Source organism: Metabacillus malikii (genome assembly GCF_030813355.1).
GTDB lineage: Bacteria > Bacillota > Bacilli > Bacillales > Bacillaceae > Metabacillus > Metabacillus malikii.
Map to the genome: position 1 here is coordinate 1 of NZ_JAUSUD010000004.1, position 57,671 is coordinate 57,671.

The following is a 57,671-nucleotide window of genomic DNA, read 5'->3' on the forward strand; positions in this document are numbered from 1 at the left end:
TGTTCTGGCATATGAAAAGCACCTCCTTAAATTGATACATTCATCGTACCAGGAGGCGCTGTGTGTTTATATGCGTTGTTTGATTGGGGGCTTACAGTTATATAGATTCTCCTCTAAATATTTCAACATTAACTAGCTAAGATGTAATAAAGTAACTGGATTGACAAGTGATTGAAGAGGTAAAATATAATTGTATTGTGGTCAATAGTGATATTGTCTATAATCATGTAACGTACTAGGTTATATGTCATAAGAACAAGAATTTCTTGGTAATTCATGGTCCCAGTACAAATTACATTACAAGCAGTCACTTTCATTAATAGAATCATAAAAAAGATTGGAATGAACCGTATGTATTTTGTTGTATTAGATTTAGGGTGTTCTGAATGTGGAGAAAGTTCAAATGTTCTTGGAATCTATACTTCACAATTGAAGGCAAAAGATGCGTTGACTAAATATAAAAAAGTGCATCATTTAGAAAATGACCTTGACCATGAATTTTTTATCTATAAAATAGATGAGTTGAATAAAATTTATCACAATAGTTACGAGCATATTGTGGAATAAAGCAACATTTCATCCATATGAGCATATAGTAGACGAAAAGGGGTAGTTCATATGGAAAAAATTTATTGTTCACGATGTATGCTATTTATTGAAAACTGTTATAAATGTAAACAATGTGGTAGTACAGAATTAATAAAGATTAAAATAAGTATTCAAAATCAACATACTGAATATATTGTTGAAGAATAAAACATGGCAGATTGATGTCTGTCATGTTTTGTTAAATTTCAAGATTAAGGTGAAGATGGGACACTAACTGATTATTATTTTTCAATTTCTATCCATATAGATTTAGTCTGATTTGTTACATAATGATGTTTACTGATTCTCACTTCTAATAGGCCGTTACTTAAAGTTGCATTGATCTTATTGTTATCAATTTGGTAAGGCAGGATTATCGTTCGTTTGCAATTGCCAGTCTCTAACTGTTTGTCATTGTCGGTGCTATTCTGCTCAATATAAATTGTTACTTTTTCTGCTTTCGTTTCAATTTGGATATCTTCTTTAGGTATGTCTCCTACTTCTGCCTCAATAATATATTCATCATTTGTTTCAAATAGGTCGATTCTAAATGTTTGCTCATCTAATAATGTTGTAAACGGATCTATAAAGAATTGCTCCATCCATTCTTCAATTCCATTTATGCTCAAGGGATTTTTCTTTTTATTCATAATAATTGACCTCCATTTATTTCTATTCCCTCTTTAACTAATATGATATTCATAAATGGAGGATTGGTGAATAATTAGAGTCGATAGAATAAAGTGTCGTTGATTCACCAGTGGGATAGGTAGGAGAGTGGGAGATATAAAACACATGCAGTACGCAAAACAGCTGAAAAATAGAAGAGGAATGGAGTAATCTCCATTCCTTACATGTCGTGACCTGGATTGTGTTTTTGTCCAGTATGATTACGATTTTTCACCTTTTTTGAGCCGCTTAATGGTTCAGGTTGCCCACTATTATTTCCTTTTGGAGCATTTTTTCGCATATCTTTTCCATCATTTTTATTAGTCAACTTTATCCCTCCTGTCTAATATAGAATGAGTTTATTTTAATAAAAACATTCGAAAAATAAATGAATATTTTACTCATTAATTGAGATACTAAGGATGGTTTTTAAAGAGATGAAAGGAAAGTGAGTAAAAATATGCCATACAATAAAAACAAGCAACAATCATTTCAAGCTGCACAGCAAGGGACAAATGAAGCGATGGATATTTATGAGAATATAGTGAAGGAAGATGCTGACTATGGCTCACAATTAAAGCATTTATCTGAAGAAGTTAATGAAGCTTATCAACAAATTAATAATGCGCTAGAAAATGCATCTGACACGCAAAGACAAAGACTTGAGCAATACCAACAAGATTTACAAAGAATTGTAAATGAAGTTAATCAATCAGAAAAACAATAAAGATGAATGCATGAGGATAATTTAAATGGTCTGACTCTTCCGATTAATACATTATTGAATGAAATTATTTCTTCTTTTAATGTACATTAGAGAGTCAGACCATTTTTATTGAGTTACCGTATTTATGATAGTCTTATTGATTTTTCTTTCTTTTTTTATTATTTTGCCTTTGCTTCGCTGTAAGAGGCTCATTTTGCATTTCCTCATTATATCCAGCACCAATTCCTTGTGCACTTGCATCATTCATACCAGGAATAACATGATTTGCTTTACGCTTTGCCATAATATGAAGCTCACCTCCCTATAATTAGAATGTCTAAAAATTCTGTTTTACATTCGACATTAAAAATATTCATGATTATATATTGTAAATTCTCATCTATAGTGACCATACTGACATATTAAGTTAAGTGATATAGGAAAATGAAATAATATCTAAGTGTGATTTGACACTGAGCCCAATATGTTAGATTTTGGCTTTTTTCAAAAGATTGTTGCTTTTATGACAAACTTAATTAAGTGTTGGTAGGAGCTTAAAGTGCGAGACACCTGCGGGATACGTGGGAAAGGTGAGACGTGAGCAGGCGTTTACGCTGAGGAGTACGAAAAGCGTAGGCGGCTAGCCCATCGACGTACAAACTGGAGGGGCATCGATGATGACTTATCGTAGCGAGATGACCTGAAGTTTGCTTGCTCGTGCCGCAAGGAGCTATGAGGCTCACTACCCACCCCGCTACCCGTGAGTACTGCAAGAGGAGACCAACCCAAAACGCCAACTTTGTATATAGCAACAATGTCTACAAAAACAGCCTAGTTTTTAGTAAGCTTAACCACAATAATATTTGAAATAACCGCATAAAAACATATATATTTATCTAAAAATTTGATATAGTAATAAAGTAAAACTAGGTACGCTTACATAAGTAAAACTTATACATATCAATAACATCATTGTTATTTACTTATAGTACTAGTTGTATTAAGATTGAATTGTGTGAAATTTTAAAAATGGGGAACCATCCTTCGACAAGTGTCGACCTTGACTTTAATAAGGGGGAGAAAGTTTATATGACTAATCAAGTAAAAACAAGCAATGATGCTTTCCAAGCACGTAAAAGCTTTACTGTGAATGGAAAAACGTACAATTATTATTCATTACAAGCCTTAGAAGACGCAGGAATTGGCAATGTTTCACGCCTTCCTTATTCAGTTAAAGTTCTTTTAGAATCTGTTCTTCGTCAAGTAGATGGAAGAGTGATAACAAAAGAACATGTCGAAAATTTAGCAAAATGGGGTACAGACGAGCAAAGAGATATTGATGTACCATTTAAACCATCTCGTGTTATTTTACAAGACTTCACAGGTGTGCCTGCAGTAGTAGACTTAGCATCACTACGTAAAGCGATGGCAGACCTTGGCGGAGATCCTGATAAAATTAATCCTGAAATTCCAGTAGACCTCGTTATTGACCACTCCGTTCAAGTTGACAGAGCTGGAACTCCTGACGCATTAAAATTTAATATGGACCTTGAATTTGAACGTAATGCAGAGCGTTATAAATTTTTAAGCTGGGCTAAAAAATCTTTTGATAACTATCGTGCCGTACCACCTGCAACAGGTATTGTTCACCAAGTTAACTTAGAGTATTTAGCTAGTGTTGTTCATGCTGTAGAAAATGAAGATGGTGGATTTGAAGCATTCCCAGATTCATTAGTTGGTACTGACTCACATACAACAATGATAAATGGTATCGGTGTTTTAGGATGGGGTGTTGGTGGAATTGAAGCTGAAGCAGGAATGCTTGGACAACCATCATATTTCCCAGTTCCAGAGGTTATCGGTGTTAAATTAGTTGGTGAACTTCCAAATGGAACAACAGCGACAGACTTGGCACTTAAAGTAACACAAGTTTTACGTCAACAAGGTGTAGTTGGTAAATTTGTAGAATTCTTTGGTCCTGGTGTTGCGCAATTACCACTTGCAGACCGTGCAACAATTGCTAACATGGCACCAGAATACGGTGCAACTTGTGGATTCTTCCCAGTTGATGAAGAAGCATTAAATTATATGCGTTTAACTGGTAGAGATGAAGAACAAATCGAAGTGGTTGGCGAATATTGTAAAGCTAATGGCCTATTTTTCACTCCAGATAATGAAGAGCCTATCTTTACAAAAGTAGTTGAAATTGACCTTTCTAATATAGAGGCGAACCTTTCTGGTCCTAAACGTCCACAGGATTTGATTCCACTTTCTGCAATGAAAGAGACATTCCATGAACATTTAGTAGCTCCAGCAGGTAACCAAGGCTTTGGTTTAGAAGCGGATGAGATAAATAAAGAAATCACTGTTAAATTTAATAACGGTGAAGAAGCGAAAATGAAAACAGGTGCAATCGCAATCGCAGCAATTACGAGCTGTACAAATACATCAAATCCATATGTATTAGTTGCTGCTGGTCTAGTTGCCAAAAAAGCTGTTGAATTAGGTCTAGAAGTACCAACATATGTGAAAACTTCATTGGCACCGGGTTCTAAAGTTGTTACTGGATACTTAGAGAATTCAGGACTTTTACCGCATCTAGAGCAGCTTGGCTTTAACCTAGTAGGTTATGGATGTACAACTTGTATTGGTAACTCAGGGCCTTTAGCTGATGAAATTGAGGAAGCTGTTGCTGCTAATGATTTATTAGTTACTTCAGTACTTTCAGGGAACCGTAACTTTGAAGGACGTATCCACCCACTAGTTAAAGGAAACTATCTTGCATCACCACCACTTGTTGTCGCATATGCACTTGCTGGTACTGTTGACATTGACCTTCAAAAGGATTCATTAGGTAAAGACAAGAATGGTAACGATGTATTCTTTAACGATATTTGGCCAACAACGAATGAAATTAACGAAGTTGTTAATAAAACAGTAACACCTGAGCTATTTAGAAAAGAATACGAACAAGTTTTTGATGATAATGAACGTTGGAATGAGATTGAAACGACTGATGAAGCTCTATATGTTTGGGATGATTCATCAACATACATTCAAAATCCTCCATTCTTTGAAGGGTTAGAAGCAGAACCTGGTAAGGTAGAAGCATTGAAAGAGTTACGTGTTGTCGCTAAATTTGGTGACTCAGTAACAACTGACCATATTTCACCTGCTGGTTCAATTGGTAAAGATACTCCTGCTGGACGTTATTTACAAGAAAATGGTGTATCTCCTAGAGAATTCAACTCATATGGTTCACGTCGTGGTAACCATGAGGTAATGATGAGAGGAACGTTCGCAAACATCCGTATCAAAAACCAAATTGCTCCGGGAACAGAAGGTGGTTATACTACTTACTGGCCAACAGGTGAAGTGAAATCTATCTATGATGCTTGTATGGATTATAAACAAGATGGAACTGGTTTAGTTGTATTTGCAGGAAAAGATTACGGAATGGGAAGCTCACGTGACTGGGCTGCAAAAGGAACTAATTTACTTGGTATTAAAACAGTCATAGCAGAAAGCTTTGAAAGAATCCACCGTAGTAATTTAGTATTGATGGGTGTTCTTCCTCTTCAATTTAAAGAAGGAGAAAATTCAGACACACTTGGATTAACTGGTAAAGAAACAATCGAAGTAGCTATTGATGAATCTGTTAAACCACGTGATTATGTAAAGGTTACAGCTACAGACGAAGCAGGCAATAAAAAGGAATTTGAGGTACTAGTTCGCTTCGATAGTGAAGTTGAAATAGATTACTACCGACATGGCGGTATCCTTCAAATGGTATTACGTGATAAATTAAAAGGGTAAATCAAAATAAAAAAGGAGCGGAATTCCGTTCCTTTTTTATTTGCTATGTAAATCAGTGAGTTTTTATTTATTAGGCAAATGTTTTTGATTAGCACTTTTTTGTTATGGGAATAGAGCATACTTATAAAACAACTACGTTCAAAAGGATAGAAGATAAATTCATTGTTCTATAACGTTTTCCGTGGTTAAATATAGGTGAGAAAGTTTTTTTAAGGAGACATCACAATTGATATATGATGCAGTCCAAATTGGGCCTTTTATCATTCAGTACTTTCTAATTATCGTCTTATTAACCTTTTTCATAAACTACGTTTTAATACAGTTATTAATAAATAATATAGAAATTAAACAGTTTATTAAGCAATATTACATAACAATGGTACTGATGACATTATTTACATATAAATTTGGTATAATTTTATTTCAACCTGATATTTTGTTCACTAAATACTGGTTTTATTTTACTGGTGGAACGAAAGCAATGTATTTAGGGTTTATCTTAAGCATACTATTCCTTATTTGGCAGATGTTTTCGAAAAAACTTTCGACTAAAGTAGTAGTTACAGGAATACTTATCATGTTCATATGTTTTCATATACTTTACCCTATTATAAAAATCATTGTATTGTCCTTAACATAGGAGGTTTTTATATAAAATGAAGAAAATCCTAGCGATTTCGATATTAGTGTTTTTAGTTGGATATGCAATTTACACTTCCTTCACACCAAATACAAAGGAAGGAATAACAAAAGGTAACGCTGCACCTAATATTGAGTTAAAAACATTAGATGGAAAAGAAATGAGTTTAGAAACTCTGAAAGGAAAAAAGGTCCTCCTTAATTTTTGGGCAACTTGGTGTCCACCATGTCGCGCCGAGATGCCGGATATGCAGAAATTACAGGATAATTTTGGAGAAGAAGTTGTTGTAGCAGCAGTGAATTTTACTAGCAGTGAACCAAATAAAGATTCAGTTAAGAAATTTGTGGATGAATTAGCGTTAACGATTCCTATTCTTATGGATGAAAAGGGAAAAGTTAATAGTCAATATGAAGTGCTGCAATATCCTACTTCTTATATTCTTGATGAGAATGGAATCATTACTGAAAAATATGTTGGTGCGTTATCTTATGAACAAATGGTAAAAATGCTTGAAATTAAGAAATAACAAATTGCTTTGCTTGAACAGATACCCTTTAAGAGAGTATCTGTTCTTTTTTAGTCATTACTAGGTGTTCCTACATATTATCTCTGTATTACTTATGCTAGGCCTGTTTTCATCAATCATCGAATATTTAATTCACATAAATTTTCAGTATTTTGTACTAAATTGAAGGAAAAGTGGAAATCCTTTAATTCATATATATGGAGGTGATAAGTTGTGAGGAAACAAAAGAAAAAGTCATTGGAAGAACTTGTGAATGAAAATAAACAGCAATTACTAAAGGACCAGGAGGCGCTTAACCGCATTGAAGAGCGTTGGGAACATAGAATTTTAAACCGCTTAGATTAACAAGCTTTACTAGTTATGGACGCATTCTTAAAAGGGTACTCTATTCACTGAGGAGGGGATAACTTTGACGAACTCTAAAATGAAGCAACAACACTTTACACCGGATCATATAGGAACAAAGTCGAGAGCATTTGGAAATAATAAAGGAAAAAAAATGCAAGATACATCTGGTAAGCATGCACAAGTAATTCAGACAAAAGGTGAATAGATGTGTGAGAGCTTTATAAACTTTGAATAGAAAGGATGTTTTTCCATGACTAAACAAAATAGACCAAATCCTGATGATCGTACAGATAATGTAGAAAAGCTTCAAACAATGGTTCAAAACACAATTGAAAACATTGAAGAATCTCAAGAAACAATGCAGTTTGCTTCTGAAAAAGATCGTAACTTAATTCAAGCAAAAAATGAACGTCGTGAAGAAGCAATTCATGCGATGAGAGATGAAATTAAAGATGAAGCCCAAGCACGTGAAAATGGGTACCGATAAGAAGAAGTATTGAATGAAACCAGGCTATATATGCCTGGTTTTTCCTTGCTTTTTAAAATCGATATGTTTATAAACCTTATAGAACTATTCCATATAATTGAGTAGTTTACATCTTTTATCTATTACAGCGGTTATGATATGATTTGGTAGAAGAGTTATTATTGGTAACAGCAAGGAGCGAAAACGATGTTAGTATCAAAAAAAGATATAGAAGTAAGGTATGCGGAAACAGACCAAATGGGTGTTGTTTACCATGCAAATTACTTAGTCTGGATGGAAGTCGGAAGGACAAAGCTAATTCAGGATTTAGGGTTTTCATATGCCGATATGGAGAAAGAGGGAATTATATCACCAGTTCTTGATATCAAGATAACATATAAAAAACCAGTTCGTTACGGAGAAACGGTCACAATTCATACTTGGATTGAAGAATACAATGGAATAAAAAGTATATATGGTTATGAGATTTTTACAGAGAAAGGCGAGCTGTCAGTGCAAGCTACCTCAACACATGTATGTGTAAAGAGAGACACATTTAGACCAGTTAAAGTGAAAAACCTTTTTCCAGACTGGCATGAAGCTTACGAAAAGGCAAAAAAGTAAATGGCTTTCGGCGTTACAAGAGACGAACTTAACAACTGGAAAAGTGATGTTATAAAAGGTGAAATTGCTTTTTTAACACATTTTTGGTATGATGAACGATTTCCTAACTCAAACAGTGTTACAAAAGTAGGATGCTCAGATATTAATAAGCTTATTGAGTGGGGAAGGCAGTATGGATTAAAGCCTGAATGGATTCATAAATATGGCCAATTTCCGCATTTTGATTTATTAGGTTCAGTACAACTTGATATTCTAAAAAAATGTGGACGCTATGACCATATCGTGCGCTTTCGGTTACTAGAGCAATCATAAAATTAACTTCATCCTTCCATATATATAAGAAGAGGGTAACTCTCGTGTTTACATCTTCCAATAAACACTGAAAAATAGAAATAAACATTTATCAGTGCATTAGCGGTTTGAATGACACTTGAGTTACCCTCTTATTTTCTAATCTACATAGGTAAATATAGGTTCATTTAGTTTATTATCTAGTACAACATGTAAATTATGGTTATCAAAGTACCATAAATCACGATTTTCAATAAAAAAGGTAATTCCATTCTTTTCGACTTTCGATCCTATTTCATCGGGCGTTTGTTTCGTTACACCGAGAGAGAATCCTTTTTGAACATTACTACAGCCACCATATCTAACAAAAAATTGTACGGAATCACCATTATTTAAATTTAATTCATCCTTGTACCAATTTAGTGCGTTGTCATCAATTGTAATTTCCATTATAAAAACTCCTTCAGGTAAATGATGGATATTATTTAAAGATTGTTTTTTATTATGTTAAGTTGATTAAAGCGAATTGATCACCACCAGCCTGCTCTTACCTAGTATAGTATAGCAATGAAGACCAAACTTAAAATGAAAACGAATTCAAATAGAAACTATATTTTCTAAAACTACGTAAATTTAAAATAAAATAAGGTTACTTAACTGTTTTCATCTAGTCTAGTTAAATGTCATAACCATTTCACTTTAGGTTCAGTTTTATCTACAATACGTTTAATATTTGAACGGTGTCTATAGATGACAAAAATAGTAAGTAATGATACGACTATTATTAAAGGGATGTCTTTTGTAACTATACTGTATATAACAGCATATATACCAGCTAACATTGAAGAAAGCGATACATATTTTGAGATATAGAGTGCGATAAAAAAGAAGGCTACCATTGTTAAAAATAGCATTGGCTCGTAGCATAGCAGCACACCTGCTGAAGTAGCAACAGCTTTACCACCTTTGAATTTTGCAAAGATAGGATATGTATGTCCAAGCACTGCAAATATTCCAACAATTAGAATAAAGATTGGTGGCAAATCAATAAATCTTGGTATCGCAGCAGCGAGTGTTCCTTTTAAAATATCAGCACTAGTAACGATAAGACCTGCTTTTACTCCTAGAGTACGGAATGTATTTGTTCCACCCAAGTTTCCACTACCATGCTCTCGAATGTCAATCCCATATCCTAGCTTTCCAACAATAAGTCCAGACGGTATTGAACCGATTAAATAAGCTAAAACAAATATAAATGCTTCAATCATATTAGATACTCCTTTATATAATCTTTCTCTATTTTATCATGACCATATATAAAAACACTATGAGAGAATAAAAAAACAAAAAATATCGCATTGTAAGTGGAACGAACAAAAGTTTAACATAAAGGTAATAGTCATTTATTTGCATCCACCCCGTGGAGAGCGAGTACTGCAAGAGGAGACAAACCCTAAACGACCACTCAGTTAAAAGCAACACTGTTTACGAAAACTGCCTATATTAATTTTTTCCTCTCATCAACACATTTTGAAGAGAGTGAAAAATACAACCTATGCAAAAAGAGCTATTATAATAAACATCATTCTTTGTTATGATAAATTTAAAGGAGTTGAAAATCGATGAATTACCCGAATAGGCAAGAAATTAAAGATATTTTAAATAGAAGTAAAACAATTGCTGTAGTCGGTTTATCAGATAAGCCTGATCGAACTTCTTATATGGTTAGTAAAGTTATGCAAGATGCTGGGTATAAGATAATTCCTGTAAATCCCACTGTGCAAACAGTTTTAGGCGAGAAGGCATATTCTTCGCTAAAGGAAATAAAAGAACATGTTGATATAGTAAACGTATTTCGCCGTTCAGAACAGCTTTTCGATGTTGCAGAAGAATTTTTGCAAATTGATGCAGATGTATTTTGGGCACAATTAGGATTAGAGAATGAAGCTGCATATAACCTTTTAAAAGAGAATAATAAAATTGTTATTATGAATCGTTGTATAAAAGTGGAGTATGCAATGACAAGATAGTTCATTCAATATACGAAAATCCTTGTAAAACAAGGATTTTTTATTTTATTAGCCGAATCACCTTTGCTAATTGTAAAATACGTTATACAATTAAACAGATGAATTAGCTATATACTACGTAGATGATTGTAAAAAATCGTAAAGCTTTTTAAAAATAATCAGCGTAATCACAACTTATCGTTTTAACGAGGCAGTAATTAAATATTTAATTTAGCTTAGGTACTCCTTGAAGGTATCTATTTTAGAAAAGTGGGTTGTCGACCTACAAATTATTGTATAAAATACTTAAACATGCTTCTTAACAAGAGATAATGTACTTGTGAGTGAATTGAAAGGGGTTTAGTCGTTTGGGAAAGCAACAACAGTTTGACTATAATGATGATGCGATACAAGTCCTAGAAGGATTGGAAGCTGTAAGAAAGCGCCCAGGGATGTATATAGGCAGTACGGATAGTCGTGGACTGCATCATCTTGTATATGAAATTGTCGATAACTCTGTGGACGAGGCTCTAGCTGGTCATGGTGACCATATTATTGTCAAAATTCATAGAGATAATAGTATATCAGTTCAAGATAAAGGTCGGGGAATGCCAACAGGAATGCATAAACTTGGCAAACCGACACCAGAGGTTATATTAACAGTTCTCCATGCAGGAGGGAAATTTGGACAGGGTGGCTATAAGACAAGTGGCGGACTACATGGAGTAGGAGCTTCAGTTGTTAATGCGCTGTCTGAATGGTTAGTCGTAACGATTCACCGTGAAGGATTCATCTACGAGCAACGCTTTGAAAATGGCGGTATTCCTGCTACAACACTTACAAAAAAAGGGAAAACGAATAAAACAGGTACAACCATTCATTTTAAGCCAGACCCAATCATATTTAGTACAACAACATATAACTTTGAAACATTGAGTGAACGTTTACGTGAATCAGCATTTTTATTAAAAGGGTTTAAAATTGAATTAATAGATGAACGAAATGACCTTAATGAGATATATCATTATGAAACTGGTATTGAAGCGTTTGTCACATACTTAAACGAAGAAAAAGATGTACTACATCCAGTCGTTTCATTTGAGGGAGAACAAAATGGAATCGAAGTCGATTTTGCATTTCAATTTAATGATGGGTACTCTGAGAATATTTTATCCTTTGTAAATAATGTTCGTACAAAGGATGGCGGTACACATGAAGCTGGCTCAAAAACAGCTATGACAAGAGCATTTAATGAATATGCGAGAAAAACAGGTATGCTGAAGGAAAAGGACAAAAATTTAGAAGGGTCAGATATCCGAGAAGGTTTAGCGGCTATCATCTCTGTTAGAATACCTGAGGAGTTATTGCAATTTGAAGGTCAAACAAAAGGAAAATTAGGGACTAGTGAAGCAAGAGCTGCCGTGGATGCGATTGTATCAGAGAACCTAGCTTACTTCTTAGAAGAGAACCCTGATTCAGCAACATTACTTGTGAAAAAGTCAATTAAAGCATATCAAGCTAGAGAAGCTGCGCGTAAAGCACGTGAGGAAGCAAGAAGCGGAAAAAAACGTAAACGCTCAGAGACGACATTAAGTGGTAAATTAACACCAGCGCAGTCACGTAATCCTAATAAAAATGAGCTGTATTTAGTCGAGGGTGATTCAGCCGGTGGTTCTGCAAAGCAAGGTCGGGACAGAAGATTCCAAGCTGTGTTACCTTTACGTGGTAAAGTTATAAATACTGAAAAGGCTAAACTCGCTGATATCTTTAAAAATGAAGAAATCAATACGATTATCCATGCGATTGGCGGTGGTGTTGGGGCTGATTTCGAAGTTGAAGATATTAACTATGATAAAGTAATTATTATGACTGATGCCGATACTGATGGTGCTCACATTCAAGTATTGTTACTAACTTTCTTCTATCGTTATATGAAACCATTAATTGAGCATGGTAAGGTATTTATCGCACTGCCGCCTTTATATAAAGTGAGTAAAGGTACAGGTAAGAAGGAAGTTATTGAATATGCTTGGTCTGATGAAGAACTAGATGGAGCTATATCAAAAATTGGAAAAGGCTACATGATTCAAAGATATAAAGGTCTAGGAGAAATGAATGCTGACCAATTATGGGAAACGACCATGAATCCTGGCACTAGAACGCTTATTCGTGTCAAAATTGATGATGCTGCACGTGCTGAAAGACGAATTACAACACTTATGGGCGATAAAGTTGAACCTCGTCGTAAATGGATTGAAAGTAATGTAGCGTTCGGTCTCGATGAGGATACGAATATATTAGAAAATGAACATTTATCGGTCGCAGAGGAGGTATAGGTTTTGGCAGATTCAATTGAAGTTTATCGTGATTTACCACTCGAAGATGTATTAGGTGACCGTTTTGGACGTTATAGTAAATATATTATCCAAGATCGTGCATTACCTGACGCACGTGATGGCTTAAAACCGGTACAACGACGTATATTATATGCAATGTACGTCGAAGGTAATACATTTGAGAAGAACTTTCGTAAGTCAGCAAAAACAGTCGGGAATGTAATCGGTAATTATCACCCTCATGGTGATTCTTCGGTATACGAAGCAATGGTCCGTATGAGTCAAGATTGGAAAGTAAGAAATGTGCTGATTCAAATGCATGGCAATAATGGTAGTATTGACGGGGATCCGCCTGCTGCCATGCGTTATACCGAGGCAAGACTTTCTGCAATTGCTTCTGAACTACTCCGTGATATCGAAAAAGATACTGTAGAATTTGTTCCAAACTTTGACGATACAAGTAAAGAACCACTCGTTTTACCAGCAATGTTTCCAAATTTACTTGTGAACGGATCAACAGGAATATCTGCTGGTTATGCAACTGATATCCCTCCACATAACCTTGGTGAAGTGATAGATGCAGTTATTAAACGAATGGAAAGACCGGATTGTTCTGTCGAGGATTTAATGAAGCTAATAAAAGGACCTGACTTTCCTACAGGAGGTATCATCCAAGGAATCGATGGTATTAAAAAAGCGTATGAAACAGGTAAGGGAAAAATAATTATCCGAGGTAAAACATCCATTGAAGAACTGCGCGGTGGAAAACAACAGATTGTTATTACAGAGATTCCTTTTGAAGTAAATAAAGCGAATCTTGTAAAAAGAATTGATGAATTCCGTATTGAACGTAAAGTTGAGGGTATCGCTGAGGTTCGTGATGATACGGATCGCACTGGTTTAAGAATAGTTATTGAATTAAAAAAAGATGCTAATGCACAGGGTGTTTTAAATTATCTTTACAAGAACAGCGATCTGCAAGTTCCATATCATTTTAATATGGTTGCAATTCATAACCGCAGACCAATGTTGATGAGCCTTCCATCAATATTAGATGCATATATTGGGCATCAAAAAGAAGTTGTTACTAATCGTTCAAAGCATGAATTGCAAAAGGCACAGGAGCGTCAACATATTGTTGAAGGGTTAATGAAGGCATTATCGATATTGGATGAAGTAATTTCGACAATTCGTGCTTCTAAAGATAAACGGGATGCAAAAAACAACTTAATTGCCAAGTACCAATTTACTGAACCGCAAGCGGAAGCAATTGTATCATTACAACTTTATCGTTTAACGAATACAGATATTACTGCACTTCAAAAAGAAGCTGAAGATTTAGATAAAAAAGTTCGTGATTTAACAAGTATTTTAAATGATGAAAATGTTTTAATAAAGGTTATTAAAGATGATTTAAGAAGAGTAAAGAAAACTTACGTTGATAGCCGCCGTTCAGTCATAGAAGAAAAAATTGAAGAAATAAAAATAAACTTAGAAGTGATGGTCGCTTCTGAGGATGTTATTGTAACAATTACAAAAGACGGATATATAAAACGGACAAGTATTCGCTCTTATACTGCTTCAAATGGTCAGGATTTCGGCATGAAAGATACAGACCGGTTGCTCTCCAAGGTTGAAATAAATACAACCGATGTGATTCTACTGTTTACGAATAAAGGAAACTATTTATATTGTCCAGTTCATGAGCTTCCTGACATTCGTTGGAAAGACCTAGGACAGCACATTGCAAACATCATTCCGATTGACCGTGATGAAGAAATTATTACTGTCATACCAGTAACTAATTTTGAAGAAAAGTCATATCTCACATTTGTTACAAAGTCCGGAATGGTGAAAAAGACTGAGTTGAGCCAATATAAAGCTCAAAGATATTCTAAGCCGTTAGTTGCTATTAATTTAAAGGGTGATGACCAAGTTGTCGATGTTCACCATACTAAAGGTGATGAAGATATTTTCTTAGTTACACATTTAGGATATGGATTATGGTTTGAAGAGGAAGAGATTAGTGTTGTCGGTCCTCGTGCAGCAGGTGTTAAAGGGGTAAACTTAAAAGATAGTGATTATGTTGTAAGTGGAAAAGTAATTGACAGGACGAAAAAGACGTTTATTGTAATTGTTACTCAAAGAGGTGCAGTGAAGAAAATGTCTTTAAATGATTTTGAAAAAACTACTCGTGCGAAACGAGGTCTCGTCATGCTGCGAGAATTAAAGAATCAACCACATCGTATTATCGGTGCAGTAGTTACACATTCAAAGGGTGATGTCTACCTTGAAACTGAAAGAGGTACGATCGAAGCAATCGATATTTCTTCGTTAAGACCGAATGACCGATATAGTAATGGGTCATTTGTAATTGATGAACAAGAATCAGGTACTGTAAAAACGGTTTGGTTTACTCCTGCTGAAGATAAAGATTGATGATATAAGAAAACAATTAGAAAGAGGATGACTCTCAAGTATTCGCCCTTCCTCCTAACACCGTTATATAGAATGATTGATTCTTTATTGTGTTTTCGAGGGGCCGATCGTTGAGTCATCCTCTTTTTTTAGCTTCGTTTATTTACTTTTAAAGTAATCTGAAAATGAATGAACAAATTCAATTCCATGATAAGTTAATAAACTAACAGCAGTAAGTGAAAAAACAATTACTGGAATAAATCTCATGATAGTCATCATCCATACCTCCTAATTTTTTCTTTACGTTGCTGAAGGTAGATGACGATAAGAAAAGTAGGAAGATTGATAATAGACTGCATGGAGGAAATTCTTTAGAGTAAGAGTAAACAAGAATAATGAAAAGGATGCATAAGCAATAACTGGTAATATCAATTGCTCTACTTTAATATTCAATAACTTTTCCAAATTAGTGAATGGATTCTTTCCTTCTTGTTCGGAGTCGATTCCTTGTAAAACGGTGGATTCATTTTCAACACCGACTAATTCACCGTGAATAGAAGTCTGATGCGTGTTTGATATTAATACAAACTGGAACCCAATAAAGGCAATCAAGAACACTATACAAAGCTTCATAAACCGTTCGGTACTAATTAAAATCACCTCCCTCATTGCACAATATGACAATTTTAATCCTTTTATCATTACTTGAAAAGTATTTTGACTCTTATTTTTTTATATAATAGGATATGAGGTTTTTATGATAATAAGTTTATTGTATTTTACAAGGCTTTTCGTTGGCCTTGACTATAAATAGAGAATTTTCATCGAGGTAAAGAAATCCATAGATGGAAAGTAAAAAGTAGAAATTGTATGTAACAAATTCACAAATATTAATTCAGCATTATATACCTAAGAAAAAAGACTACCTTATTCAGAGTAGTCTTTTTTCTTAGGTATATATTTAAATATATCATTTGATTCAAAACTATCTACTAATCGATTTAGCCAATCGTAATATTCAAGGGCACGATGAAGTTTAGCGATGTCTTGTTGTATTTCCTGATTAATATCCTCTGAAATGTCATTATTATTTAGAAGTTGATTAAGTTCTTTTAAAGATTTTTCAATAGCGGAAACATTAATATTTACACCGTTTCGCCATTTAATTGTAAAGAAATCGATAAATGTTTGATACCAGTCTTCCTCAGCTACATATAAATCCTTTCGACTACCCTTTTTCCAAACCTTGTCAACCATCTGCAAGTCCATCAAGTGTCTAACGGACGTGCTCATACTTGTTTTACTCATTCCAAGTTCATGTTTCATTTCATCAAGTGTCATTGGTTCGTTTTGAAAATAGAGCAGTCCCCAAAGCCTCCCCACAGATGGAGTAACACCGTATAAGTTCATATTTTGAGATATTGCATCTATCACTCGTTCTCGAGCCTTTTCAATTTCCTCTTTACCTTGCAAACCATTTTCACATCCTATTTGTGAGTATATATACAGACTACATTTAACTCATTTGAAAGTAAAGATTATGATATGAAAGGATTATGGAGGAATTCTAAGGATATAGTGTGTATAGTACGTACAGTATTTTCTGTACAAAGTTTACGGATGTATATGCCCTTATTTGCGCTTTGTAATAATTTTGTCATATTTCTATACTTAATAGGTAAAGTGTTCGTGACAAATCATTATAGAAGGGAAGGATTAATTTTACATATATAGTGTCGCGTTTTTAAAAGTATTAGAGGTGAAAATAGTGGATACAAAAGAAAGTTCGGTAAAAATATCAGTTCGAAAAGTGTCGAAAATATTTGGTAAAAATACGAAGAAAGCTGTTCAACTTCTCAACGAAGGTAAATCCAAACAAGAAATATTGAAAAAAGCTGGTGCTACTGTTGGTGTTAATCAGGCCAGTTTTGATATCTATCAAGGTGAAATTTTTGTGATTATGGGTTTATCAGGTAGTGGGAAGTCTACCTTAGTTCGTATGTTTAATCGGTTAATTGAACCTACAAGTGGACAAGTCCTAATAGATGGACAAAACATAGTTGAAATGAAAAAAGATGCGCTTAGAAATGTTCGGCGGAAAAAAATGAGCATGGTATTTCAACGTTTTGCATTGTTTCCACATCGTACGGTCCTTGCCAATACTGAGTACGGTTTAGAAATTCAAGGCATCGAAAAGGATAAACGAAAAGAACTTGCACTTGAAGCGTTGAATTTAGTAGGACTAGCGGGTTATGAACATCAATATCCAAGCCAACTTAGTGGTGGTATGCAACAGAGGGTTGGGTTAGCGAGAGCCTTAGCAAATGACCCTGACATATTATTGATGGACGAAGCATTTAGTGCTCTAGATCCACTAATCAGAAAAGATATGCAGGATGAATTGCTGGATTTGCAATCAAGTATGGAAAAAACAATCATTTTTATTACCCATGATCTTGATGAGGCATTAAGAATAGGAGACCGGATCGCGTTAATGAAGGATGGTAATATTGTTCAAATTGGAACACCTGAGGAAATATTAATGAATCCTTCTAATGATTATGTTGAACGATTTGTGGAAGATGTCGATTTATCTAAAGTTTTAACTGCAGGACATGTAATGAAACGAGCAGAAATAATTTATCTCGATAAAGGGGCAAGATTGGCTCTTAAAACGATGAAAGATAATCAAATCTCAACTGTATATATTGTCGACAAACAAAAGAGATTAATCGGTGCAGTTACTGCAGATAACGCTAAAAAGGCAATTGAAGAAAATCTTTCATTGGACAAAGTAATGTCTCAACAATTGGTCACAGTAAAACAAGAGACATTATTAGTCGATTTATTTGAAGATGTTTCAGGTGCGGCAATACCTGTAGCTGTGGTAGACGATGAAAATAAATTAAAGGGAATTGTCATAAAGGGTGCTGTAATAGGCGCACTTGCTGGAAATGAAACATATATTAATAGTTTCCAAACATCTGAGAAACCTTTAGAAGTAAAAAAGGAGGTTCTCTAAATGGGAGATTTATTACCAAAACTACAAATTGCAAAATGGATTGATTTATTAGTTGAATGGCTCGTTGATCATTTCGAACCCTTATTCGAAGGAATTGCTGGGGGATTAGAACTAATTGTTGATGGGATTGTTAACGGATTAGGCATCATTCCAGTGCTACTCCTAACGATTATCGTAAGTTTATTAGCTTGGAAAGTTAGTAATTGGAAAATGGCACTCTTTACTTTAATCGGATTGCTATTAATTGATAATCTTGGCTACTGGGACAATATGCTTGATACGATAGCTTTAGTTCTCACTTCTGTTGCGATTTCAATTATTCTTGGTATTCCAATCGGAATATGGGCTTCTCAAAGTGATAAGGTAGGAAAAGTTGTTACACCTTTGCTAGATTTCATGCAAACAATGCCTGCATTTGTCTATCTTTTACCTGCAATCTTTTTCTTTAATATTGGTGTAGTCCCTGGCGTTGTCGCTTCTGTAATATTTGCAATGCCTCCAACTATTCGTTTAACCATTCTAGGTATTAAGCAAGTGCCTGAAGACTTAATTGAAGCTACACAAGCATTTGGTTCGACAACTTCACAAAAGTTAATAAAAGTCCAATTGCCTTTAGCTTTGCCAACTATAATGGCAGGGGTTAATCAAAGTATCATGCTCGCATTATCAATGGTTGTTATCGCATCAATGGTAGGTGCTCCTGGTTTAGGTGCAGACGTTTATCGTGCTGTTACTCAGCTCCAAACAGGTACAGGATTTGAAGCTGGCTTAGCAATCGTAATCATTGCGATTATTCTTGATAGAATTACTCAAAATATTGGTAAATCAAAAAGAGGAGGAACTTTATAATGTTTACTAAAATGACTAAGGTATCAATAGCATTAGGATTATCACTTACTTTAGCTGCATGTAATAGTGCTGAGGAGAGTAGTAGCTCAAAAGATACGAAAACGATAGGTGAAGCTGTAAATTATGAGGTTATTGGAATAGATCCAGGTGCAGGAATAATGAAAGCAACGTCTAGTGCACTTGAGGAATATGAACTTTCTGATTGGGAGCTCGTTGAAGGTTCCGGTGCTGCTATGACTGCGTCCTTAAAAAAGGCATATGATAAGGAAGAGCCAATTATTATTACAGGGTGGACACCACATTGGAAGTTTTCAAAGTTTGACTTAAAATATCTAGAGGATCCGAAAGGTGTCTACGGAGAGGCCGAAAATATCCACTCTATTGCACGTAAAGGGTTGGCAGAAGATTTACCTGGTGTACATAAAGTAATCGACCAATTTGCATGGACACCAGATGAAATGGGAGAGGTAATGAGTAATATTCAAGATGGAGTATCACCTGAGGAAGCTTCTGCTACATGGGTTGAAGAAAACTCTGATAAGGTAGCTGAGTGGACAAAGGATGCTAAAGAAGGTAATGGTGAAGAAGTAAAACTTGCTTATGTTGCTTGGGATAGTGAAATAGCAAGTACAAATGTATTAGCTAAAGTATTATTAGATTTAGGCTATGATGTTAAATTAAGCCAGGTAGAAGCAGGGCCTATGTGGGCCGGTGTTGCAAATGGAAGTATTGATGCACATGTTGCCGGATGGTTACCATTAACGCATGCTGACCCATATGAAAAGTTTGAGGGTCAATTTGATGACCTTGGTGCAAATCTTGAAGGTGCTAAAACAGGATTAGTTGTACCTTCATATATGGATATTGACTCAATCGAGGACTTAAAATAAATTCATAATGAAATTTTGTTGAATGATTTCATTAGAAATGCACTAAGAGGTAAGAATCGATGGTGAGAAACACCACAAGATAATAGATTTCTAGTAAACCCATGTACCTATGTATGTGGGTTTTTTAATCTTTGCAAAATCCACAGTTTCGTTTAAGATAGTCATAGAAATTTAACAGGAGTGGGAGAGTGTAGCATTAACGATCATTATCTTTACACATTTAGGATACCGTACCTTTTTTAATGAAACGCAGTCAATTTATTGGACAAATTGATTAGTAGATTTATAAATCAGTAAAAGGGAAAGAATATAATTAGTATGTATACTCATTGCTTGACCATTGTTTTTATAAAGACAGTATTTCCGAGACTTAGGAAATACTGTCTTTATGTTGTTTATATTCCTCTAATTTAGTAATCATTATATCTATTTCTGTTTCAGTAAGGGAAGAGCTGTTATCAATTCGGTCTTTTACATATTTTAATTGCTCCGGAAGTACTCTACCTCTTGAGAAGTAGGATGCAACGGTTCCTGTCACGACCCCAATTAATCCGATCCCGACGAACATTAAGAAGGATGCTATTAAGCGTCCAACAGTTGTCTCGGGATACAAGTCACCATAACCAACAGTAGTCGTTGTAACAACGGACCACCAGAGGGCATCTTCAAATGTTTCAAAGTTAGGCTCAAGCCAAAACATTAGTGTTGCACTAAAAAATAGTAATATAACAATAACAATAAAAATCCGATCGACTTTATATTTTTTGGTTAAGACTTCAAGAAAAGAGTCTTTTCGATAAATAAGAGCAATGAGACGAACAATTCTAAATAATCGTACTAACCGTAACGTCCTAAATAATTGGTCAAGCGGTATTAGAGCAATAAGTTCCAGTGGATGATTCTTTATAAATGACTTTTTATCATCACTAACAATGAAACGAATTACATAATCAATAAGAAATAAACCCCAAACAAACCAAGATAAAATGTAATCCTGATCGTTAGGTAGCTTTACAACGACGGAAAAAATGATTAAACAAGCCAATAAGATTTCATAGGTGAATGACACGATCGTCTTGTTCATGTAAAGCACCTCCTAAGCTGAAATATACTTTTACAATTTCTTATAATATATTAACATAATAGGGAGTTAACTCGTATCACGATATGTACTTATATAAAATGCACTTGGATATATTATCCATAATAATGGATAGGAGTGGGGGAGTGCGTACGAAGTAGATGGTTCTGTATTTTAACATCTTATTGTATATTATAAAGGGTTAATGGACACTTATTACTATTGTTTACATACAAAATAACACATGTAATTAATTGCTTTGCTAGATGAATTCATGTATAGGACAGGCTGTAATGTTTAGTATAAGTAATTTAAATCGATAACTTTTAAATGAAAATTCATTTTCTGTCTCAATATCTTAAGTTAACTTAGAATATGAGACAAAATTCATAATCGATTTATTACTTCCTAGAATATATATTATGTAAACTAGAAAATAAAAAGACCCGTTTTAATGGTCTTTAGGCATATCCATTCTATCTACCGCACTTCGCAAGTCATCATTTTTAATATGTGTGTAAATCATTGTTGTTTGTATCGAAGAGTGACCTAATTGACGCCTTAATTTTGGAACGTCGTTAATCTCTGCATGATATCTAGTCGCAAATGAATGCCTTAATTTATGAACTGACAATGCGGGTTTTCCGAATGAATGTGCATATTTCTCAATCATTTTTTCAATTGAGCGAGCTGTTAAGCGTCGCGATTTTCCTTTAGGACCCATTGGTGCTGCAACAAATAGGGCTTTGTTTGCTTTTTCTACATGATATCGTTTTTCTCTTATATGCAGGTATTGCTGAAGGTCATCCATAGCAATTTTACTAAAGAAAACGTATTGCTCCTTATTACCTTTACGAATAACCCGTGCTGAATACTTTGTAAAATCAATATCTTCAAGATTAAGGTTAACAACTTCAGATAATCGTAGGCCAGATCCTAATATTAAAGAGATAATCGCTGTGTCACGTTCTTTATTCATTTGATAGAAATTAGTCAGCTTCTTATTGTCTTTAATCATTTCAACATAGTCGTGGGCGACAAACCTTCGGAAATTTTCATATTCATCACCAAGCAGTATTTTACCTTCCATTTTATTCGCAAGTGTTTCCATGCTTTGTTTAAGCTCATTAAATTCAATTTTTGCCATGACATTACGGTTTATGTACGGCTTTAAATCACGGGTTTCAGCAATGTTTTGCAAATAATTGAATAAAGACTTTAATGCAGATAATTTACGGTTAACCGTAACGGCTTTGTTTCGGTGTTCGTATTGTAGTGCATTTAAAAAGCCTTCAACTTGCTGGACAGTAAGTTTTTCTAATAATTCTAATGGTATGTCTTTTATATGACCTGCAAAAAGCTGCTCTGAGATTAGCCATTGGAAAAAGATTTTGTAATCATGACAATAATTTAATAATGATGCGGGAGAAAGTTTTCTACGTCTATGGTCAATAAATTCCTCAACATACCAAGGCAATTCTTTAAGTAACATCGATAATTTTTTGTTATGCAGTTGTGATTGTTCTGTCATTATAAAAACACCTCAACGGAATTTGTTATCTATATTTATTATAATTACTAGATATTATTACGTCAAATTTATATTTTACGTAATAATCTATTTATTAAACTCCCTCTAATCATTTTAAGGTGTCCATAAATATACGTGAAGTCGTTTATTAAAGTTTGATATGTTATGTTGAGCTCATTGTTGAATTTGTAACTATGCTCTCTTCTTCACTTTATTGCTAAAAATGATTCCTACTATAAAGCATCAAATAATTTTTCAAAGCCATCAATCAGCTTTTTTTTATAGTGTGCAACTTCTCCTTTTACTTCGTCGTTATTACTTGCATAAGTTTAGCGACCAGCTCTAATTAATTAATGAAAAAATGCATATTCCTATAGGAATGTGTTGTATTGTTACACGCTTGAACTATTTTAGGAAATATTTAATTTAAAAGTTTACCCTTACATATTCTTTCAAAAAATGGAAAATAATAATCCGTAGAATCTGTATTCTATTACATATTAGGAGTCCATATATGCCTAAAGAAAGATTAAGCTCAGTCCAACTAATCTTTGTGATTGTAAGTTTTCTTATTGGGAACACCTTTATGTACAATACTGGGTCTGGTGCAAAACAGGATGCATGGCTCGTGTTCCTTTTTACTATGATTGGTGGATTTATATTGATGTACGTTTATATTAAATTATGTACATATTACCCTGGAGAATCATTGGTCCAAATTATCCCTAAGGTTGTTGGTAGACTTATTTCATATCCAATCATATTACTTTACATTATTTACTTCATTTATCTCGCTTCAAAGGCTTGTCGAGATTTTGGTGAACTAATAGCAGCAACAATATTGGATGAAACACCAATAGAGGTCGTCATTGCAAGTTTTATGGTGTTAATCATTTATTGCTTACATGGCGGTGTAGAAGTATTTGGTCGTATGGGTGAAGTCGTTTTTCCGATATACATTATTGCGATTATGATTGTATGGATTTTGTTATCTACAGTTGACCAATTCTCTATTGAAAATTTAACACCTGTATTAGGTAATGGCATGAAACCTGTATTAAATGAAATCTTTCCAACCGTATTAACCTTTCCATTTGGTGAATCAATCATTATTACAATGTTTATCCCTTTGCTACAAAAAGGAGCAAATCTTAAAATAATCGGTTTTTCGGCTATTGCATTGACCACCTTCCTATTAGTCACGAATATCATTATGGTCCTGAGTGTATTAGGACCAGAGGTATATAGTGACCAGTTTTTCCCCCTCCTTTCTGCTACGAGAATGATTTCAATTGCTGATTTTCTTGAGAGATTTGATGCATTGATTATATTAATGATGGTTGCAGGCGTTTTTTTTAAGGTTGGTGGATGGATATATGGAGCAGCTACGGGAATTAGCCAATTGTTGAAATTAAAGCAAAATAAATCTGTGTTACTTGGTCTAGGAACGATAATAGCACCAATGGCGCTCATCATCGCATCAAATCAGATTGAATATAATGAAATTGGTTTGGAACTTGTTCCTTTATATATTCATATCCCCCTTCAAATCGTGATTCCTCTTCTATTGTTAGTAATAGCATTTATACGTAACAAAATGGAGAAAAAGAAATCATAGAGTCAGTATACATGGGTTATTCTGAGGAGTGCTTGAATTGAAATTATTTAAACGTAAAGTAAAATCATCAAAAAAGTCCCAGAAACATCAGTCTATAGGTCAATCTCAAAACGATTGTGGCAAAAGTGAAATATCTATCGAAATACAGGAAAATCTTTCTGAGCTTAAAAAGCTATTCAATGGTGCTGAAGATTTTTCTTATCGAGAGTTTAAAATTAATAAAACGATACCTGCTGCAATTTTCTATTTAAATGGGCTTGTTGAGGAAAAAAGAATGGAATTACATGTCATTAATCCTCTGTTAAAACCTATGGATGAAGAAAATCCAACTATTGATTCCTTTCTCAAAGAAATTAGTGCAGCAAGTATTGAGATTAGTCCATCCTTTCAAGAAGCAATAGATTTTATATTATCAGGTGGTACGGTTCTTTTTATAAATGGATATAGTCAAGCATTGCTAATCGGAGAACATCATTGGATCCAACGTTCTGTAGACGAACCTTTATCAGAAGCAGTTGTTTTAGGACCCCGGGAAGGTTTTATTGAAAATATACGTACGAACATCAGTATGATTCGGAGACGTTTAAAAACAACAGAACTTAAATTCGAATCTTTGAAAATTGGTAAACTCTCTAAAACAGATGTTGTCATAGTCTATTTGGAGAACATTGCGCAAAAGTCTATTGTTGATGAAATACGTAGTAGGCTAAAAAGGATCGAACTTGATGCAATTGAGGATAGCGGATACATCTTAGAATTTATCGAAGATGATCCTTATACAGTCTTTCCCCAAGCCTTACAAACTGAGCGGCCCGATCGTGTGGTCGGGAATATATTAGAAGGAAGAATAGCTATACTCGTTGATAATAGCCCCTTCGCTTTAATTGTACCGGTTACTTTTTTTCAATTGATGAATGCTTCTGAAGATTATTACGGAAGATTTATTATGACATCCTTTATTAGAGGTATCCGTTATTTGTTCTTATTTATAGCGTTACTGTTCCCTTCAATCTATATTGCCGTGACGACCTTTCATCAGGAGCTATTGCCAACAAACCTATTATTTAGTGTCGCAGCTTCAAGGGAAAAAGTACCCTTCCCTGCTGTTATCGAAGCATTATTAATGGAAATTACATTTGAGGCGCTACGAGAAGCTGGTTTACGGCTACCAAGGCCAATCGGTTCTACTGTTAGTATTGTTGGAGCTTTAGTCATTGGACAAGCAGCAGTAGAAGCAGGTATCGTTTCTGCTCCTTTAGTTATCGTAGTGTCTACAACTGGAATTGCCTCCTTCATGTTCCCGAGTTATAGCTTTACAGGCGCAATTCGATTACTACGATTTCTTATGATTTTCTTAGCAGCAATATTAGGATTTTACGGTATCCTGCTAGGTGTGTTCTTTATTTTAGTGCATTTAGTGAAATTACGTTCTTTTGGTGTTCCTTACTTTTCCCCGGTCGCTCCTCTAAATGTAAACAATATTAAAGATATATTTATTAGGGTTCCGTGGTGGAAAATGAATGAACGACCAGAACAGACGGCAAAACGGAATTTGAAGCGATTAGGAAAAGAATAGTTTATAGGAATTGTACGTGAACAAGTTAGGAAGGTGTTTATGAGAGCAATTAAAGTCGTTCTTTTATTTATTATGACAGTGATCCTTGGTGGTTGCTGGGATCGTGTTGAAGTAAATGATATCGCAATTGTTACAGCAATCGGCTTAGACCTATACGAGGATGACAAGCTTCGACTCTCACTCCAAGTGGCAATTCCTTCAAAGTTAGGACCAACATTAAGTGGCGGGAATGGCGAAAGTGGAACTTTTATTATTTCTGAAACTGGTGCGAACGTTTCAGATGCCTATAATAATTTGCAGGAGAAAATCGGCAGGCAAATATTTTTCTCACAAAGTCGCGTACTGTTAATCGGCGAAGACTTAGCTAAAGAAGGTGTTAAACAGATAGTAGACTTTCATACAAGGTACCATGAACCACGTATAAATAGTTTTATTATGATTACAAAGGGAGATGCACTAAAAGTCTTAAAAGCAAAGCCGGTCTTAGAGAGTATCGCTTCTGAAGAATCTAAAGAATTAGCGAAATTAGGTAAAGGAATTACGATATATGTTAGAGATTTTTTAGATATGCTTTTAACAGATGGGCTCGAACCAATTGCACCACACTATTCAGTTACCTCATTAGAAGAAAGTAAGGAAGACTCAGAGAAGGGCCAAAAAATAACCGGTGCAGCAGTGTTTAAAGATGAAAAATTGGTCGGTTGGCTAGATTCATTTGAAACAAGAGCAATTTTATGGATACAAAATAAACTTAATAAAGGTATTATCACCCACCATATCCCCAAAGAAAACGGGAATGGCAATATAAGTGGCCAAATTATTAGAGCAGAATCAAAAATTGTCCCTACCATAGAAAATGGTGATTTAAAAATTGATGTGAATATCATTACAGAATTAAAAGTAATTGAAAATGATTCCGAATTGAATTTAAATGACTCAAAGGTTATCGAAGATTTGCAAAAGCAAATGGAAACTGAGCTTATTGATAAGGTACAACAGGTTTTGATAAAGGTTCAAAAGGATTATCAATCAGATATATTTGGATTTGGACAAAGAGTATATAAAGAATATCCTTATGAGTGGAATAATAAATATAAACAAAATTGGGACGAGTTGTTTACACAACTTGATGTTTCTATAAACGCTAAAGTCTATTTAAGAAGAGTAGGATTAAGAATGTAAAATTCGATTTTGGAGTAGGATTATATGCTTAAATATATTATGATATTGCTTATCTTTATTGTAATCTACGCTTTGGAAGCACCTAAACTTATTAAGAACAAGGAAAAGAAAGAATTATTAGTCTTCTCGTTCTTATTAATAGTAGGATTAAGTTTAAGTTTTGTTGCAGTTCTACAAGGATTTATGTAATTTAAGGCTTTTTGCATTAATGGGTCTCTCCCTCTCAAACAATCACTGTTCGTGTGATTCATGCTATGTAACAACCGAGAAGCGAGACCTATTAATTTTATTATTCTTTTAGTAACTCAAAAATAGCTCTAACATTTTTAAGATCTTGAGTACTTAACATTTGGTTGCTATATCTAGCTTTTCCATAGCTGTCCAACAAGGTGATTACTTCCGGTTTCATACTATCAATTTCATTAATTATTTCGGTTAAAGTTTCGGTTGATGTGTTTGTTCGTTTATATTGATAACCGTGATGAAGGATTTGCTCCTTTACTAGTTGTTGGTATACATATCTGACTTTCTCCCTTTCAGTTAAGTTCTCCCACTTTTGTCGTCGTTGAGTAAATGGTTTAAAAAATAGCTTAGTTACCTTTTCTTTTGTGTCTTTTTGAAGTTTCTTTATATCAATTAGACTTTCTTTTTCATCAATATACACAAGTCCATTCTCACTATTATGATTGCTTAATTGAAGTAATTGTCCTACTCGATTCATAAGCCATTGGTATGAGGTCTTTATTAAGCGCATAACCTTCTTTCCTCCATACACAATTAACATAATACAAATGACTGTTCCAATAATGTAAAAGGCAATATACATTATTTTCTCTAGTATTACGATAATTGTGGATGGCTCTCCTCTCTCAAGTACTGGGAAAGATTGTTCAGTTGCTGGAGGAGACTGTTGTATTGATTCTTCGTCACTTTCAAAAAATGAGAGAAACCACAGGAGTCCGGAAATGAATAACGAAAATCCCTGAACGATAACATACTTAACAATGCCAAAGCTTGTTATGAGTGTTACGATACCGATCATTCCTAAAAGATATAGGGAATTTTTTTGCTTTATGGCCTTTGATACAATTGGTTTATTATTCTTTGCTAAGGTTGAAGCCTTTAACACTCCGCTATTTGATAAAAATAATGTAGTAATAATGAAAATTAACCCAGACCATGTTATCACAGGTATGTAGGGGGTAAGGACGCCGAAATATTGATAAGTGAAATACGCTAGAAAATATACTGGAAAGCCTAAGACCCATAATAAATAAGGGGTAAGCACTTTATCTGCAGCAATAACATGGTAATATCTACCTCGAATGAATACTAAGCAATGTACAAATGACAACATCAAAATAGTGAAAAATTGATTATTGAATAGTAGCGTAATTGGGATACTTGTAAGAAACATTAAAACAGTTAGGAAGAACCTTGTTTTAGCTTTTTCATGAATAACACTTGAACTCAAGAAACCAATGATAAAAAGTAGCGGTAAAATAAGTAGCCAGATTCCCATTTTATTAGATACAAAAAGAATCCCAACTAGTAGTAGAATTGGTAGGATTAATATAAATTCGATTATTGCAAAATATACTTTTTTAAAAGATATTGCCATCGATTTTACCTCCAATTTGCTTGTTGTGGTAAGTCATGTTGCTCAGAAACGATGAGTATTTCAATTTTGTTACCGTGATGCTCAAGTTTACGAATAGTTTCCTGCATACTGTCCGTTAATATGGAAGTAATGATGAGAACATCGGTGTCTTTTAGATTTTGAGTTTCTTCTTGAAAGAAGCGATTAAAACTGATGCTTTTATCCATGCTAAGCTTAGCCATCGTATCATATATAGAGGTTAAATGTTGTTGTCCATTACTAGCTTCTATCCGTATGGGTGTCTTATGGTTCGTTACCTGGCCGGATCCGAACGGTTCTACTAGATATGAATTACAAGCAAACCCTGTAGACATCCCATTAGAGATCGTATAATGGGCAAGTGATGCTGCAAAGGAAATAGCCTTTTCTATTAATTCTGGCTTCTGAATTGGCAGCCAAATATCTTCTGTATCGTCAAAATTCACATATATTATTAACTCATGGTCTGCTGTAGTATCTCGTTTATTAACTTGCAAGCTGTTCGTACGCGCAGTAGCTTTCCAATTAACAGTATTCATTGAATCGCCATACGTATAGTTTCTTATCCCTGCTAAAGTGAACGGGTCATCGATTATCCATCTTTTCACAAGGATGTCTCCAAGCCAACTACGTGAAGGTAAGGGAATTTCGTCAATTGAAATGATTTCTGGATAGACAATTATAGCTGTTTTTGACTCTACGTAATGAAACGTTTCTCCTAGGCCTAGAACATCACCTATTGTCAGTGAAACAGAGGTTAACTCATAAAATCCTCGTTTCTGACAACGGATTTTATGTCTTCTAGTAATTTTTTGAAATGGCAAAAGGCTAAATAGCGTTCGATGAAACTCATCACTGTGTTCTTCCTTCTGGATATCATGTCTGTTCAAAAACTTTAATTGTTTATGAATCTTTGATTCTAGTCTGAGCCATGGAATAGGTAATATTTTATTATTTGAGATTTTGTCAACTAGTTCAATTTCCTCTCCCGCAAACACAGCATCTTTATTAAAATATCGGTCATATTCAATTTTTGCTAATCCCCACCTATTAAAAATATAGCTTTGTACAGCAGCGATTACGCAAGTGATAAAAATAAACCAAGCGATATTCATTTACCGATGCTCACCTTTCATTAAAACATCCTCTGTAGGGACTGAAACTGAGTCAATGATTTCATCAAGAATTTGCTCTACATCCGCTTGTTTCGCCCGTAACATTGATTTTAAAATAATTCGATGGCTTAAAACTGGTTTGATCATTGCTTTCACATCATCGGGTGTAACATATTCTCTGCCATTTAATATAGCGATTACTTGTACGGCTTTTAACAAAGCTTGACTTCCTCGCGGGCTTACACCTAATTCAATTGATGGATGTGTTCTAGTCGATTCGATGATATTCATTATATATAGGAGAACATCATCGCTTACAAAAATACTAGAATATAAGTTTTGTGCAGCAAGTATTTCCTCTTTCTCAATAATAGCCTCAATTTCGATTAATGGGTTCGATTCTTTAAATCGTTTTAAAATATGTAATCCTTCTTCCTTAGTTGGATACCCAAGTCGTATCTTTAGTAAAAAGCGATCAAGCTGCGCTTCTGGTAATGGGAATGTTCCTTGGTTTTCTACAGGATTTTGTGTTGCAATAACCATAAAAGGGCGATGCAATATATGAGTCTCACCGTCGATTGTCGTTTGTCCTTCCTCCATACATTCAAGTAAACTTGATTGTGTACGTGGGGTTGCCCGGTTTAATTCATCTGCAAGGACAATATTTGAAAAAATTGGTCCCCTCTTAAACTCAAACAATCCATCTTTCTGATTGTACACATTCATTCCAGTCACGTCAGTTGGCAACAAATCAGGTGTAAATTGAATTCGATTAAATGAACAAGATAATGATTTTGCTAGTGTTTTTGCTAATAATGTTTTTCCTGTACCAGGAACATCCTCTAAAAGAACGTGACCTGATGAAATAAGTGCTACAATTAGATGATTTATTTGCTCATCCTTTCCTATCACTACTTTTTGAATTGTATTCTTTAATTTTTCAGCAAGATGTTGGATATCAGATAAATTCATAACAATGTCCCCTTTTAGTTTAAAGAATCTTTCTTTGCAATCGCTACCATTTTCTTATAAGTCTATTTTACTTAAAATATGGAGAAATGACAGTATTTTCTATTGAGGAGGAATAAGCTTAGTGAGAAAGAGTATGTACACATGTAAGGAGAATTAATTATGTAGTTAAAAAGACTGATTCCTTACATACAGGATAATCAGTCTTTTCGATACTTTAATAACCATCTAATTAGCTTCTTCTCTAAGTTTAACTTTTCTTTTCACTGATTCAGTAATGATATTTTCATATTGTTGTGAATCTAAGGTTTTGAATTCTTTAATGTAGGCCTCCCATTCCTTTTCAAAATCCTCTGGTTTCGCTAAAGCAATCTTTGGAAAGGAACTTTTTAGTAATGCTTCAGCCTGTTGCTCATACATCTGTGCAGGTGAGCCTTGTTGAATAGGGGTATCCCATGCTGGATACCATGGCCTATCTTCAGGTTCTGAAAATAAGTCTGTAAAAACAGTTAAATGATATGCTTTTAAAAACTCGTTATCAGTCTTGTCATAATCTAATATAGCAACTTCAGGCTGATTGCGCGGTTCCCATGAATTCCCATCCTCATAAACGCCTTCACCACGTGGCCAAATCCATTCAAAATAAGTAAATCCAAATTCATCTCTAAAATTTTGGTCTGAGGTAAGGGCCATTTGTTCTTTTGTCCGATAGTAGCGACCATTTTCACCGATTTCAAACGTTTCTCCTTCAATACCCCAATTTATTAATTTCTGAGTCTCTTCTTTTGCCATATGATCTAAAAATTTAATGATTTTTATTCGTTCCTCATCTGTTGTGCTAACAGTAATGCCTAGACCCGGTGAGGCAACAAAGGATGACGGGTCCATATATTGATCCTTAATATTAGCATCAAAGACAATGGGAAAAGCCATATATTCTTTATAGGGGTCATCTCCATTTTTTAATTTCTCCATTGCAGGTTGTACTTGCCAATAATAGTCAAAGAAGCCTAATACCTGTCCAGACGCAATCTTTGCTAAATACTCATCATAAGTCTGAGTAAATGATTCTCGATCAAACAGGCCTATGTTATTAATTTCATTAATTTTTCTTAACCACTTTTTTGTTATTTCTTTATCAGCATATACTTTAGCTTCGTGCGTCTCCATATCAACATATATCTCTCCATCATTTGGATACCCTGCTAAATGCATCGGAGCATTTGAAAATGCAAAAAATCGCCAATCATATGTTAAAGCAGTAAAGCCAATCGTTTCATTCCCATTAATTAGTTTAATTTTATTATAGTATTCTTCTATTATTGCAAAGTACTCATCTAATGTTTTAGGATTTGGGTAACCCATATCTTTTAGGACACGACGCTGGATCCAGAAGGCCCCTTGCAGTACATTAGGGGGTGCTGCATATCCATGATCTGCTCCAGAGGGAATCACATAAATATTCCCATCATCACGCTTCATTAAGTCTAAATAAGGTCCATATAGTTTTTTAATATTAGGTGCATGTTCTTCGATTAGGTCATTTAATGGAATATATGCTCCTGCATCAATCATAGCATCAGTTGATTCCTGTGCATTCATAAGGTCGGGGTATTGACCACTAGCAATCATTGTCCCTACTTTAATGTTAACATCTCCTACTATGTGCTCAATATCAAAATTAATACCTGTTTCGTCTTCAAACATTTTTCCAATCTTTGTTTCACTTGTGTTTATATCCTTCCCTGGTGTAAAACCGTTAAAGAATGTAAAGGTAACAACATCTTCATGTTCTGAAGTCTCACTATCACTGCTCCCTATAAAGACATTATTTTGACATCCGGTATTCGTAAAAATGAGAGCTAGTAACAAAACTGAAATGTTAATTTTAACTTTGTGCATTTTATTCCCCCTCTTTATATGACCGAATATAACGTAAGCACTTTCATATTAAATTATTATCTATAAGTAATAAATTAATTTATTTCTTATACAATATGTAGTCTTTGCACCATTTTATAGATTAGCCTATAGACATACATATAGCTGCACTGCTAAAGAAATCTAAACACAACAATTCTATAGCCATTTACAAAACTGCTGAATCTATCACCTTATTACTTATATTCTTGATAAGGTAGTTTAATTTGCAGGGTCGTGCCATGTCCTTGTTTCGAAATAATCTTTAAATCGAATTGATTTTGATAATGCAGTTTAAAGCGATAAAAAACATTTTTCATTCCTACGTGTTCTCCTGTAAAGTTCTCATCATGAAAGGATTGCATAATTTCATTATACTTCTTAGTATCTATACCTACCCCATTATCACTTATCGTACAGAGGATATTATCCTCAAAACGTTTTATTTTCACTTCAATTACACCGTCTGCCTTAAGCGGTTCGATACCATGAATGCTAGCATTCTCTACAAACGGTATCAATGACATATTAGGAATTAAACAATTTAGTGTACTTTCATCTACATCAAAGGTGTACGTCATTTTTTCATCAAAACGGTAGTGTTGGATTTCTAAAAAACTATTAATAACTTGAAGTTCTTCCTTGACCGTTACCCAATCCTTGCCCCAAATAAACGATCTCCGTAGTAATTTTGCTAAATTATGAATAATATTGGATGTTTCCTTTTCTTCCTTAATTAAACTTCTCATTCGGATTGTTTCTAGTACATTAAAAAGAAAATGTGGATTTATTTGACTTTGTAAAGCACTTAGTTGGGCTTGCTTCCTTTGTAAGTCTAAATCCTTTTTTTGAATGCTTGCAACATAAACATCGTTAATTAGCCCTTTTATTTTTAGGGACATTCGGTTAAATCCGCTTGTTAGAGCTCCAATCTCATCTTTATACTCTTTTCCTTCAATAATCTCAAAACTTTGGGCTTCCAATTTTCTCATATGTTTTAAAACATTTGAAAGTCGATGATGTATATTCCTTGTAATGAGTATGATTAATAATGAAGGTAATATAATATTTATCAGGGCAAAATAGATTATAAATTTTCTAGATGATTTAACGTCTTCTAGTAATTTATCCTCCGTAATAGCTCCAACGACTTTCCAATTATTCATATGTTGTTGTGGAAATTGTTCTGTGATAAAGAGCATTTCCTTAGGAAAGGAGTTTTCACTGAAACTATGTTTCTCGTTTTGCCAATCAATATTTTTATTTGTCGTATATTCTATATTTCCATTGCTATTGATTAGATAGACATCCCCTTGGAATGTCACGTTATGAAAGATACGCTCAATTGAAGACATGTTTAAATCTATTTTTATTATTTTCTCTTTTTCATTACTTTTAGAGTAGCCTAATTCTCTTATTACACTAAATGTATTTAGACTTCCATCTTCTCCGGTTGTTCTAGTTACAATTGGATACATGCTATTAACCTGGTTCATTTTCTTATACCAATTTGTTTGTTTAATTTCATTTGTAGTTTTGTTAATCCCACCAGCAAAGATGACGGTATCATTATCTGTGTATAAAGAAATTGAGTGGATTGTTGAGTAAATAGGTGTATATTTGTTTATATCTCGAAAGAAAGAGTTATAAGCTAAGATAAATTCAATATCATTCTCATATTCATGTTCTAAAAACGAGTAAAGTAGATTATCTGTATATAAAAAGGAAGAAACACCAACGGCATCATCTATTCCTTGGCGAAAGTCATTAGCCATTTGTTCAATAGCAAGAGACAAATCATTGATTTTTTGTGTACGAACATTTGATGTTGTAACTTGATAAAATATTATATTTGTTAGTAGGACTGGAATAAACACAGCAAGAATATAAACAATTAATAATTTATTCTTTAGTTTAACATTGTTAATGTGAAATCTTTTCATCTTATCGTTTTACTTCTTTCAAGTTGATTTTTCATATGATTACGACGATATTTACTAGGAGTTATCCCCTCTTTTTTCTCAAATTGTGTAACAAAATAATCCGGATTGGAAAACCCTACAGATTCAGATACTTCATATATTTTTTTATCTGTTTGCCTGAGAAGCTTTTTAGCATGTTCAATTCTCAATTGTAAATAGTAATCCTTGAAGTAAATTCCATATGTTTTTTTGAAAAGCTGTCCCATATAGACTGGGTTCATGAAAAATATATTTGCTATCTCCTTAAGAGTTAAATTTTCATGGTAATGTCTATCAATATATTTTTTAACATGATAAATACTGTTTGATGCATTGTGTTTATTTAATTGAGCAATCTGTTCGGATGCTTCTAATATAAACTTAACGAATAGGTCCTTTAATTGCTCTAACGTTAGTCCATAATCAGCCCAGTGAAACATCTCGGTTATAGTAGAAAGCTCCTTTTCATTACCTTCAAGTGTTTTAATTGTTTTGACTACCTCATGCACAATTCGATTAATTGAAGTACGAACTGCACTTTTTGCGAAATACCTATTTTTAAACTCTGTAAAAATAGATTCAATTGTATCAATAATAGCAGAGTGATTATGTTCTTCAATCAATTCCATTAATTGAATTTCGAGATCTTGATTTAGCACCGTATAATTTATCGATTGGTTAAGCGTACTTTCAAATATAATAGGTACATTTGAGGGCATTAAAAATTTATATTGGGCTGCTACTTTAGCTGATTCATATGATTCATCTAGTTTAGTGAATTCATGCACAGTTTTTCCAACATATATCGAAACTTCATTATGAAAATGTGAGGATAGCTTCTTTTGCAAACCCTCTGATAAATCACATATCTTATGATTGAGCGTGGAGTGTGATGAAACGAAAATAAGTCCATATTCACTTTGGCTAAGTTGACAAATAAGGAAATATTCATTTTTTTCAAAAGTAACAGTACGATATAAAGCGTCTTTCATTTCAATTAAATCAACCGAACTGTTATTGATTTCAATTATAAAGTAATTAAATCTTCTTAATTTTGTTAACCTGTATTTTAACTCTGGTAGTAAGTTATCTTGATTAGTTACGATTTCCTCATGTGAAGTTGTGATAATGTTATCTAGTAAATGTGTCTGTTTTTCGCTTTTTAGTAATTTATTTGATAGTTTGATTAATGTTTCTTCTAATTCTTCTTTTTCAATAGGTTTAAGTAAAAAATCATGTACGCCGTAGCGTACTGCTTGCTGTGCATATCGGAAGTCACTATATCCGCTAAGAATAATAAAACTAGGAGTTACATTCATTGTTTCAGTTGTTTTTTTGATAAGTTCTAAACCATCTAGAACAGGCATTTTTATATCCGTAATAACTACATCAGGTTGATTTGCAACAATGTATTCAAAAGCATCTTCACCATTGTCAGATTCAGCACAGACTTCAAAGCCGCACCCGTGCCAATCTATTAAGCTATGTAATCCTTTACGGACATAACGGTCATCATCTACTAAAAAGAGTTTTAACACAATAAATACCTCCACTATTAAAGGTGTTAGAAATAGGAGAACTGTGAATCCGTTTACATTTTTATCTGTGTGTTCATAGTATTTATATATAGTTATAGAATAAGTTTACCTAACTTTGTTTGTTTATTCAACTAACTATATATATTTTAATCTATTATCTATCTTCGTTTCAAGGAATATTAACGAATGATGATTTCGTGAAAATTTATACTGTTTACTTAGTTATTTCTTAGGTGAATTCTACTTTGAATCCGCATGTAGTAAAAAAAGCACAACACTAAGTGATAACAGTGTTGTGCTTTTCGTATATTTTGCATATGTATCACCGTGCACCCTTTCATTGTGATGGAAATATAAGTGCTGCTTAAGCTGCTAGCTCGATTAGGGCTACCCTGCGGCACACAGAATCTCTATTTATGGCTGCTCCCTTCCAGGCCTGACCAATTTCATAGAGTACTGTTGCGCGGACCCAAATTGTCAACACCGCATAACTTAAGGCGAACCTTACATTTACAACATCCCGCAGAAAGGGAATTCAACCTCGCTAAGGCGGATTGCGAGTACAGGACACCGCCAGCTTCCCATCTAGCACGGTATGTATTTTTGGAATATTGGATGAATTATCTTTTTATAGAGTCCCACCTATGCCGTATCCCCACATGTTTTATAACCCGCTCTAAAGCAGGTGGGTTTCCGCATGTAAACGTCTCTGCTGTCCTTTCATAAGGCTAAAGGCTTAGCATCAATTTACAAATGTAAGAATCCCGATAAAACAGTACGGTTTAAAACATATAGAGGTTACGTACATCGTAGGAATTTGTTTGTTCGTCTGTATATAAAATATATCATACTCAAAGCGAAGAAGTAACAGGTACATTTTGTAAATAAAATTGTTACTAATAAAGCTGTTCGATGAGTATATGGTTGACTAAGAAGCTTAGAATACATAATTATTTGATTGGTATATAAATTTTTGACACAGAAAAAAGAAAGGCATTTTGATAAACAAATACCTAGATTCTAAAGATGAGAAAAATAGAGAAGAATATTAAGAATCCTTCCCTATATATAATTATATTTTCTTGCCATCACTATTTTTATAGCCATTTCTCGAGCGGTATTGTTGAGGTGCTCTTGCTGGATATCGAGCAGGAAAACTAAACATATGAACAAGCTTTGTAAATGGTATTGAAGCAAACAGTAAGAAAGACAGTACGACATGGACTTTAAAAAGTGTCGGGATTGCTACCATAAGTTCTGAAAGTGGTCTAAGTGTAAATAAACTTCTAAACCATGGGCCAATTGTCAGTCGATATTCATATGCAACAACTGTTGTATTATAGATGAGAGTCATATATGTTCCTATACCAGCTACTAGTAATAGTAGGATAATCGCAAAATAATCTCCGAATGATGTATGAACTCTAATGTTTGTAAAATAGAACTTTCGTAAAAGAAAGACAATTAATCCTAATACAACCATTAGGCCTGCTACGCCACCACCTGCAATCGCGAAGAAATGGTATGTATGGTCATCTACCCCAATTGCATTATAAAATTCTAGAGGTATAAGAACACCCATTATATGACCAATAAAGGCAAAAATAATCCCGTAATGGAACACAACAGAGCCAATCCTTAACCATCTTTTTTCAAAGATTTCTGTTGACGGTGCTGTCCAGCTTTTTCCTCGATAGATAAAGCGATAAAGTAAAGCAACAATTAAGACAGTGGCACATAAATAAGGGAAAATCGTCCAAAGAAATAATTCTTCCATATTTACCACCTACCTCCTTTACATTAATGCACACGAATATGAAATTGACTAATATACTCCACTAGATACAGATTTTTGTTTTTGAAAGACACAAAGTATCAGACTCTTAAGCAACCACAGATATAAATTAAATACACATTTTTTAACTTTATTATGTGTAAGTGTGCCTGATACTTTGGTTTTGAGTCTCTCATTTAAATGTTGAAAACAGGTAATTATTAACAGGTTCTATTGGTATGTTATCGGATATGGTAGTTCATCTAAATCAGCTTTTTCACGTTGATTTTCCAATTGAATTAATTCTTCTTCTTCTGGTGCCTCGAAAATATAAATCTTCGATAATTCAAGGACTTGATGATAAGGGTTATTTTTCGATAAACCTTCAGATATACGGTGAATGGCAAATGATAAACGTTGTTTCAATCTGATAAAATTTTCATTACTTGGTGCATAGGCTAATAGCTCTAGAAGAAGCGGAATATAATCTACTAATTCTTTACTTCCATGCTCAAAGCCAGCTTCACAAACCATCTTTTGCAATTTGATTAAAGCCGCTCCACGTTTTCTGCTATCACCTAGTTCATGTGCAGTTAAATAGAGGCCCGTTTTCTCTTTATAGTCAAAAGTTTCGACATAAAGTTTCTGCAATTCCAATATTGACAATTTATATAAAGGATTTAATCTTTCAAAAATTTCTTTACGATTCTTTTCTAAAGGAAAGTGCTCTTTTACTAAGTCTTTTATCGATGAGTATTCATCGTAAGCACTCGTCTCAGGATAATCTAAGACTCTAGACATAATTACTAAAATTACTTTTTCTTCATTTGTCATTGACCTTCACTTCTTTCATACGGATACGTCATCATGCCCTCTGGAGGTGCTAAATCTTCTATACTACAAGCCCCTTGCCTATAGTGCAGGTCATCATCCATTTCTCTTCTACCAGTTGGTATGACGAACCGTTCGTTATATTTTGCAACACCTAATAATCGGGCCATATCCTCTAATTCATCAACAGTTGTGTTAGCCTCTTTTAGTAGCTTGCTTTTTTTCACTTCATCCACGCCACCTACTGTTTTTGAACGCATATGAACTCTCATTGCAGCCATCTTTAAAAGAACTCTGCGAATCACACTTGTATCATCTGCAGAAAGAAGGGAAGCTAAATATTCCATTGGAATTCTCATATCATCAACAGCAGGTATATAGCCATCAGCACTTAATTTATCTTCATTTGTTATATGATTCATTATTGGACTTAATGGTGGTACATACCACACCATTGGTAAAGTACGATATTCAGGGTGAAGTGGTAAAGCAATTTTCCACTTTATCGCCATTTTATAAATCGGCGACTGCTGAGCACTTTCAATCCAACTATAGTTAATACCTTGTTCCTCCGCTTTTGCAATGACCTCCGGATCAAATGGGTCTAAAAAGACTGATAATTGAGACTCGTATAAATCCTTTGGATCTTCAACAGATGCAGCTTCCTTCACTCGGTCAGCATCGTATAATACGACACCTATGTAACGGATTCTCCCAACACAAGTTTCAGAACATACTGTCGGAAGACCTGCTTCTGTTCTTGGGTAACAAAAATTACACTTTTCAGCTTTATGTGTATTCCAGTTATAGTAAACCTTGTGATAAGGACATCCGTTCGTACAAAAGCGCCAGCCACGGCATGCATCTTGATCAACTAGGACAATTCCGTCTTCGTCACGCTTATATAAGGCACCTGAAGGACAGGATGCGACACATGAAGGATTTAAGCAATGTTCACAAATTCTCGGTAGATACATCATAAATGTTTTTTCATATTCCATTGCGATATGTTCCTGTAATTTTTGAACATTTGGATCCATTGGAACGACTTCACTACCGCCTGCTAAATCATCATCCCAGTTAGAGCCCCATTCTGGTTTATCAATGTACTTTCCACTAATCATTGATTTTGGTCTTGCGACAGGGATATCATCCTGCTTTGGACTATTATGAAGTTGTTGAAAATCATATGTCCATGGTTCATAAAAGTCATCTAATTCTGCCATGTTTGGATTATAAAAGATATTTGCTAATTTTGAGACAGGGCCGCCTGCTTTTAAATGAAGCCTGCCATTCCGCAGAGTCCAACCACCTTTATATCGGTCTGTATTCTCCCATTCCTTTGGGTAACCCGGTCCTGGTCTCGTTTCAACATTGTTATACCAGACATACTCCATTCCAGGGCGGTTTGTCCAAACATTTTTACATGTTACTGAACAAGTGTGACAGCCGATGCATTTATCTAAATGCATAACCATCGCCACTTGAGCTTTAATTCTCAAGCCAATCGACCTCCTTTAATGGTCGGACAATCGCTAATGTATCTCTTTGACTGCCAGTTGGTCCATAATAATTAAATCCATAACTGAGTTGTGAATAACCACCAATCATGTGGGTAGCCTTTGGATAGATTCTCGTAACACTATTATGCGTCCCACCCCGATTCTTGTTAATCGTGTTAGCAGGTACACCCATAACACGGTCTTGAGCATGATGCATATAAATTGCTCCTCTAGGCATGCGGTATGTTACAACAGCCCTTGCCGCAACTGCACCATTCCGATTATATACTTCAATCCAATCATTATCCTTGATTCCGATTTCAGCTGCGTCTTCTTCATTCATCCAGATTACTTGCCACCCTCTAAATAACTGGACCATCTGATTTGTATCTGTAAACATTGTATGAATGCCCCACTTTTGGTGTGGAGTCATATAACGGAGCGTAATATATTTTCCTGAATTCTCGATTTCTTTTTCCCCTTTAATAAATGGCCCTTTGTTAATAGGAGGCAAATAAAGTGGGAGGCCTTCCCCGTAATCAAGCATAACTTCATGATCTAGATAAAAGCTTTGACGCCCAGTTAATGTATGCCATGGGATATGGTACTCTTTATTTACTGTGAAAGGTGAATAACGGCGATTATCGTTTTCTAATCCGCTCCATACTGGTGTCGAAATTGTTTGACGAGGTTGAATTGTTAAAGCATCGAGTGTGAAATCCTCATCTTCACGGCCTTCTGAAATATGCCCAAGTTTCTTTCCGGTCTTTTTCTCTAATGATTTCCAACCTTCAACTGCACGTTTCCCATTCGTAGCACCAGACATAAGTAATATTGCATTAATTGCTTGTTTATCTGTATAAAGGGAAGGATACCCTTTCCCGATTCCTTCATATGTAGAAGGTCCTAGACGATCCAGCAATGATTGATACACTTTATCTCCTGGGATACGAACACCCTTTGTGCCGTAACCATTCTTAATATTTGGACCAACTGTTATCCACATGTCGTATACATTAGGATAATCGCGTTTTACAAAATTAAAGTTGGCCATCGTTTTCCCAGGTATAGCATCCGTTTCTTCTTTACGCCAATCTTTCACCTTACCGTATGGCTGTGCAATCTCATTAACAGTATCGTGTGCTAACGGTGACATTACTAAATCCTCTGTAACTGGCAAGTGCTCTTTAGCAAGTTCAGAAAATTCCTTAGCAATTTGACGAAATGCTGCCCAATCACTTCTCGTTTCCCATGGAGGGCTTATTGCTGCATTAAATGGATGAATAAACGGATGCAAATCTGTCGTGCTGATATCATGTTTTTCATACCAAGTTGCAGCAGGGAGTATAATATCAGAAAAAAGACCTGAACTTGTCATTCGAAAATCCATACTTACGAATAAATCAACTTTTCCTTCTGGCGGCTTTTCAGAAATGTTTACGTCTTTAGGCTGCCAGGACTGCTCAACGTCTGAGAGAACAGTATCTTTTGAACCAATCAAATGCTTCACAAAATATTCATGACCTTTCCCGCTATCACCTAGTAAATTTGAACGCCAATTGAAAAAGATACGTGGGAAGTTTTTAGGGTCATTTGGATTTTCAATTGCGTATTCTAGCTTTCCATCTTTAATCTGTTGGGCAATATCATCGATTACTGCTTGGTCATCGTCTTTGTGACGGTCACGAGCATCACGAACTACATCTAGGGAATTTTGCGTGAGTTGTGGAAAACTAGGTAACCATCCTAAACGAGCTGATAATGCATTAAAATCTGCAGGGTGCATTTTTGTATATTGACTGCCCCATTCTGTTTGAATATCATCAAAATCGTATTCATAACGGAATTGTTCTGTTGCAAAGTAGAAAAAAGATGTGCCGTTCATAAAACGTGGTGCTTTTACCCAATCATTGGCAAAGGCTATTTGTGAAAAGCCTTCTAGTGGGCGAACTTTTTCTTGCCCGACATAATGGGCCCAACCGCCTCCATTAACTCCTTGAGAGCCTGTTAACAAAACAAGGTTTAAAATAGCGCGATAGATTTGATCACTATGATACCAATGGTTTGTTCCACCTCCCATAGCAATCATTGATTTTCCTTTTGTTAGTGCAGCGTTCTCAGCAAATTCTCTTGCGACTTGTATAACATGTGATTTATTAACACCAGTAATGCTTTCCTGCCAGGCTGGAGTATATGGATTCTCACTATCGTTATAATCTTTAGGATAATCACCCTTCAAGCCTCGACTGATTCCTGTGTGGGCAAGCATTAAGTCATAAACGGTTGTTATGATTACCTCTTCACCATTTTTATCTTTAATTTTCTTAATTGGAACACCACGTTGAATTGTGTCCCCTTCTTTTTTGGCGAAATAAGGGAATTCTACTAATACCTCTTCATCTTTCGTGGTTAAAAAGCTAAGAAGCGGGTTTATATCGTTACCATCTTCATCTTTTAAATCTAAATTCCAATTACTTCCACTATCCCATCGATGTCCGATGCTTCCATTAGGGATCGCAAAGTCCTTTGAATTCTCATCCCAGACGACTGTTTTCCATTCCGATAGTTCCTGATTTTTATTTATATCTGAAGCACGCAGAAAGACATCTGAACGATAAGCATTTCCGTTCTTTTTTAGTGTGACAAGATAAGGCAAGTCTGTATATTGTTTAACGTAATCCATAAAATATGGAGTTTCTTTATCTACGTAAAACTCTTTTAAAATAACGTGTGTCATCGCCATTGCTAGCGCACCGTCAGTTCCTGCTTTTGCTGGTAGCCAAATATCAGCAAATTTTTCATATTCAGCATAATCAGGACTAACTCCAACTACTTTCGTACCGTTATAACGCGATTCAACCATAAAGTGAGCATCAGGTGTTCTTGTTTGAGGAATGTTTGTACCCCAAATGATAAAATATTTCGTATTATACCAATCTCCACTTTCAGGAACGTCCGTTTGATCTCCCCAAACTTGCGGTGAAGCAGGAGGTAAGTCTGCATACCAATCATAAAAACTTAATATTGTTCCTCCAATAAGCGATAGAAAACGTGTTCCACCTGAGTAACTGACCATTGACATAGCTGGAATTGGGCTAAAACCTACAATTCTATCTGGTCCATATTTTTTAATAGTATAAATAGTTGATGCAGCAATCATTTGGCAAATATCTTTCCATGTACCACGAACAAATCCACCTTTACCACGAGCTTCAACGTATTGCTGACGTTTTTTAGGGTCAGTTACGATATTTTCCCATGCTTTTACCGGGTCACTCGCATGTTCGAGCTCTTCCTTCCATATTGCATAGAGGTCGCCTCTTATATATGGGTATTTGACACGTGTTGGACTATATGTGTACCATGAGAAACTTGCTCCCCTTGGACAGCCACGAGGCTCGTAATCAGGAAAATCATCTCCAGTTGACGGATAATCTGTTTGTTGGGTTTCATAAGCAATAATTCCGTCTTTTACATGAATTTTCCAACTGCATGACCCCGTACAATTGACTCCATGAGTTGAGCGGACGATTTTATCATAGGCCCAGCGGTTTTTATATATAGATTCCCAATCACGGGACCGAGGGCTCTCTTCTGTCCATCCTTCATTTATTCGCTCACCGCGAACTAAATGCTTAAAAGAGTCTAGTAAAGAGTTCTTTTTAGGACTCATTATGATTGTCACATCCTTTCAAATTTCCAAGTGGATTAAATGTATCGCCAACTATTCGAAAGGAGTTGTCCCCAGCATCAAGTTCACTAAGAAAGGTATGCCAACTGTTTGCATTTGCTGCGGCAAGGATAAGTCGTTGTAATGTACTGAAATCATCGATCGCATATATTTTTTCAATTATGTCTCCAGAAATTGCTCCAAATCTCATCCGCAATACTGCTATTAAATCTTCTCTATCATTAATAAGCATCGTATCATTTTCTAAAGAAAACAATCTTTACAACTCCTTACTACAATTTAATCATCTTAAAATATTCTGATATTAGTTGCTGTTTGCATGTTTCAACTGTTTCTTGAAAGAACGTTTCTACACGCTCGTCTGGATTATTCGCTTGGTCAAAAGAGAAATCAGCAGAAATTGGTTTAGCAGATAACGATTGTGAAAGAGAGATAGTTAAAGTTAACCCATCAACTCTGTCTTTAGCTGTTGCATAAATATCGTACGGGTGGATATTTTTCTTTGAAAACACTTCAACCATTTTTTTATATAAAGCTGGTGCTGCAAATCGAAGAAGTCTCTCTTCCCCTACCTGTGGATCTACTTTATTCACAGTATTACCATCCATTCCTTTATTTCCCTCCGTATCATGCGCTATTAGATAGTAGTTTATTCATTTCATCTTCATTATGTATCTCATCGATAATGATTAAGCTATCTAAAAGTGATATCATTTTTAAATCTGCTTCCTTTATTTGTAATCTAGCTTTCATATTATCGACAATCTTCCTCATTAAGTCATGATCCCGGGTAAGCTGGTGAACAATTTCTTCAAGTGCGGGGTTTTCCTTCATCATCTCTTTATATAACCCTGTTTCTTCTGCTTCAGCATGCTGTAATGTTCGTGATTCCCAATGCTCAATGATTATTTCTGCGACATGAAGAGCTTTCTCATTATCCCCATCTTCTATGCATTTTCGATAAATCTCCCTTAGCTCTTTTGCTTCATTAAGTGCAGCTTCATGTATCAATGAATGAGCATCTTGTTTTTTTAAACTAGGTCCTGACATTAATAATCATCCTTTCTAGTAATAGCAAGATTTGTTTATAGTTGAATTCATCTTTTTAAACATCCTTTCCAACTAGCCTCATAATAAACATTTTTTTTAGTGAAAAGGGCCAAAAGAAAAAAGGAGCTCAGTTTAGCTCCTTGAGGTTCCTTCATTCATATCACTAAATAATCCTAGATAGTATCTTACTTCACCTGCTTCGTCCTTAACTTCATTAATAGTTAGCCATTCTTTAATTAGTTCATTATTTTTTCGTTTATTCCATATTTCACCTTGCCAATAGCCTTTATGATGAATAGATTCCCACATCTTGTCATAAAAGCTTTTGTCGTGTTTACCTGATCGAAGAATACTTGGTTTTTTACCTACAACTTCTTCAGAAGTATAGCCAGTCACTCTTGTAAAGGCTTCATTCACCTTTTCAATTGTTCCGTTTTTATTTGTAACCATCATCCCTTGGGCTACACTTTGGATTATTTTCGTTTCAAGACTTAACCTTTCCATGTAATACATCCATACGACAATAATTGAACTTGCTAGTGCAAACATTGCTAACGACATAAAACCAATTGCATAGTGTCCTGTAATGTTAAAGACAATTGAGAGGACGATTGGTGGAAAAAATCCTCCTAGCCCTCCCATAGCTGAAACAATACCGTTTGAAATTCCTGCCTGTTTAGAGAAATAATAAGGTACAAATTTAAAGACCGCTCCGTTTCCTATCCCTGCACAGAATGCGACGGTTAAGCAACCGATTGTATACAACGTTATGTTAGGTGTAAAAGATAACAACACTCCTGAAAAAGTAAGTCCATTAAATACTAAAAACAAGATAAGAAATGGATTAAATTTATCTCCTAACCAACCACCAACAGGTCTTAAAAATGTTGCCAGCGAAATAAATCCTGCCGTTCTCATTCCTGCATCAACAGACGTTAGGCCAAAATTTGATACTAAAAAATTCGGGAGGTAAACAGTGAATGCTACGAAAGAACCGAATGTCACGAAGTAAAATAAACTTAAAAACCAAAGTTTTTCATTCGTATATACACTCTTAAATTGACCAATCATTGAGTTGTTAACTTTAGGTTCTTTCCGATCTCCAAAAATAAAATTTAATAAAGCAAATAAAAGTAGTGGAATTAAAAATAGTCGTACCGTATTTTCCCAGCCTATTGTATTTGCAAGAATTGGTGCAGAAAATGAGGTAATCGCTGTACCAATATTACCTGCACCATATATCCCATTTACAAATCCATGCTTTTCCTTCGGATAATATTTTGGTAATGAAGTTACACCAATTGAGAAAACTGCTCCTCCTAGTCCTAAAATTAACCCACCAATAATTAAATCTGTGAGCGAATCGGCTATACTTAAATAAAAGACTGGAAAAAGTAGGACTAAAAAGCTAACAAAAAACAGTAACCTTGCACCAAAACGATTTGTCCAAAATCCAAGGAGAATTCTTAATAAAGACCCTAATATGACTGGTACAGCCGTTACGATTGCTACTTCATTACTTGAAAGGTGAATATCCTCTTTAATATTAGGTATGAGAGATGAAATAAGGACCCACACCATAAAGCCTATAATAAGACTTCCTGTTTGTAGAGGTAATTGTAATTTAGTATTCAATGTAATGCTCCCTTCACTAATGATTCGTCTAATATGACTGACATTAGTTTGTGAAGCATTACAATTTTCAAACATTATTTTTAAAAATACATTATACATAACAGATTTAATATTTATTTAAGCTCCATATAAAAAAGACGTCACTGTGACGTCTTAGCAAAAAAGTGCATTAGGTGTATTTTAATAGCAAATTATGTATAAAAAACCTTATCAACATTGTATCTAGATTGAAGCTTATTGATTATATATGTTTCATATATTTCCCGCTCCATTGGATCTTCTACAATACATACATCAATTTTAAAAATCTCATTTCGATGATTCTTTAGAGGAGATACATTATCCTCTAAATGTTTCTTAACACGTTGTCTTAATTTTCTAGCTTTTCCAATGTAAAGCAGATCGTTATTTGCATCAAAGAATAAGATTAATCCCCCTTTATCTCGAGGTATTTTATGTAAATCAATAAATCCTTCAATCGGCTTAATAATTGGTTCATTATTAGTCAAATCTTGTTTTCTTTTGAATATCGTCATATCTGGTTTAGGTATTTCAATTTTTATCAAGTTGTCACGTCCTCTTTTTTTTAGAAATCTTTATGATAACTATGAATGCTCTCATATAGTATTGGCAGAAATTAATAAACATAACGATGAACAATATGAAAATTTACAATTCCTTAACACTTGCTTAACAAACAACAGTTAATATTAAAGGTAAAATTTGTCTTTGTGTTTGAATCATTTATTGTTTATTACAAGTTTAATTTATATAACCAACATACTTTTATGAAAACTGTCATTGTTTAATACATTATTATATCACTTATAGCAGAGGTGATGTTAAAGTTTATGAAAGGGCAAGGATTCCTTAGATTATTTGAGACAATTGCTGGCATTTTGTAGGACAGCCTATCACATGATACACAATTGTTTAAAACATTAGACTCAGGTAGATACATATAAGAGAAATCGTAAATCAACTATAGGTAATGACAACTAGTAAGAACCTACAAATATTATGAAAACGGTCTAATAATTTAATCTATATGACTAATTCCAAGGAGCATGAGATGAACCGATTCATTGGAGAGATTACTGAGATAGTCCCTAAAGTTACGACCACCACAACAAATCAAGTGGTGGATAAGCTATTTTGTGAGAATTCAAGTCATCAAGGAATTGTTGTGACGGAACGAGAGATACCTATAGCTTTAATTACCAGAACGAACTTCTATCAAAAGCTAGGTTCTTTGTACGGATATAATTTGTATATGGGCAGAACAGTCAAACTATTAATGAATAGGAACATACTTTGTGTTGATTATTATAGTTCAATAATTGACGTCAGTGAAAAGGCGATGAAACGTAGTGAGGAACAGCTCTACGATTATATTATCGTAACAAAAGAAGATAAATTATTTGGAGTTGTCAGCATTCGAACATTATTAATTACACTAGCTAACATTCAATCACAAATAGCTTCTTATCTTAATCCTTTAACAGGTCTTCCCGGTAATCATATAATTAATGAAAAAATGCAAGAAGCATTAAACCATAAGGAGTTTACTGTCCTCTACATCGATATAGACAATTTTAAATCTTATAACGATATTTATGGATTTTCAAGAGGTGATGAAATAATTCAGCAAACGGCATCTATTTTAAAAAGGTATATCAATGATTTTATCGGACATATCGGAGGAGATGATTTTTTAGCTATTATATATCACCATCGATATAGAGAGATATGTGAACAAATCATAAAGGATTTTGATGATTGTAAAAGAGGGTTTTACACGGAGAAACATCTATCTCAAGGTTATATTATGTCTGAAAATAGAGCAGGCAGCCTTGAAAAGTTACCCCTTGTTTCACTTTCGATAGCTGTAATAAGCAATCATTTCTACAATTATAGTAGTGTAGAAGAGATAGTTGCCCATGCGACCGAAATAAAAAAACGCTGTAAGAAGACGGTCAGTAGCTGTTATATAGATAATTTTACAGCACTGAGCTATCAGTTATTAAGTGAATAGAAAAGTTAAGGTGACTCCTAACAATCCGAAGTAAATTAACACAGATAAAGTGTTAATGAGTTTCGTACTGTTGAGTCACCCGCTTTTTTAGAAAGATTATAAGTAAATATATGTTAAAGTTCCTTTAGTAAGCTAGATAAAGAATAATCTTTAGGTAGTTCTACACTATTGTATTGAAGGTCATTCGCTTTTTTAAATGTGTCACTGCCAATACAGATTATTTTTTTATCGGTTACGTATTCGGTAAAATCTTTACCTAATGATTGAAAATAATTTTTAAGTGTAGCTAATGATTGTTTATCTTGGAAAATAATTGTATCATACGTAGCCTCTTCCAACATGCGACTATGAATAGAGTAAAATCGACTATCTATATTTTCTTCGTGAGACTTAAAAAATTTCGAGGCTACACTATTAAGTGCCTCTAAGGGTAGTGCCCCTATTTCCAATACAGACCGATTATCAATCGTTTTATTGTCTATGATGCTTGCGGATAATCCATGGTTTTTAATAATCTGGACAATCTCATTGTTATAACCGTAAATACTTCCTTGAATTGAACGAAAGTCAATTTCTTCTGTTTTCATATCTTCAAAAAATTGAATAGCACTGTCTACTGAAGTGAAAATTAGTGAATTGAATTGACTAATTTTTTCTAGTATCCTTCTCTTATCCCCAGTCATTTTCGAACTTTTAATCCATTTAGGTAATTCAACAACATCAGCACCAAGTTCCGTTAATTGTGTAGCTAAGTTATGATTATCGTTCTTTTTCTTACAAACAATGATTTGTCTTCCGAATAATGGTTTTTGTTCGAACCAATTCATTTTATCTCTAAGGGAAACTATATTACCTACTAAAGTGATAGCTGGGTTTCGAAACTTTTCTCGCTCAGCAAGCTCTGCTATTGTAGAAAGCGTTCCTTGTAATGTTTTTTGCCTGGACAGCGTTCCCCATTGGATTAAGATTACTGGTGTATCAGCTGGTTTTCCAAACTTGATTAAATTTTCACAAATGTACGGTAAATTGGCAACTCCCATGTAAAAGGCAATAGTTGCGATTCCATTAACTAGCGCTTGCCAATCAATGGATGGCTTACCTGAAAGTGATTTATCATGTGCTGTTACTACTGCAAAAGATTCTCCATATTCTCTATGTGTAACAGGTATTCCAGCATAAAGTGATGCGGCAATACCTGAAGTGATTCCGGGTATAATTTCGAAAGGAATTTGAGCTAATGCTAACTCACTTGCTTCTTCTCCAACGCGACCGAATACACTAGGGTCACCACCCTTTAATCGGACAACGATTTTTCCTTGCTTTGCGTATTGGATTAGTAATTCGTTAATTGCTTCTTGCCTTAATATATGACGATCTGGTAACTTACCGCAATATACAAGTTCACATTCATCTGAGGCAAATTCCAATAATTTTGGATTTACTAATCGGTCATATAGAATTACTTCAGCATTTTTTATTGCTGTTTTTCCTTTTACTGTAATTAACGCTTGGTCACCTGGTCCAGCACCAACTAAATAGACTTTACCAACATTCATTTTTGTTACTCCTAACCATTCGTGATTATGATGTCTGTTTTTATAGAAGCTAAGGCTAGCTCTTGTATTATAGATTAAGGCTGTTTTCGTAAACATTGTTGCTTTTAACTCGGTTGTCGTTTAGGGGTTTGTCTCCGCTCCAACAAACCCTTAAAAAAGGTTAGTGCAAATAGCCACAATCTTATAGAAAAAAGCCAAGATTAATAAAAGAAGGGAGCAATTTCTTAGCTCCCTTAGATGTACTGCGTTAGACATTAATTATATTATAACTCAAGATAAATATCATTACCTTCTATAAATACTTGATACACTTTTACTAATCCTTTATCAGGGGCTTGCACGTTCCCGTCTATGAGTGATATTTTGATATCGTATACTGGACAATATACGAAGTTCCCACTGATTAGTCCATCAGTAAGTGTCCCGCCCTTTGGATGAGGACTTTTATTTTCAATTGCTCTGACATCTCCATTTGTTAGTTTGAATAGTACGATCTCTTCATCTTCAACGAGTGCTAACTGTCCGATTCCTGTAGGAAGTTCGGAGTAGGTAGCAACTTTTATCTTCGTTTTCATTGTAGTCATAACTAACTCTCCTCTTTTTACTGAATTGGAAGTGTAACCTTACGAGTAGTATAATAACGATCACGTATTTCTTTATCTTCAATTGCATCTTTCCACGGCTCTGAATAGCGTTCTAATGTTTTGTTAATCCGTTCATTTAAATCTTTTACAAAAGATTTATCTGATAGTACTTCTTTTACGTGTTCTAAACCAACTCGTTCTAGCCACTTTGAAGTCCGTTCAAGATATGCAGCAGTTTCGCGATAGTATTGTAAGTAAGCCCCGACAAGAGTATAGACTTCTTCTTCGGTTTTTACAGTTGTTAGTAGGTCTGCAGCTTTTAAGTCAGTGCCACCGTTACCGCCAACGTATATTTCCCAGCCACCATCTATACCTACGATACCAACATCTTTAATTCCTGATTCAGCACAGTTTCTAGGACAGGCAGAAACTCCCATTTTCACTTTATGTGGTGTATCAAGTCGTTCAAACCGTTTTTCAAGCTCAATTCCTAAGCCCATAGAATCTTGTGTACCGTAGCGGCAAAATTTTGCGCCAACACATGTTTTCACTGTCCGGAGCGTTTTTCCGTATGCGTATCCTGAAGGCATCCCTAATTCTTCCCAAATGTCCGGAAGCTCATCTTTCTTTATACCCATTAATGCAATTCGTTGTCCACCTGTTAGTTTTAAGAGCGGTACATTGTATTTCTCTGCAACTTCAGCGATTTTTTTCAAGTCTTCTGCATTTGTGACACCGCCGTACATTCTTGGAACGACAGTATATGTGCCGTCCTTTTGGATATTGGCATGCATTTTTTCGTTGACAAGTCGAGAGTCTCTATCATCCTTATATTCTGGATAAATCATCCCTAAATAATAATTTAGGGCAGGGCGACATTTTGTACAGCCTTCCTCTTGTTTCCAACCTAATACATTCATGACTTCTTTTACATTTGTTAATCCTTTTTCACGGATTTCTGCAACGACTTCATCCCGGCTCAACGTTGTACAAGTACAAAGAGTTTCTTTTGGAGCTGTTTTATCAAATTCATCACCTAACGTATATTCAAGAATATTTGAGATGAGTGGTTTGCAACGTCCGCAAGAGCGACCAGCATTCGTACACCCGCCTACTTCTGCAACAGACGTAAGACCTTGGGTTTTAATTGCCTCAACAATTGTACCTTTAGTTACTCCATTACAACCGCATACAAGTTCGTCATCTGGCATAGAAGCTACATCATTATTTTCCGCATTTCCGCCCTCTGCCTGCAAAAACGCAAAATTTGTCATACTTTGAATATCTTCTTGCTTAATCATCATTCTGTATAATCTAGAACTATCACTTGTGTTACCATAAAGCACAATACCTACAATTCGATTATCGCGAATTAATACTTTCTTGTAGATACCATCAAATTCATTATGAACTTTAACAGCTTTTGTTGTATTGTCCTCAAAGATTTCTCCGGCTGAATACAGATCAACATCAGAAACCTTTAATTGTGTACCAGTAACGGAACCTTCATATCGTTTAGTAGGTATCCCACAAATATGTTCTGCCAAAACTTTACCTTGTTCATAAAGAGGTGCAACTAAACCGTACGTGATTTCTCTATGTTCTGCACACTCACCAACAGCATAAACACCTGGAATGGATGTTTGCATGTAATCATCAACAACGATCCCGCGATTTACATATAAGCCACCATCTTTTGCAAGTCTTACATTAGGTACAATCCCAACAGCCATGACGACTAAATCAGCTTTCGTTTCGCTGCCATCTTTAAAGCGGATACCTTCAACTCTTTCACTACCAATGATTTCCGCTGTTTCTGTTTTCATTAAGAAATTCATACCCTGTGCGGCTAGCTCTTTCTCTAGCATTTTTGAAGCTGTTTCATCTAATTGCTTTTCCATTAAATGTTCTAGTAGATGTACAACATCAACCTCCATCCCTAAATTTAATAGACCTCTAGCTGCCTCTAATCCAAGCAGACCACCACCGATAACGACTGCCTTTTTATATTTCTTAGATGTTTCAATCATTGTTTCACAGTCTTGAATATCACGGAATCCTGTAACTCCATGTTTATCAGCACCAGGTATAGGTAAAATAAATGGTACAGACCCGGTGGCTAAAATTAACTCATCATATGGGGTTTCACGACCAATGTCTGAAATGACGACTTTTCTTTCGGGATTTATTTGGATAACTTCTTCACCGGTATAGAGCTGAATTCCGTTTTCTTCATACCATGCTAAATCATTTAAAATAATATCGTTGATAGTTGTATCACCTTGTAACACAGTTGAAAGCTGAATACGATTATAATTTGGATGTGGTTCTTTACCAAAAATAGTGATTTCATATAAGTTTCGATTTATTTTTAAGATTTCTTCAATTGTACGGATTCCTGCCATACCATTGCCAATCATGACCAATTTTTTTGCCATCTCAATGCCTCCATTAAGTTCAATATTTCACAAGTTTGTCAAATTAGTTGTCAAATACTTCTCTAGACTTTATTGATAGCTTAATTGTAATGGAGAGCATTTTAAAAAGATGTGATGAACATCACATCTTTAAAATTTAAATTAATTTTTAATCGTTTGTATAACTAGGATTTTTGTATGCTATCTGCCCTTTACAAATAGTATAAATAAGATCATTCTTATTATTTAAGATAACTAAATCGGCATCCTTCCCAATTGCGATGCTCCCTTTTCTATCGTAAATATCCAATTGCTGTGCAGGGTTTTTTGCAGTCATTTCTATTACTTCTTCAATTGAACAGCCGGTAAATGAAATCATATTGTTAACAGCATCAATCATTTTTAAAATACTGCCTGCAAGTGTTCCATTTTCAAGTTCTGCCAAACCATTTTTGACAGTAACGGACTGTCCGCCTAAATCGTAATATCCTTCTTTTAAATATTTTGCACGTATTGAATCTGTAATTAGGATTAAACGTTTGGATGTCTTTATTTGATAGGCTAATTGAATGATTTCTTTCGATACATGAACACCATCTACAATGATTTCCGCAAATAATTGATTATGTAATAAAGCTGCCCCGACTACTCCAGGTTCTCGGTGATGCAAGGAACTCATCTGGTTAAATAAATGTGTAACTTGAGTTGTGCCAGCATTGATTGCTTCCATTACTTCTTCATAAGTTGCTTTGGAGTGGCCAATTGAGGGGATGACCCCTTTAGAACGCAAGTTCCGAATAAGCTCAATCCCACCTTCGATTTCTGGTGCAAGTGTCACTTGTTTAATTGTAGAATTTGCAAGGTCTTGCCATTTATTAAAAAGATGATATTTTGGTATTTGTATGTAACGTTTTGGTTGTGCACCAGCCATTTGATGATGGATAAAAGGTCCCTCCAAGTGAACCCCAATTACTTCAGCTTGTGGTTGCCTACTATAAGCTTGCGCTGAAATGAACTTTCCGACATTCATCAGTGATTTTTCAATGTTTGTGGTGCTTTGCGTAATCGTTGTTGCAAGAAAACTCGTTGTTCCTTCACGAGGTAAAGTAAGAGCGATATTTTCTATAGCATCCATTGTACCATCCATCGTATCTGAACCATTAGCACCGTGAATATGTAAATCTATAAATCCAGGAATAATGATTGAACCTTCAGTTGTGGAAAGGACGCGATAGTCATCAAAACTTGAAATTTCTCCTTTTTTACCGTAATCGACAATTTTTCCATCGACGATTTTTATAAATCCGTTTTTAATAACTTTGTCCTCTGCATAAACAGTAATATTATGGATTAGCGTTGGCTTCTGGTGATTCTCCATATGTTTTTCTCCCATTTATATATTTTTATGCCGTAAAAGCGTGCTTTTCTATAAGTGTAACCGAAAATTAGACATATTGTCCCCTGTTCTTTTATCTTTGATAAGGTGCATCAATAAAGTATTAAAAATTGAAAATGAATTAATGTAAATAAAAGTAAAAAATGTTAAAATAAGATGTAGTAAAACAGAGGCTGAGACATAACAAAAACAACTAGTTAAACACGAACATTGTTATATTTGGGTTTTTTATATTCAAATTATGTAAAGGTTGATTAGAGCTGATTACGAGACTCCTGCGGGATGTATGTTATAAAACATAATGCTCTATTAGTTCAATAATAATTGTATGTTAGGAGTGTATACAATGATTGCTAACTATATCGGTACTACTGAGAAGATGTTACATAGTTCTTCCCTATCAGATAAAGTTGCTGGAATGATACATCCAAAATTTAGGTTTAATTATCGTGGTGATATCGAATTAACAGATGAAATAATTAATCTAGGAAATTGGAAAGCTATTCATTTAGATGATATTCAGGAAATTAAATGTGAATTTGACGAAACTTTTAAAAGGCTAACAGTCAATGGGGATAATCGGCTAGGTTATTTTTCAAAAGGAGAACCACTAATCCTAACTTTATCTAACGAAAAAATCTATTTACTCATTAATTGGAGTTTTACGACAGGATTTACAGATAATAAAAAGTGGTTCGAAAAAATAGTAGAGAAAATAGGATAATTGGGAACATAAATAGGTGGCATATTTCTTTCATATGGAACTTTCGGAACTGGAAGTATCCGGTTCGACGATAGGGAATATCCAACACTTTTGTAGTTGATTGAACCTATCGTCAACATTGTGTAAAAACAACATTGACGATGGAAGATAATTAAATTTGTTTTAAAATTTTAGATAAACTTAGCGGTTAATTTTTACGCACTTTGTTTAAAATTCTTTTTCATTCCTGATTGTTTATCCTTGACAAAGAACGAGAGTACCAACCCAATCATCGTTAACATTGCTACAACAATGAAGGCGGTATTTGCACCATGGATGTCAGGGTGCGCTATCGTTGATTTTTGCTCAGCAATCTTCATACTAGTTGTCATAACAGTAACGAGTATGGCAGTACCAACAGATGCTGCAATCATTCTCATTGTATTATCCATTGCCGCACCGTGTGGAATTAATCTTGTTGGTAATTGATTAAGTGCAGCTGTCTGAACAGGCATCATTACCATAGATAGACCAAACATTCTGATGCTGTATAGAACTGTAATATAAGTGAATGTTGTTTCAAGATTCAAACTCGTAAATAGAAATGACGAAATCGTCAAAATAGCCAAGCCGGTAATCACGAGCCATCTAGCACCAATCTTATCAAAAACACGACCAACGATTGGAGCCATAATTCCACTAATAAACGCACCAGGTAGTAAAGCGAGACCTGCTTCAAATGCCGTGAACTCTCTCATATCTTGCATAAATAAAGGAATCAGCGTTTCAACACCGATTAAACCCATAAATGCAATCGCTCCTATAATGACTGCAAACGGAAAAAGAGAATATTTAAATACGCGGAATTCTAACATTGGATGCTCTAGTTTTAATTGCCTTGTAATAAATAGTAGTAAAGAAAGAACACCTACACTTAAACTTATAATTGTAATTATATCTGTCCATCCTAGGTTACCAGCACTCGTAAATCCGTATAAAAGACCACCGAAACCGAATGATGACAAAATGATTGATATTACATCCACTTTTGGCTTTGTTATCTCTGTTACATTTTTTAATGCAAAAAATGCGATAATGATATCTATAATTGCTATAGGGAGAATAATATAAAATAATTGTCTCCATGAGTAATGCGAGGTAATCCATCCTGAAAAGGCCGGCCCAATTGCAGGTGCGAATGAGATAACTAACCCGACTAACCCCATTGCTGAACCCCTTTTTTCCTTAGGGAAAATCATGAGAAATACTGTTGTCATGAGCGGAAGCATGACTCCGGCACCACTAGATTGAATCACACGTCCTAGTAATAAAATTTCAAAATTTGGTGAAATGCCTGCTATTAAAGTTCCAAAAGCAAAAATACTCATTGCTGAAATAAATAGCTGCCTCGTTGTAAATCGCTCTAACAAAAAGGCACTAATAGGGATCATAATTCCATTCACACACATGAAAACAGTTGTTAGCCATTGGGCACTATTTGCCGTAACATTCATTTCTTCCATTATCGGTGGTATCGCAGTAATCATTAATGTTTGATTTAAAATGGCAATAAAAGATCCTGCGAGCAACAGAGCTACTATTGTTGATTTGTTTATTTTCGTTTCCATATTTCCCCTCACTTCTTCACTTATTCAAAATCTCTTGATGTTAGTGGGTATTAACTCACATTACATAACGATTAATTATATATGAATCATTACATTGTGAAAAGTGAAAAGTCTTGGAGAAAACTTCAATTCTGTGATGCTTCATTAACCTTAAAATAGTTGGGACGATCGAACTTGAGTGTCAAAAAAACTGACCACCTAAAATGTCATATTTTTGCTACTACAATTATTTGATGATGTTATGATTTGGCATGTTTTTTATCACTGTTTGTTTAAACTGTTGCGAGTGAAATGACAATTATCACATAGTTGATGACGGAAAGTTTTAGGAAGATGTCTTCCGCAAACTTTACAGCTTTTCTTTTTAATATTTACTCCTGCTTTTAACAAGTTATGAATTTTATCACTTATATCTTCGCGAAGTCGCTCCCAATAAATAGCTTCTGTTTTCTTGTCCAACTTATATAAAAATAGTAAATGGAGACCTATTGACTTGTATGAAAGTTCTAAATCTTCAAGCCCAGATTCTTTAATACGAGGC

52 protein-coding genes and 2 other RNA genes (1 of these 54 running past the window's edge) are annotated in these 57,671 nt (G+C 34.7%); 22 read left to right on the forward strand and 32 right to left on the reverse strand.

Translation table 11 applies throughout. The features are described 5' to 3' along the window. Positions 1-351 precede the first annotated feature (351 nt). Positions 352-567, forward strand: coding sequence for a hypothetical protein (locus J2S19_RS05485; protein ID WP_307338454.1), 216 nt, complete (start codon positions 352-354; stop codon positions 565-567). Positions 568-830: 263 nt separating this feature from the next. Here J2S19_RS05485 and J2S19_RS05490 read toward each other — a convergent pair whose 3' ends face one another. Together J2S19_RS05490 and J2S19_RS05495 are read right to left on the reverse strand one after the other, a co-directional pair. Beyond that, on the reverse strand, positions 831-1,238 hold the full coding sequence (locus J2S19_RS05490) for an Hsp20/alpha crystallin family protein (protein ID WP_307338456.1): 408 nt from the start codon (positions 1,236-1,238) through the stop codon (positions 831-833). Positions 1,239-1,438: 200 nt separating this feature from the next. Then, positions 1,439-1,585, reverse strand: coding sequence for a small acid-soluble spore protein P (locus J2S19_RS05495; protein WP_307338457.1), 147 nt, complete (start codon positions 1,583-1,585; stop codon positions 1,439-1,441). Between the two features lie 132 nt (positions 1,586-1,717). Between J2S19_RS05495 and J2S19_RS05500 the strand changes: the two genes are divergently transcribed. Continuing rightward, positions 1,718-1,984: a hypothetical protein gene (locus J2S19_RS05500; RefSeq protein WP_307339139.1), complete on the forward strand. Its 267-nt coding sequence runs from the start codon at positions 1,718-1,720 to the stop codon at positions 1,982-1,984. Positions 1,985-2,117: 133 nt separating this feature from the next. Here the strand turns inward: J2S19_RS05500 and sspO are convergent, their stop codons facing one another. After that, complete coding sequence (sspO, locus tag J2S19_RS05505) at positions 2,118-2,267, reverse strand: small acid-soluble spore protein SspO (protein ID WP_307338459.1); 150 nt, start codon at positions 2,265-2,267, stop codon at positions 2,118-2,120. Between the two features lie 785 nt (positions 2,268-3,052). On the opposite strand from sspO, the gene acnA reads away from it, so the two are divergent. From acnA to J2S19_RS05545, 8 genes are all read left to right on the forward strand, one after another. Beyond that, positions 3,053-5,779, forward strand: a complete 2,727-nt coding sequence (gene acnA / locus J2S19_RS05510; RefSeq protein ID WP_307338461.1) for an aconitate hydratase AcnA — start codon at positions 3,053-3,055, stop codon at positions 5,777-5,779. Positions 5,780-6,005: 226 nt separating this feature from the next. After that, a complete protein-coding gene (locus J2S19_RS05515; RefSeq protein WP_307338462.1) occupies positions 6,006-6,419 on the forward strand; it encodes a hypothetical protein in 414 nt (137 codons plus the stop codon). A gap of 16 nt (positions 6,420-6,435) precedes the next feature. Then, positions 6,436-6,945: a redoxin domain-containing protein gene (locus tag J2S19_RS05520; RefSeq protein ID WP_307338464.1), complete on the forward strand. Its 510-nt coding sequence runs from the start codon at positions 6,436-6,438 to the stop codon at positions 6,943-6,945. A 213-nt stretch (positions 6,946-7,158) separates the two neighbouring features. Then, complete coding sequence (locus J2S19_RS05525) at positions 7,159-7,290, forward strand: FbpB family small basic protein (RefSeq protein WP_307338465.1); 132 nt, start codon at positions 7,159-7,161, stop codon at positions 7,288-7,290. Between the two features lie 79 nt (positions 7,291-7,369). Beyond that, entirely contained in the window at positions 7,370-7,498 is a 129-nt protein-coding gene (locus J2S19_RS05530; RefSeq protein WP_307339141.1) for an acid-soluble spore protein N, read from the forward strand. 45 nt (positions 7,499-7,543) lie between these two features. Further along, positions 7,544-7,780: a small acid-soluble spore protein Tlp gene (gene tlp, locus J2S19_RS05535; protein ID WP_307338468.1), complete on the forward strand. Its 237-nt coding sequence runs from the start codon at positions 7,544-7,546 to the stop codon at positions 7,778-7,780. 186 nt (positions 7,781-7,966) lie between these two features. After that, positions 7,967-8,383, forward strand: coding sequence for an acyl-CoA thioesterase (locus J2S19_RS05540; RefSeq protein WP_307338470.1), 417 nt, complete (start codon positions 7,967-7,969; stop codon positions 8,381-8,383). Beyond that, complete coding sequence (locus J2S19_RS05545) at positions 8,384-8,695, forward strand: hypothetical protein (protein WP_307338472.1); 312 nt, start codon at positions 8,384-8,386, stop codon at positions 8,693-8,695. A 138-nt stretch (positions 8,696-8,833) separates the two neighbouring features. Here J2S19_RS05545 and J2S19_RS05550 read toward each other — a convergent pair whose 3' ends face one another. Both J2S19_RS05550 and plsY read right to left on the reverse strand, forming a co-directional pair. Then, a complete protein-coding gene (locus tag J2S19_RS05550; RefSeq protein ID WP_307338474.1) occupies positions 8,834-9,124 on the reverse strand; it encodes a HesB/YadR/YfhF family protein in 291 nt (96 codons plus the stop codon). A gap of 233 nt (positions 9,125-9,357) precedes the next feature. Next, on the reverse strand, positions 9,358-9,942 hold the full coding sequence (gene plsY / locus J2S19_RS05555) for a glycerol-3-phosphate 1-O-acyltransferase PlsY (RefSeq protein WP_307338476.1): 585 nt from the start codon (positions 9,940-9,942) through the stop codon (positions 9,358-9,360). Between the two features lie 354 nt (positions 9,943-10,296). Here plsY and J2S19_RS05560 point away from each other — a divergent pair, with 354 nt between their 5' ends. The 3 genes from J2S19_RS05560 to parC all read left to right on the forward strand — a co-directional run bounded on the left by J2S19_RS05560 (position 10,297) and on the right by parC (position 15,458). Next, the gene (locus J2S19_RS05560; RefSeq protein WP_307338479.1) at positions 10,297-10,704 is read left to right on the forward strand and encodes a CoA-binding protein; all 408 of its coding nucleotides are present in this window, start codon (positions 10,297-10,299) and stop codon (positions 10,702-10,704) included. 347 nt (positions 10,705-11,051) lie between these two features. Further along, complete coding sequence (parE, locus tag J2S19_RS05565) at positions 11,052-13,019, forward strand: DNA topoisomerase IV subunit B (RefSeq protein WP_307338482.1); 1,968 nt, start codon at positions 11,052-11,054, stop codon at positions 13,017-13,019. A gap of 15 nt (positions 13,020-13,034) precedes the next feature. Beyond that, complete coding sequence (parC, locus tag J2S19_RS05570; RefSeq protein WP_307339143.1) at positions 13,035-15,458, forward strand: DNA topoisomerase IV subunit A; 2,424 nt, start codon at positions 13,035-13,037, stop codon at positions 15,456-15,458. A 279-nt stretch (positions 15,459-15,737) separates the two neighbouring features. On the opposite strand, the gene J2S19_RS05575 is transcribed toward parC, so the two are convergent. Together J2S19_RS05575 and cudC are read right to left on the reverse strand one after the other, a co-directional pair. Beyond that, positions 15,738-16,121, reverse strand: coding sequence for a hypothetical protein (locus J2S19_RS05575; RefSeq protein ID WP_307338484.1), 384 nt, complete (start codon positions 16,119-16,121; stop codon positions 15,738-15,740). Between the two features lie 243 nt (positions 16,122-16,364). Next, a complete protein-coding gene (gene cudC, locus J2S19_RS05580) occupies positions 16,365-16,910 on the reverse strand; it encodes a choline uptake/conversion transcriptional regulator CudC (protein WP_307338487.1) in 546 nt (181 codons plus the stop codon). Between the two features lie 295 nt (positions 16,911-17,205). Here cudC and J2S19_RS05585 point away from each other — a divergent pair, with 295 nt between their 5' ends. From J2S19_RS05585 to J2S19_RS05595, 3 genes are read left to right on the forward strand one after another with little or no spacing between them, the layout of a single operon-like run. Further along, on the forward strand, positions 17,206-18,459 hold the full coding sequence (locus J2S19_RS05585; RefSeq protein WP_307338490.1) for a quaternary amine ABC transporter ATP-binding protein: 1,254 nt from the start codon (positions 17,206-17,208) through the stop codon (positions 18,457-18,459). Then, entirely contained in the window at positions 18,460-19,308 is an 849-nt protein-coding gene (locus J2S19_RS05590; protein WP_307338492.1) for an ABC transporter permease, read from the forward strand. Further along, a complete protein-coding gene (locus tag J2S19_RS05595) occupies positions 19,308-20,198 on the forward strand; it encodes a glycine betaine ABC transporter substrate-binding protein (protein WP_307338495.1) in 891 nt (296 codons plus the stop codon). Before J2S19_RS05590 ends, J2S19_RS05595 begins: the two co-directional genes overlap by 1 nt. Before the next feature lie 370 nt (positions 20,199-20,568). Here the strand turns inward: J2S19_RS05595 and J2S19_RS05600 are convergent, their stop codons facing one another. Beyond that, positions 20,569-21,282, reverse strand: coding sequence for a potassium channel family protein (locus J2S19_RS05600; protein WP_307338499.1), 714 nt, complete (start codon positions 21,280-21,282; stop codon positions 20,569-20,571). Positions 21,283-21,730: 448 nt separating this feature from the next. Next, complete coding sequence (xerS, locus tag J2S19_RS05605) at positions 21,731-22,810, reverse strand: tyrosine recombinase XerS (protein ID WP_307338502.1); 1,080 nt, start codon at positions 22,808-22,810, stop codon at positions 21,731-21,733. Positions 22,811-23,324: 514 nt separating this feature from the next. Here xerS and J2S19_RS05610 point away from each other — a divergent pair. Genes J2S19_RS05610 through J2S19_RS05625 form a run of 4 tightly spaced genes read left to right on the forward strand, consistent with a single transcriptional unit; the run spans position 23,325 to position 27,375 of the window. Beyond that, a complete protein-coding gene (locus tag J2S19_RS05610) occupies positions 23,325-24,428 on the forward strand; it encodes a GerAB/ArcD/ProY family transporter (RefSeq protein ID WP_307338504.1) in 1,104 nt (367 codons plus the stop codon). 37 nt (positions 24,429-24,465) lie between these two features. Further along, positions 24,466-26,004, forward strand: coding sequence for a spore germination protein (locus J2S19_RS05615; RefSeq protein ID WP_307338507.1), 1,539 nt, complete (start codon positions 24,466-24,468; stop codon positions 26,002-26,004). A gap of 39 nt (positions 26,005-26,043) precedes the next feature. Next, positions 26,044-27,186: a Ger(x)C family spore germination protein gene (locus tag J2S19_RS05620; protein WP_307338509.1), complete on the forward strand. Its 1,143-nt coding sequence runs from the start codon at positions 26,044-26,046 to the stop codon at positions 27,184-27,186. Positions 27,187-27,210: 24 nt separating this feature from the next. Continuing rightward, positions 27,211-27,375, forward strand: a complete 165-nt coding sequence (locus J2S19_RS05625) for a hypothetical protein (RefSeq protein WP_307338511.1) — start codon at positions 27,211-27,213, stop codon at positions 27,373-27,375. 100 nt (positions 27,376-27,475) lie between these two features. On the opposite strand, the gene J2S19_RS05630 is transcribed toward J2S19_RS05625, so the two are convergent. The 17 genes from J2S19_RS05630 to J2S19_RS05710 form a co-directional block, all read right to left on the reverse strand. Next, complete coding sequence (locus J2S19_RS05630) at positions 27,476-28,807, reverse strand: hypothetical protein (protein ID WP_307338514.1); 1,332 nt, start codon at positions 28,805-28,807, stop codon at positions 27,476-27,478. A gap of 5 nt (positions 28,808-28,812) precedes the next feature. Then, positions 28,813-29,940 carry a DUF58 domain-containing protein gene (locus J2S19_RS05635; RefSeq protein WP_307338517.1) on the reverse strand — a complete coding sequence of 376 codons (1,128 nt, stop codon included), beginning with the start codon at positions 29,938-29,940 and terminating at the stop codon, positions 28,813-28,815. Then, on the reverse strand, positions 29,941-30,912 hold the full coding sequence (locus tag J2S19_RS05640) for an AAA family ATPase (protein WP_307338520.1): 972 nt from the start codon (positions 30,910-30,912) through the stop codon (positions 29,941-29,943). It abuts the gene before it with no gap. A gap of 225 nt (positions 30,913-31,137) precedes the next feature. After that, on the reverse strand, positions 31,138-32,811 hold the full coding sequence (locus tag J2S19_RS05645) for an ABC transporter substrate-binding protein (RefSeq protein ID WP_307338523.1): 1,674 nt from the start codon (positions 32,809-32,811) through the stop codon (positions 31,138-31,140). 215 nt (positions 32,812-33,026) lie between these two features. Further along, on the reverse strand, positions 33,027-34,772 hold the full coding sequence (locus tag J2S19_RS05650) for a cache domain-containing sensor histidine kinase (RefSeq protein ID WP_307338526.1): 1,746 nt from the start codon (positions 34,770-34,772) through the stop codon (positions 33,027-33,029). Further along, positions 34,769-36,328: a response regulator transcription factor gene (locus J2S19_RS05655; RefSeq protein WP_307338528.1), complete on the reverse strand. Its 1,560-nt coding sequence runs from the start codon at positions 36,326-36,328 to the stop codon at positions 34,769-34,771. Before J2S19_RS05655 ends, J2S19_RS05650 begins: the two co-directional genes overlap by 4 nt. 325 nt (positions 36,329-36,653) lie before the next feature. Continuing rightward, positions 36,654-36,922, reverse strand: an RNA gene (gene ffs, locus J2S19_RS05660) — signal recognition particle sRNA large type. A gap of 37 nt (positions 36,923-36,959) precedes the next feature. Next, positions 36,960-37,147, reverse strand: a non-coding RNA gene (gene ssrS / locus J2S19_RS05665) — 6S RNA. A gap of 253 nt (positions 37,148-37,400) precedes the next feature. Beyond that, entirely contained in the window at positions 37,401-38,105 is a 705-nt protein-coding gene (gene narI, locus J2S19_RS05670; RefSeq protein WP_307338531.1) for a respiratory nitrate reductase subunit gamma, read from the reverse strand. A gap of 228 nt (positions 38,106-38,333) precedes the next feature. Beyond that, positions 38,334-38,936, reverse strand: coding sequence for a nitrate reductase molybdenum cofactor assembly chaperone (gene narJ, locus J2S19_RS05675; RefSeq protein WP_307338533.1), 603 nt, complete (start codon positions 38,934-38,936; stop codon positions 38,334-38,336). Further along, on the reverse strand, positions 38,933-40,435 hold the full coding sequence (gene narH, locus J2S19_RS05680) for a nitrate reductase subunit beta (protein WP_307338536.1): 1,503 nt from the start codon (positions 40,433-40,435) through the stop codon (positions 38,933-38,935). Before narH ends, narJ begins: the two co-directional genes overlap by 4 nt. Further along, entirely contained in the window at positions 40,425-44,108 is a 3,684-nt protein-coding gene (locus J2S19_RS05685; RefSeq protein ID WP_307338539.1) for a nitrate reductase subunit alpha, read from the reverse strand. The genes narH and J2S19_RS05685 overlap by 11 nt, the downstream gene beginning before the upstream one ends. Next, positions 44,098-44,382 (reverse strand): hypothetical protein, encoded by a 285-nt coding sequence (locus tag J2S19_RS05690; protein ID WP_307338542.1) that lies wholly within the window; start codon positions 44,380-44,382, stop codon positions 44,098-44,100. The genes J2S19_RS05685 and J2S19_RS05690 overlap by 11 nt, the downstream gene beginning before the upstream one ends. 16 nt (positions 44,383-44,398) lie before the next feature. Continuing rightward, positions 44,399-44,734: a hypothetical protein gene (locus J2S19_RS05695; RefSeq protein WP_307338545.1), complete on the reverse strand. Its 336-nt coding sequence runs from the start codon at positions 44,732-44,734 to the stop codon at positions 44,399-44,401. 19 nt (positions 44,735-44,753) lie between these two features. Continuing rightward, positions 44,754-45,176: a hemerythrin domain-containing protein gene (locus J2S19_RS05700; protein ID WP_307338548.1), complete on the reverse strand. Its 423-nt coding sequence runs from the start codon at positions 45,174-45,176 to the stop codon at positions 44,754-44,756. Positions 45,177-45,308: 132 nt separating this feature from the next. Beyond that, a complete protein-coding gene (locus J2S19_RS05705; protein ID WP_307338551.1) occupies positions 45,309-46,811 on the reverse strand; it encodes a nitrate/nitrite transporter in 1,503 nt (500 codons plus the stop codon). Positions 46,812-47,002: 191 nt separating this feature from the next. Continuing rightward, the gene (locus tag J2S19_RS05710) at positions 47,003-47,347 is read right to left on the reverse strand and encodes a nucleotide excision repair endonuclease (protein WP_307339145.1); all 345 of its coding nucleotides are present in this window, start codon (positions 47,345-47,347) and stop codon (positions 47,003-47,005) included. A gap of 536 nt (positions 47,348-47,883) precedes the next feature. Between J2S19_RS05710 and J2S19_RS05715 the strand changes: the two genes are divergently transcribed. Continuing rightward, positions 47,884-48,846, forward strand: coding sequence for a GGDEF domain-containing protein (locus tag J2S19_RS05715; protein ID WP_307338552.1), 963 nt, complete (start codon positions 47,884-47,886; stop codon positions 48,844-48,846). Between the two features lie 113 nt (positions 48,847-48,959). On the opposite strand, the gene cobA is transcribed toward J2S19_RS05715, so the two are convergent. The 4 genes from cobA to nagA form a co-directional block, all read right to left on the reverse strand. Further along, on the reverse strand, positions 48,960-50,402 hold the full coding sequence (gene cobA / locus J2S19_RS05720) for a uroporphyrinogen-III C-methyltransferase (RefSeq protein ID WP_307338554.1): 1,443 nt from the start codon (positions 50,400-50,402) through the stop codon (positions 48,960-48,962). A 263-nt stretch (positions 50,403-50,665) separates the two neighbouring features. Further along, positions 50,666-50,986: a nitrite reductase (NAD(P)H) small subunit gene (locus J2S19_RS05725; protein WP_307338556.1), complete on the reverse strand. Its 321-nt coding sequence runs from the start codon at positions 50,984-50,986 to the stop codon at positions 50,666-50,668. Positions 50,987-51,003: 17 nt separating this feature from the next. After that, positions 51,004-53,424, reverse strand: a complete 2,421-nt coding sequence (nirB, locus tag J2S19_RS05730) for a nitrite reductase large subunit NirB (protein WP_307338558.1) — start codon at positions 53,422-53,424, stop codon at positions 51,004-51,006. A gap of 148 nt (positions 53,425-53,572) precedes the next feature. Next, positions 53,573-54,781, reverse strand: coding sequence for an N-acetylglucosamine-6-phosphate deacetylase (gene nagA, locus J2S19_RS05735; protein WP_307338560.1), 1,209 nt, complete (start codon positions 54,779-54,781; stop codon positions 53,573-53,575). Between the two features lie 364 nt (positions 54,782-55,145). On the opposite strand from nagA, the gene J2S19_RS05740 reads away from it, so the two are divergent. Continuing rightward, the gene (locus J2S19_RS05740; protein ID WP_307338562.1) at positions 55,146-55,523 is read left to right on the forward strand and encodes a hypothetical protein; all 378 of its coding nucleotides are present in this window, start codon (positions 55,146-55,148) and stop codon (positions 55,521-55,523) included. A gap of 194 nt (positions 55,524-55,717) precedes the next feature. Here the strand turns inward: J2S19_RS05740 and J2S19_RS05745 are convergent, their stop codons facing one another. Both J2S19_RS05745 and J2S19_RS05750 read right to left on the reverse strand, forming a co-directional pair. Beyond that, positions 55,718-57,130 carry an MDR family MFS transporter gene (locus J2S19_RS05745; protein ID WP_307338564.1) on the reverse strand — a complete coding sequence of 471 codons (1,413 nt, stop codon included), beginning with the start codon at positions 57,128-57,130 and terminating at the stop codon, positions 55,718-55,720. Positions 57,131-57,391: 261 nt separating this feature from the next. Beyond that, positions 57,392-57,671 carry the 3' end of a DEAD/DEAH box helicase gene (locus J2S19_RS05750; protein WP_307338567.1) on the reverse strand. 2,195 nt of this gene lie beyond the right edge of the window, so 280 of the gene's 2,475 nt are visible here — the last part of the coding sequence; its start codon lies off the right edge, out of view; it ends in the stop codon at positions 57,392-57,394.

Bases quoted from the DNA above. Each gene is read 5' to 3' on its own strand.
- J2S19_RS05485 (WP_307338454.1), top strand. From the start codon at position 352: ATGTATTTTGTTGTATTAGATTTAGGGTGTTCTGAATGTGGAGAAAGT.
- J2S19_RS05490 (WP_307338456.1), bottom strand. From the start codon at position 1,238: ATGAATAAAAAGAAAAATCCCTTGAGCATAAATGGAATTGAAGAATGG.
- J2S19_RS05500 (WP_307339139.1), top strand. From the start codon at position 1,718: ATGCCATACAATAAAAACAAGCAACAATCATTTCAAGCTGCACAGCAA.
- sspO (WP_307338459.1), bottom strand. From the start codon at position 2,267: ATGGCAAAGCGTAAAGCAAATCATGTTATTCCTGGTATGAATGATGCA.
- acnA (WP_307338461.1), top strand. From the start codon at position 3,053: ATGACTAATCAAGTAAAAACAAGCAATGATGCTTTCCAAGCACGTAAA.
- J2S19_RS05520 (WP_307338464.1), top strand. From the start codon at position 6,436: ATGAAGAAAATCCTAGCGATTTCGATATTAGTGTTTTTAGTTGGATAT.
- J2S19_RS05530 (WP_307339141.1), top strand. From the start codon at position 7,370: ATGAAGCAACAACACTTTACACCGGATCATATAGGAACAAAGTCGAGA.
- tlp (WP_307338468.1), top strand. From the start codon at position 7,544: ATGACTAAACAAAATAGACCAAATCCTGATGATCGTACAGATAATGTA.
- J2S19_RS05540 (WP_307338470.1), top strand. From the start codon at position 7,967: ATGTTAGTATCAAAAAAAGATATAGAAGTAAGGTATGCGGAAACAGAC.
- J2S19_RS05545 (WP_307338472.1), top strand. From the start codon at position 8,384: ATGGCTTTCGGCGTTACAAGAGACGAACTTAACAACTGGAAAAGTGAT.
- J2S19_RS05550 (WP_307338474.1), bottom strand. From the start codon at position 9,124: ATGGAAATTACAATTGATGACAACGCACTAAATTGGTACAAGGATGAA.
- plsY (WP_307338476.1), bottom strand. From the start codon at position 9,942: ATGATTGAAGCATTTATATTTGTTTTAGCTTATTTAATCGGTTCAATA.
- J2S19_RS05560 (WP_307338479.1), top strand. From the start codon at position 10,297: ATGAATTACCCGAATAGGCAAGAAATTAAAGATATTTTAAATAGAAGT.
- J2S19_RS05590 (WP_307338492.1), top strand. From the start codon at position 18,460: ATGGGAGATTTATTACCAAAACTACAAATTGCAAAATGGATTGATTTA.
- J2S19_RS05595 (WP_307338495.1), top strand. From the start codon at position 19,308: ATGTTTACTAAAATGACTAAGGTATCAATAGCATTAGGATTATCACTT.
- J2S19_RS05600 (WP_307338499.1), bottom strand. From the start codon at position 21,282: ATGAACAAGACGATCGTGTCATTCACCTATGAAATCTTATTGGCTTGT.
- xerS (WP_307338502.1), bottom strand. From the start codon at position 22,810: ATGACAGAACAATCACAACTGCATAACAAAAAATTATCGATGTTACTT.
- J2S19_RS05610 (WP_307338504.1), top strand. From the start codon at position 23,325: ATGCCTAAAGAAAGATTAAGCTCAGTCCAACTAATCTTTGTGATTGTA.
- J2S19_RS05620 (WP_307338509.1), top strand. From the start codon at position 26,044: ATGAGAGCAATTAAAGTCGTTCTTTTATTTATTATGACAGTGATCCTT.
- J2S19_RS05625 (WP_307338511.1), top strand. From the start codon at position 27,211: ATGCTTAAATATATTATGATATTGCTTATCTTTATTGTAATCTACGCT.
- J2S19_RS05630 (WP_307338514.1), bottom strand. From the start codon at position 28,807: ATGGCAATATCTTTTAAAAAAGTATATTTTGCAATAATCGAATTTATA.
- J2S19_RS05635 (WP_307338517.1), bottom strand. From the start codon at position 29,940: ATGAATATCGCTTGGTTTATTTTTATCACTTGCGTAATCGCTGCTGTA.
- J2S19_RS05640 (WP_307338520.1), bottom strand. From the start codon at position 30,912: ATGAATTTATCTGATATCCAACATCTTGCTGAAAAATTAAAGAATACA.
- J2S19_RS05645 (WP_307338523.1), bottom strand. From the start codon at position 32,811: ATGCACAAAGTTAAAATTAACATTTCAGTTTTGTTACTAGCTCTCATT.
- J2S19_RS05650 (WP_307338526.1), bottom strand. From the start codon at position 34,772: ATGAAAAGATTTCACATTAACAATGTTAAACTAAAGAATAAATTATTA.
- narI (WP_307338531.1), bottom strand. From the start codon at position 38,105: ATGGAAGAATTATTTCTTTGGACGATTTTCCCTTATTTATGTGCCACT.
- narJ (WP_307338533.1), bottom strand. From the start codon at position 38,936: ATGACAAATGAAGAAAAAGTAATTTTAGTAATTATGTCTAGAGTCTTA.
- J2S19_RS05685 (WP_307338539.1), bottom strand. From the start codon at position 44,108: ATGAGTCCTAAAAAGAACTCTTTACTAGACTCTTTTAAGCATTTAGTT.
- J2S19_RS05695 (WP_307338545.1), bottom strand. From the start codon at position 44,734: ATGGATGGTAATACTGTGAATAAAGTAGATCCACAGGTAGGGGAAGAG.
- J2S19_RS05700 (WP_307338548.1), bottom strand. From the start codon at position 45,176: ATGTCAGGACCTAGTTTAAAAAAACAAGATGCTCATTCATTGATACAT.
- J2S19_RS05710 (WP_307339145.1), bottom strand. From the start codon at position 47,347: ATGACGATATTCAAAAGAAAACAAGATTTGACTAATAATGAACCAATT.
- J2S19_RS05715 (WP_307338552.1), top strand. From the start codon at position 47,884: ATGAACCGATTCATTGGAGAGATTACTGAGATAGTCCCTAAAGTTACG.
- cobA (WP_307338554.1), bottom strand. From the start codon at position 50,402: ATGAATGTTGGTAAAGTCTATTTAGTTGGTGCTGGACCAGGTGACCAA.
- J2S19_RS05725 (WP_307338556.1), bottom strand. From the start codon at position 50,986: ATGACTACAATGAAAACGAAGATAAAAGTTGCTACCTACTCCGAACTT.
- nirB (WP_307338558.1), bottom strand. From the start codon at position 53,424: ATGGCAAAAAAATTGGTCATGATTGGCAATGGTATGGCAGGAATCCGT.
- nagA (WP_307338560.1), bottom strand. From the start codon at position 54,781: ATGGAGAATCACCAGAAGCCAACGCTAATCCATAATATTACTGTTTAT.
- J2S19_RS05740 (WP_307338562.1), top strand. From the start codon at position 55,146: ATGATTGCTAACTATATCGGTACTACTGAGAAGATGTTACATAGTTCT.
- J2S19_RS05745 (WP_307338564.1), bottom strand. From the start codon at position 57,130: ATGGAAACGAAAATAAACAAATCAACAATAGTAGCTCTGTTGCTCGCA.